General features: G+C 68.8%; 47 protein-coding genes (2 of these 47 only partly in view). 24 read left to right on the top strand and 23 right to left on the bottom strand.

The window, feature by feature from the left end; translation table 11 throughout:
• Window positions 1-262, bottom strand: the start of a protein-coding gene (locus WBG06_RS20680) for a hypothetical protein (RefSeq protein ID WP_336738845.1). Its footprint begins 344 nt before the window's first position; the window shows 262 of its 606 coding nt (coding positions 1-262); it begins with the start codon at window positions 260-262; its stop codon lies off the left edge, out of view.
• Window positions 263-338: 76 nt separating this feature from the next.
• Window positions 339-1541, bottom strand: coding sequence for an MFS transporter (locus tag WBG06_RS20675; protein ID WP_336738844.1), 1203 nt, complete (start codon window positions 1539-1541; stop codon window positions 339-341).
• Window positions 1542-1589: 48 nt separating this feature from the next.
• On the opposite strand from WBG06_RS20675, the gene WBG06_RS20670 reads away from it, so the two are divergent.
• Window positions 1590-2246: a FadR/GntR family transcriptional regulator gene (locus tag WBG06_RS20670; protein WP_336738843.1), complete on the top strand. Its 657-nt coding sequence runs from the start codon at window positions 1590-1592 to the stop codon at window positions 2244-2246.
• 172 nt (window positions 2247-2418) lie between these two features.
• The gene (locus tag WBG06_RS20665) at window positions 2419-3531 is read left to right on the top strand and encodes an FAD-dependent oxidoreductase (RefSeq protein ID WP_336738842.1); all 1113 of its coding nucleotides are present in this window, start codon (window positions 2419-2421) and stop codon (window positions 3529-3531) included.
• 57 nt (window positions 3532-3588) lie between these two features.
• Here the strand turns inward: WBG06_RS20665 and WBG06_RS20660 are convergent, their stop codons facing one another.
• From WBG06_RS20660 to WBG06_RS20625, 8 genes are all read right to left on the bottom strand, one after another.
• A complete protein-coding gene (locus WBG06_RS20660) occupies window positions 3589-5709 on the bottom strand; it encodes a hypothetical protein (RefSeq protein WP_336738841.1) in 2121 nt (706 codons plus the stop codon).
• A gap of 80 nt (window positions 5710-5789) precedes the next feature.
• On the bottom strand, window positions 5790-9392 hold the full coding sequence (locus WBG06_RS20655; protein ID WP_336738840.1) for a TIM-barrel domain-containing protein: 3603 nt from the start codon (window positions 9390-9392) through the stop codon (window positions 5790-5792).
• Between the two features lie 60 nt (window positions 9393-9452).
• A complete protein-coding gene (locus tag WBG06_RS20650; RefSeq protein WP_336738839.1) occupies window positions 9453-10304 on the bottom strand; it encodes a class II fructose-bisphosphate aldolase in 852 nt (283 codons plus the stop codon).
• Between the two features lies 1 nt (window position 10305).
• Window positions 10306-11214: a hexose kinase gene (locus tag WBG06_RS20645; RefSeq protein ID WP_336738838.1), complete on the bottom strand. Its 909-nt coding sequence runs from the start codon at window positions 11212-11214 to the stop codon at window positions 10306-10308.
• Window positions 11211-12137, bottom strand: coding sequence for an ROK family protein (locus tag WBG06_RS20640; protein WP_336738837.1), 927 nt, complete (start codon window positions 12135-12137; stop codon window positions 11211-11213). The genes WBG06_RS20645 and WBG06_RS20640 overlap by 4 nt, the downstream gene beginning before the upstream one ends.
• Window positions 12137-13054: an SIS domain-containing protein gene (locus tag WBG06_RS20635; RefSeq protein WP_336738836.1), complete on the bottom strand. Its 918-nt coding sequence runs from the start codon at window positions 13052-13054 to the stop codon at window positions 12137-12139. Before WBG06_RS20635 ends, WBG06_RS20640 begins: the two co-directional genes overlap by 1 nt.
• Before the next feature lie 89 nt (window positions 13055-13143).
• A complete protein-coding gene (locus WBG06_RS20630; protein ID WP_336738835.1) occupies window positions 13144-13929 on the bottom strand; it encodes a DeoR/GlpR family DNA-binding transcription regulator in 786 nt (261 codons plus the stop codon).
• A gap of 38 nt (window positions 13930-13967) precedes the next feature.
• Window positions 13968-17813: an endo-alpha-N-acetylgalactosaminidase family protein gene (locus tag WBG06_RS20625; RefSeq protein ID WP_336738834.1), complete on the bottom strand. Its 3846-nt coding sequence runs from the start codon at window positions 17811-17813 to the stop codon at window positions 13968-13970.
• Window positions 17814-17918: 105 nt separating this feature from the next.
• On the opposite strand from WBG06_RS20625, the gene WBG06_RS20620 reads away from it, so the two are divergent.
• The 3 genes from WBG06_RS20620 (at window position 17919) to WBG06_RS20610 (ending at window position 22034) form a co-directional block, all read left to right on the top strand.
• Window positions 17919-19694 carry a glycoside hydrolase family 35 protein gene (locus tag WBG06_RS20620; protein WP_336738833.1) on the top strand — a complete coding sequence of 592 codons (1776 nt, stop codon included), beginning with the start codon at window positions 17919-17921 and terminating at the stop codon, window positions 19692-19694.
• A gap of 10 nt (window positions 19695-19704) precedes the next feature.
• Window positions 19705-21399, top strand: coding sequence for a dihydroxy-acid dehydratase (gene ilvD / locus WBG06_RS20615; RefSeq protein WP_336738832.1), 1695 nt, complete (start codon window positions 19705-19707; stop codon window positions 21397-21399).
• A gap of 83 nt (window positions 21400-21482) precedes the next feature.
• A complete protein-coding gene (locus tag WBG06_RS20610; RefSeq protein ID WP_336738831.1) occupies window positions 21483-22034 on the top strand; it encodes an NUDIX hydrolase in 552 nt (183 codons plus the stop codon).
• Here WBG06_RS20610 and WBG06_RS20605 read toward each other — a convergent pair whose 3' ends face one another.
• Together WBG06_RS20605 and WBG06_RS20600 are read right to left on the bottom strand one after the other, a co-directional pair.
• The gene (locus WBG06_RS20605; RefSeq protein WP_336738830.1) at window positions 22035-22412 is read right to left on the bottom strand and encodes a nitroreductase family deazaflavin-dependent oxidoreductase; all 378 of its coding nucleotides are present in this window, start codon (window positions 22410-22412) and stop codon (window positions 22035-22037) included.
• A 1-nt stretch (window position 22413) separates the two neighbouring features.
• Window positions 22414-22869, bottom strand: coding sequence for a nitroreductase family deazaflavin-dependent oxidoreductase (locus WBG06_RS20600; RefSeq protein ID WP_336738829.1), 456 nt, complete (start codon window positions 22867-22869; stop codon window positions 22414-22416).
• A 198-nt stretch (window positions 22870-23067) separates the two neighbouring features.
• Between WBG06_RS20600 and WBG06_RS20595 the strand changes: the two genes are divergently transcribed.
• From WBG06_RS20595 to WBG06_RS20580, 4 genes are all read left to right on the top strand, one after another.
• Window positions 23068-24402, top strand: a complete 1335-nt coding sequence (locus tag WBG06_RS20595; protein ID WP_336738828.1) for an HNH endonuclease signature motif containing protein — start codon at window positions 23068-23070, stop codon at window positions 24400-24402.
• A gap of 32 nt (window positions 24403-24434) precedes the next feature.
• A complete protein-coding gene (locus WBG06_RS20590) occupies window positions 24435-24818 on the top strand; it encodes an MmcQ/YjbR family DNA-binding protein (RefSeq protein ID WP_336738827.1) in 384 nt (127 codons plus the stop codon).
• Window positions 24819-24914: 96 nt separating this feature from the next.
• On the top strand, window positions 24915-25469 hold the full coding sequence (locus WBG06_RS20585; RefSeq protein ID WP_336738826.1) for a putative glycolipid-binding domain-containing protein: 555 nt from the start codon (window positions 24915-24917) through the stop codon (window positions 25467-25469).
• A gap of 125 nt (window positions 25470-25594) precedes the next feature.
• Window positions 25595-26005, top strand: coding sequence for an MmcQ/YjbR family DNA-binding protein (locus tag WBG06_RS20580; protein WP_336738825.1), 411 nt, complete (start codon window positions 25595-25597; stop codon window positions 26003-26005).
• A gap of 212 nt (window positions 26006-26217) precedes the next feature.
• Here the strand turns inward: WBG06_RS20580 and WBG06_RS20575 are convergent, their stop codons facing one another.
• A complete protein-coding gene (locus WBG06_RS20575; protein WP_336738871.1) occupies window positions 26218-26640 on the bottom strand; it encodes an MmcQ/YjbR family DNA-binding protein in 423 nt (140 codons plus the stop codon).
• Window positions 26641-26993: 353 nt separating this feature from the next.
• Between WBG06_RS20575 and WBG06_RS20570 the strand changes: the two genes are divergently transcribed.
• From WBG06_RS20570 to WBG06_RS20550, 5 genes are all read left to right on the top strand, one after another.
• Window positions 26994-28517, top strand: a complete 1524-nt coding sequence (locus WBG06_RS20570) for a hypothetical protein (protein WP_336738824.1) — start codon at window positions 26994-26996, stop codon at window positions 28515-28517.
• On the top strand, window positions 28514-29293 hold the full coding sequence (locus tag WBG06_RS20565) for a class I SAM-dependent methyltransferase (protein ID WP_336738823.1): 780 nt from the start codon (window positions 28514-28516) through the stop codon (window positions 29291-29293). The genes WBG06_RS20570 and WBG06_RS20565 overlap by 4 nt, the downstream gene beginning before the upstream one ends.
• Window positions 29294-29322: 29 nt before the next feature.
• On the top strand, window positions 29323-30597 hold the full coding sequence (locus WBG06_RS20560; protein ID WP_336738822.1) for a hypothetical protein: 1275 nt from the start codon (window positions 29323-29325) through the stop codon (window positions 30595-30597).
• A gap of 19 nt (window positions 30598-30616) precedes the next feature.
• Entirely contained in the window at window positions 30617-31507 is an 891-nt protein-coding gene (locus WBG06_RS20555) for a phosphotransferase family protein (protein WP_336738821.1), read from the top strand.
• 151 nt (window positions 31508-31658) lie between these two features.
• On the top strand, window positions 31659-32381 hold the full coding sequence (locus WBG06_RS20550) for a TetR/AcrR family transcriptional regulator (RefSeq protein WP_336738820.1): 723 nt from the start codon (window positions 31659-31661) through the stop codon (window positions 32379-32381).
• 163 nt (window positions 32382-32544) lie between these two features.
• On the opposite strand, the gene WBG06_RS20545 is transcribed toward WBG06_RS20550, so the two are convergent.
• On the bottom strand, window positions 32545-34452 hold the full coding sequence (locus WBG06_RS20545) for an AAA family ATPase (RefSeq protein WP_336738819.1): 1908 nt from the start codon (window positions 34450-34452) through the stop codon (window positions 32545-32547).
• A gap of 284 nt (window positions 34453-34736) precedes the next feature.
• Here WBG06_RS20545 and WBG06_RS20540 point away from each other — a divergent pair, with 284 nt between their 5' ends.
• The 7 genes from WBG06_RS20540 (at window position 34737) to WBG06_RS20510 (ending at window position 45425) form a co-directional block, all read left to right on the top strand.
• Window positions 34737-35270, top strand: a complete 534-nt coding sequence (locus tag WBG06_RS20540) for a site-specific integrase (protein WP_336738818.1) — start codon at window positions 34737-34739, stop codon at window positions 35268-35270.
• The gene (locus WBG06_RS20535; RefSeq protein ID WP_336738870.1) at window positions 35186-35608 is read left to right on the top strand and encodes a tyrosine-type recombinase/integrase; all 423 of its coding nucleotides are present in this window, start codon (window positions 35186-35188) and stop codon (window positions 35606-35608) included. The genes WBG06_RS20540 and WBG06_RS20535 overlap by 85 nt, the downstream gene beginning before the upstream one ends.
• A 439-nt stretch (window positions 35609-36047) precedes the next feature.
• Window positions 36048-38153, top strand: a complete 2106-nt coding sequence (locus WBG06_RS20530; RefSeq protein ID WP_336738817.1) for an ATP-dependent nuclease — start codon at window positions 36048-36050, stop codon at window positions 38151-38153.
• Window positions 38143-39993 (top strand): ATP-dependent helicase, encoded by a 1851-nt coding sequence (locus tag WBG06_RS20525; protein WP_336738816.1) that lies wholly within the window; start codon window positions 38143-38145, stop codon window positions 39991-39993. Before WBG06_RS20530 ends, WBG06_RS20525 begins: the two co-directional genes overlap by 11 nt.
• A gap of 404 nt (window positions 39994-40397) precedes the next feature.
• Window positions 40398-42947, top strand: coding sequence for an ATP-dependent helicase HrpB (gene hrpB, locus WBG06_RS20520; RefSeq protein ID WP_336738815.1), 2550 nt, complete (start codon window positions 40398-40400; stop codon window positions 42945-42947).
• 148 nt (window positions 42948-43095) lie between these two features.
• Window positions 43096-44748 carry a helicase gene (locus tag WBG06_RS20515; protein ID WP_336738814.1) on the top strand — a complete coding sequence of 551 codons (1653 nt, stop codon included), beginning with the start codon at window positions 43096-43098 and terminating at the stop codon, window positions 44746-44748.
• A gap of 143 nt (window positions 44749-44891) precedes the next feature.
• Window positions 44892-45425, top strand: a complete 534-nt coding sequence (locus WBG06_RS20510) for a DUF1990 family protein (protein WP_336738813.1) — start codon at window positions 44892-44894, stop codon at window positions 45423-45425.
• A gap of 93 nt (window positions 45426-45518) precedes the next feature.
• Here WBG06_RS20510 and WBG06_RS20505 read toward each other — a convergent pair whose 3' ends face one another.
• Complete coding sequence (locus tag WBG06_RS20505; protein ID WP_336738812.1) at window positions 45519-48347, bottom strand: metallophosphoesterase; 2829 nt, start codon at window positions 48345-48347, stop codon at window positions 45519-45521.
• Window positions 48348-48498: 151 nt separating this feature from the next.
• On the opposite strand from WBG06_RS20505, the gene WBG06_RS20500 reads away from it, so the two are divergent.
• Window positions 48499-48828 (top strand): hypothetical protein, encoded by a 330-nt coding sequence (locus tag WBG06_RS20500; protein WP_336738811.1) that lies wholly within the window; start codon window positions 48499-48501, stop codon window positions 48826-48828.
• A 19-nt stretch (window positions 48829-48847) separates the two neighbouring features.
• Here the strand turns inward: WBG06_RS20500 and WBG06_RS20495 are convergent, their stop codons facing one another.
• Window positions 48848-50221: a pyridine nucleotide-disulfide oxidoreductase gene (locus tag WBG06_RS20495; RefSeq protein WP_336738810.1), complete on the bottom strand. Its 1374-nt coding sequence runs from the start codon at window positions 50219-50221 to the stop codon at window positions 48848-48850.
• Window positions 50222-50271: 50 nt separating this feature from the next.
• Entirely contained in the window at window positions 50272-50688 is a 417-nt protein-coding gene (locus WBG06_RS20490) for a DUF309 domain-containing protein (RefSeq protein ID WP_336738809.1), read from the bottom strand.
• Between the two features lie 81 nt (window positions 50689-50769).
• Between WBG06_RS20490 and WBG06_RS20485 the strand changes: the two genes are divergently transcribed.
• Window positions 50770-51318, top strand: a complete 549-nt coding sequence (locus WBG06_RS20485) for a YciI family protein (protein ID WP_336738808.1) — start codon at window positions 50770-50772, stop codon at window positions 51316-51318.
• A 60-nt stretch (window positions 51319-51378) separates the two neighbouring features.
• Here WBG06_RS20485 and WBG06_RS20480 read toward each other — a convergent pair whose 3' ends face one another.
• Window positions 51379-51582, bottom strand: a complete 204-nt coding sequence (locus WBG06_RS20480; protein ID WP_172257709.1) for a cold-shock protein — start codon at window positions 51580-51582, stop codon at window positions 51379-51381.
• Between the two features lie 215 nt (window positions 51583-51797).
• Complete coding sequence (gene putP, locus WBG06_RS20475; RefSeq protein WP_336738807.1) at window positions 51798-53309, bottom strand: sodium/proline symporter PutP; 1512 nt, start codon at window positions 53307-53309, stop codon at window positions 51798-51800.
• Window positions 53310-53463: 154 nt separating this feature from the next.
• Between putP and WBG06_RS20470 the strand changes: the two genes are divergently transcribed.
• Window positions 53464-54249, top strand: a complete 786-nt coding sequence (locus tag WBG06_RS20470) for an aminotransferase class IV (RefSeq protein ID WP_336738806.1) — start codon at window positions 53464-53466, stop codon at window positions 54247-54249.
• Between the two features lie 39 nt (window positions 54250-54288).
• On the opposite strand, the gene WBG06_RS20465 is transcribed toward WBG06_RS20470, so the two are convergent.
• The 4 genes in view from WBG06_RS20465 to WBG06_RS20450 are tightly spaced (at most 37 nt apart) and all read right to left on the bottom strand, a layout consistent with a single transcriptional unit that may run on beyond the window.
• Window positions 54289-55371, bottom strand: coding sequence for a sulfite oxidase (locus tag WBG06_RS20465; RefSeq protein WP_336738805.1), 1083 nt, complete (start codon window positions 55369-55371; stop codon window positions 54289-54291).
• Between the two features lie 37 nt (window positions 55372-55408).
• Complete coding sequence (locus WBG06_RS20460) at window positions 55409-56263, bottom strand: enoyl-CoA hydratase/isomerase family protein (RefSeq protein WP_336738804.1); 855 nt, start codon at window positions 56261-56263, stop codon at window positions 55409-55411.
• The gene (locus WBG06_RS20455; RefSeq protein ID WP_336738803.1) at window positions 56260-57618 is read right to left on the bottom strand and encodes a Dyp-type peroxidase; all 1359 of its coding nucleotides are present in this window, start codon (window positions 57616-57618) and stop codon (window positions 56260-56262) included. The genes WBG06_RS20460 and WBG06_RS20455 overlap by 4 nt, the downstream gene beginning before the upstream one ends.
• Window positions 57618-57671, bottom strand: partial view of a DUF4331 family protein gene (locus WBG06_RS20450; RefSeq protein ID WP_336738802.1) — the 3' end only. Its footprint extends 1089 nt past the window's final position; 54 of the gene's 1143 nt are visible here — the last part of the coding sequence; its start codon lies beyond the right edge, outside the window; the stop codon is at window positions 57618-57620. The genes WBG06_RS20455 and WBG06_RS20450 overlap by 1 nt, the downstream gene beginning before the upstream one ends.

Here is a 57671-nt window from a genome sequence, read left to right as displayed (position 1 = left end):
AGTCGAAGAGCCACGCCGGGACCAGCAGGAGCGGTGCGGTGAGCTTGCGCACGAGACTCCGTCCACGCCACATCAACATCGCCGCGTACGTCAGATAGACCAGCGTGAACAGCACGCCTTCGACCGCATGCTCCTCCGGGTAGCCGAGCTCCCAGCGGGTCCGGCTCAGGATCACCAGCCGCACGACCTCGGCCGCGATGACGACGACGGCCGCCACGACGGAGAGTCCGACCCGATCCGGCTTCTCGGCGGTTGCGGTCATGTCCCGAAGTATCGCCGATCATCAGGGCCGCCACCCACGGAATCCACCGTGTCGGTCGCCCCGGCGGACAGCCGGCTCAGTCCTCGGCAGGGGCTCCGATGACGACCGGGCGACCCGCGACGTACCCGGCGCAGATCTGGATGACAGCGACCCCCAGCAGCAGCGCGATCGGGACCGACCATGATCCGGTGGACTCACGCAGGAGTCCGACGACGAACGGGCCGCCGGCGGCGAGCAGGTAGCCGATGCTCTGGGCCATCGAGGACAGCCCGGTGGTGCCGGCGGTGGTCGCGGTGCGGATGCTGAACAGCGTCAGGGTCACCGGGAAGACCGCGCCGCCCACGCCGAGCAGCACCGCCCAGAGCCAGGCGCCGGCGACCGGCGCGAGCCAGAGCCCGCCGAACCCCATCGCCAGCAGCGCCGTCAGCACCGCGATCAGGTGGCCCTGCGAGGAGGCGCGGATCGCGATCGTCGGCGCCAGAAAGAACACGGGTACGCCGACCAGGATGCTCACCGCGAGCAGCAGCCCGGCCGTCGCGTGGCTGAAGCCGGCGTCGGCGTAGATGCTCGGCAGCCAGCTCATCACGACGTACGCGAACAGCGACTGGGTGCCGAAGACGACCGTGACCGCCCACGCCACGGGCTCACGCCACAGCGAGACCTTCGCTGCACCACCGCGGCGCCGCCCGCTCTCGCGCAGGTGCGGCAGCCAGGCCACCAGCGCCAGCACGGCGAGCAACGCCCAGACGCCGAGCCCGACCCGCCAGCTTCCGGCGGCGTGGGCGATCGGCACCGTCACCCCGGCAGCGATCGCCGCGCCCAGCGACATCACCGCGCTGTAAGCGCCGGTGACCGAGCCGACCCGGTTCGGAAAACCCTCCTTGACCACAGCAGGAAGCAGCACGTTGGCGAGGGCGATGCCGGCGCACGCGACGAACGTGCCGGCCAGCAGCAGCCACGGATCGCCGATCACCCGCACCAGCAGCCCCGCGACCAGCAGTCCGAGCGCGACCCCGATGCCACGATGCACCCCGAGCCGGCGGGCCAGACTCATCCCGGTCGCGCCGACGACCGCGAAGCACAGCACGGGCAGCGAGGTGAGGAAGGACCGGGTGCCGGCCGAGAGCCCGTCGAGGCTGTCCAGCAGAGCCCCGAGCGATGTGATGCCACCGCGCAGGTTGGCCGCGACGAGCAGGACCGCGACCAGCAGCCACACCGTGGATCGTGCGGTCGGGCTCGACGGTGCGGTCTCGGGGCGGGACTGGAGTCGGGAGGTCACACCCCCTAGGATGCCAGACATCGGATGATTGGATGAAAGGACGGCACGGTGCCGCTCTCCACCACCACCCCCCGCTCGCTGGTCGACCAGGCGATCGATGGGATGCGAGGCCTGCTCGCCGACGGCGAGTGGGCGGTCGGCAGCCGCATCCCGCCCGAGCCGGAGCTCGCCGCTGCCCTCGGCGTCAGCCGCAACACGGTGCGCGAGGCGGTGCGTGCGCTGGCCCACACCGGTGTGCTCGAGGTGCGCCGTGGCGACGGGACGTACGTCGCTGCCGCCAACGAGGTCGCTGCGATGGTGCGGCGCCAGGTCGGCCGGGTCGACCTGCAGCACGTCCTCGAGGTCCGTCATGCGATCGAGACCCAAGCCGCTGCACTGGCCGCCGAGCGGCGTACCGACGACGACCTACGGGCCCTGACCGCGATCATGGAGCGGCGAGCGACCGCCGTCGCAGCCCGGGATGCCGACGGCTTCGTGGACGCCGACGCGGAGTTCCACCTCGGCGTGGTCACCGCGACCCACAACCCGCTCCTCATCGAGCTCTATGCCGGCTTCGAGGACACCCTGCGCACGATGATCTACCTCGACGACGAGACGGACGAGCTCGCCGATGAGCACGCCGCCGTCCTGGACGCGATCCGCACGCAAGACCCGACTGCCGCCGCGGCCGCCGTCACTGGCCTGCTCCACACGCTCGCCCGCTGACGCCGTGACGAGCTGACGTGGCGCTCGATCGGCCAGGTCGGACATCGAACGCCATCTAGAACATGTTCCAAATCTTCACGAGGTCCACTACCGTCGAGCGGTGAGCAAGAACGAGTCGCCCGTCCGTCGACCGGGTGCCCCGTCTCGTACCAGGACCACCCAGGGTGGCAGGGTGAGGCGCAAGCGGATCGTCATCGCGGGGCTCGGCGACACGGGTGTCCTGACAGCGGTACGCCTCTCGAAGTGCGCCGACGTCGTCGGGATCTCCACCAAGCCAGGACTGATCAGCGGCCAAGAGCTCGGCGCTCGAGTCAGCAGGCCGGCCGAGTGGGAGCGCGACTACCGGATCCCGTTCAACCGGTTCCGCGGACTTGACCGGGCCGAGATCGTTCACGGCACCCTCGTCGGTCTCGACCTTGCGCGCCGGGCCGTCCAGGTGGAGCGGCCGGACGGCACCACGCGTCCTGAACCGTATGACCTGCTGGTGATCTCGACGGGAGTCAGCAACGGGTTCTGGAGAAAGCCGGGCTTCCAGACGGACGACCAGATCGATGCCGACCTGCGGCATGTCCACCAACAGCTGCAGAGTGCGGCCTCGGTGATCGTCATCGGCGGTGGCGCAGCGGCTGTCAGCAGCGCGGCCAACATCAGCGGCACGTGGCCCGACAAGCAGGTCGACCTCTACTACCCGGGCGAGCGCCCCCTCCCCCAGCATCATCGAAAGACCTGGCAGAGCCTGGAGAGACGTCTTGTCGAGAGAGGCGTCGGGCTGCACCCGGGCCATCGCGCCGATCTTCCGCGCGACTTCGTCGGGGACGAGATCACCAGCGACGCGGTCACGTGGAGCACCGGCCAACCGCCGTCGAAGGCCGACGCGGTCCTCTGGGCCATCGGCCGCGTGCACCCCAACACCGGCTGGCTTCCCGCGGAGATCCTCGACGACCGCGGGTTCGTCGTGGTGGATTCGAACCTCCAGGTCACAGGGCAGATCGGCGTCTTCGCGGTCGGCGACGTCGCGGCCACCGACGAGCTGAGATCCTCCGCGAGGAACCGCGCCGACCGCCTCCTCGCCCGCAACATCAAGGCCGTTCTCGAGGGGAAGACGCTCGACAGCTATCGACCGCCCCGTCGCCGCTGGGGCTCGGTGATCGGTGTTCAGCGAGACGGGCTCCAGGTATTCACGCCCGGCGGACGACCGTTCCGTTTCCCCGCGTGGACGATCAACGCCGTCCTGCAGCCGTGGATCGTGCGTTGTTGCATCTACCGGGGAGTACGCCGCGACTGAGTGACACAGCGTCGCTCGAGCGTCGTCGGGACGTCTCGGCCGCAGCCACCGGCTCCGTCAGGTGTCGGGGAGGTCGACGCGGATGAACTTCGGCCGATACAGGAGCGGATTGCGCAGGACCGCTCCGACGTCGGTGCTGTTGCGGCTGTAGGAGACGACCACCGAGCCGGGCTGCTCGAGGATCTCGGGATGGGCCAGCGGCATGTAGCGCAGCTCGCCGCGCGCCACGCCGGAGGGAAGGGTGCCGACCGGCGGTTGCTCCCGGAACGGTCCGGTCGGCGACGAGGAGGTCCAGAAGACCAGGTCGGCGCCCAGGAACTCGCCGCTCTTGCTGAACGCATACCAGCGGCCATCGCGCTCGAAGACGCTCAGCGTCTGAGAGACGCCGTCGGCCGCGGGGATCAGCTCGCTCGCGGAGCCCGCCCGGCCGACCCAAGCGGCTCCGTCCCAGTAGGTCCAGCGGTCCGGGTCCGCGACGCGGTCGGGCTCGACCCGAGCGACGTGCAGCGAGAAGCCGGTGCCGAGCTCCGGGTCGGGCTCCCGCGCAGTGCCGTACAGGTAGAGCCACTTCCCCGACAGTGCTGCCGCGGCGCCCCACATCGGCCGGCGGGTGTCGGCGTCGTCGGCACCGATGTCGGTCACCGAGATGAGCTGCGGCACTCCCCCGTCGGGCACCACGAACTGGGCGATGGCAGGCCCCAGCGCCTCGAAACCGAAGACGTCCTCGGAGTCGGTCGTGCGCACCCGCTGCGCGGCCACGACGACGAGTGCATATCCCGGCTTGTCGAGGGCAGTCACGGACATCGGCCAGTAGCCGACACCGTCCCCGCGGTCCGGGATGATCGCGCCACCCGGTTCCGGCAGGACGACGCGCAGGCAGTCGGGCTCGACGAGCAGCATCGAGTTGCGTACGAACCCGGCGCCGGGAAGCTCCTTGGCCCGTAGCGTGTCGCCGAACATCCAGATGCTCCGCCCGTCGCCCAGGGCGGCGCTCACCCCGACATCACCGCCCTGCAGGGCAGGCTCGGCGCGCAGCCTGGTGATCCGGTTGAGGTCGTCGACGTCCTCGACCGGACCGGAGGGAACGCACTGGGTCGTCGAGGCGAGGCTGGCCAGCGGGCGCGGCACGGTCTCGGCGTGCAGGGCAGCGGTCAAGGCCGTCGCCAGCACCGTCAAGCAGGTCGCCGACGCCAGGACCAGGCCCAGGGTGCGCCGCCACGACCGCAGCTCCGCGAGCTCGCCGTCGCGCGCGCGGTCGGTGCGGACCAGCCATCGTGTCGTGACCAGCACGACCAGGCCGAGCAGCGCCGACCCGGCGATGGTCACGACCGGCTGAGCGATGCCCTCACGACCGGCGTCGGTCCACAGCAGAGCCTCCCCGGCTCCGGCGATCGTCCAGGCGGAGCCGGTCGACCAGGGCTCGGAGAGGAGCAACCGGTCACCGGCGAGGACCAGGGGCAGCGGCCCGGCGAGGATCAGCGCCGCCGCGAACAGCAGGCCCGGCAGCCCGCCGACGATCTCGCAGGCGAAGGTCAAGGCGCCCGCGGCGACCACGGTGGCCGCGAGGACGATCCCGGTCTGCGCCGACCCGGCGAGCAGCCAGCCGAAGGCGCCCGCGCCGGCGGCCATCGCCGCGAGCGCGGTCAGCCGTGCCAGCAGCCGAGGCAGCGTACGTGCCAGCGGCCCCCACACGAGCGAGACGACGCACACCAGCAGGAAGCCGGCCAGAGCGGCTCCGAAGGTCACCGGCGCCCACGACCGCTCCTCGAGCCGCTCGGGCGACGACACGAGCGCGACCGTACGTCCGTGCGTCTTCTCGATCCGCGCGACCTCGGCCTCGACCGCACGAGCGAGCTCGGGCCGATGGGCGGCGGCGATCCGCAGCTCGTCCTGCGTCCCGGACAGGTCGAGGTCGAGCTCGGCGACGGCGTCGCCGCTCTCCAGCAGCGACTCCGCCTCGGACCGGTCATCGACGGCGCCTGCCGCGAACGGGCGACCGGGCACCGCGTTCACCTGCTCGACCAGGGGCGCGGTGACGACGTCGGGACCGACCAGCACCACCGGCGCCTCGTGCAGCTCGCCCGCATCGGCACGCAGCCGACCGACGATCCAGCCCAGGGCGACCAGCACGAGCACGGCGCACGGCACGACCTCGCCACGACTCCCCGGCCGCACCACTCACCGCCCCTCCGTCACCGCACAGCGCGGCGCTCCTCCAGGGACATGTAAGCAGTGCGACCGGGTCGCCCGCCACGGGGCTAGCTCGGAGTGGCGCGCCAGCGCTGGGCGCCCGCCGCCGTGTCGGTCTGCTGGATCACCAGCCCGTCGGTGCCGGCCGCCAGGCTGAGACCGCTGTGCTTGGCCGAGACCTTCAGCGCACCTCCGTCGGTCGCGATGACCCAGCGTTGGTTGGGTGTGCCGGTGCAGGTGTACTCCACGACCGGGTCGCCACTCGTCTTCGAGCTGTACGCGACATCGGCGCACAGACCGGTGCCGGCATTCTTCAGCTGATAGCTGCCGTCGTCCTCGTTCCGGGTGACCACCCACTTCTGCGAGGCCGCCGCTCCGCCGGCCACCGTCGTCAGCTGACCGTCGCTCGTCCCGCTGGCGGCAGCGAGCGCGAGCCCCGACCCGACGTTGCCGAACGCGTACTGCCCGTCGGCCAGCGCCGGCGGGACGATCTCCTCGTCGCCGACCGTCATCGCGAACACGTGCACGGCGGCATTGGCCGGAAGCGTGACCGCCGCGATCTCCTTGGCCGGGTCGGTGCGCAGGGTCTTCGTGAACAGGCGGTAGGAGACGGTCGGGTAGGCCGGACCGGTCGGGGTGTTCTTCCCGAGCGTGGTCACGGCCACCTTGGCGCCGTAGCTGTCGGTGGCTGCGCAGCACCAGTTGGGGAACCCGAGCGTCCCGGTGGAGGTGCTGCCGTCGGCGTAGTGCACGGTTGCCTTCCCCGACGCGGACAGGCTGGTGCCGGTCCCGAGGAACGTCAGCGCGTTGCCCGTGCCGCTGACCCGGATGGTCTCACCACCGGAGGCCACGTTGTCCGCGGTTCCGGGCACCGACGACGGCCAGGTGAAGTCGAACCCGTTCGCGCTCACCGTCGCGCCCGGTGCGACGCCCTTCTCGGCGAGCTTGCCGGCGAGGAAGCTGCTGCCTCCGCCGTCGATGTCGCCCGGTGCGGGATCCTCGGCCTTGGTGACGCCGACGTTGTTGAACGCTGAGGCCAGGTCAGGGTGGGCGACCGTCGTGGTGACCGAGTCGGACACCGCGTACGTCCGGTCGTGGGTCACATAGGTCGCGCCCACGTCGATCTTCACCCGGCCGGGTTCGGCATCCGCCGGCGGCGTGACACTGAACGTCGCGGTCCGGGAGGCACCCGGCGCGAGTCCACCGGTCGCTGCAGAGGTGGTGCGTACGTCCCAGCCCTCGGGCGCGGTGGCGGTGATCGCCTGGAGCTGCACGCGGGAGTCGGTGTCGTTGGTGAAGGTGGCCTTGACCTCGGCGGCCTCACCGGCGACCGCGATCGCGGAGGTGGTGCCATCGAGGCTCACGTCCCGGTCGCCCGGGTGGCTGCCACCGACCGCCGAGGAGCCGTTCAGGGAGACCACAGCAGCCGAGGACGTGGGCAGCTTGCCGGTCTTCACGTGCGTGATGCCGGTCGACGCGTCGTGGAACCATCCGGTCGCTGCTTCTGCCAACGCCGCCTTCGAGGCTCGCTGCGGCAGCTCCGTACCGCCCAGGACCACGCTTCCCGGCTCGGCGTCGGCATGCACCGCGAGGCCGTACTCGCGCGAGGCGGGCTTGCCGGCGTAGGAGCCGTCGACCTCGCCCAGCCGCACCACGACCCGGCCGCGACCGTGTTCGGGGGCGTCGACCTGGAACCTCTGGGTGGCGGACTCGCCCGAGGCGTGCGCCTGGCTGCGCCCGTCGTCCTCGTAGTTCACGAACGACGAGGAGCCCTGCGGGTAGATGTCCAGGTCGAGCCGCCCCGACTTCTTGCCCTGCTGCCAGTCGAGCGTGCCCTCGGGGAACTGCGGCACGACCGCACCGGCGCGTACGAACAGCGGCAGCGTGTCCAGCGGAGCCTTGTAGCCGTCGATCGTGGTCGGCCCCTGGTGGACCCGGCCGCTCCAGTAGTCGACCCAGGTGCCCTCGGGCAGGTAGATCCCGTCACGGGTCGTGGCGTCCTCGTAGACCGGGGCGACCAGGAAGTCGTCGCCGGCGAGGAACTCGTACTTCACCGCGTCGCCCCAGGTCTTCGGGTCGTCGGGGTAGTTGAGGTAGAGGGGCTTGACCGCGCCGACACCGTTGCGGTTCGCCCGCATGGTGTGGGTGTAGAAGTAGGGCAGCAGCCGCTCGTGCAGGTTCAGGTACTTGCGGTTGATCGAGGTGTACGGCTCGCCGTAGCGCCACGGCTGCTTGTCGGAGGCCGCCCACCCGCTCATCAGGTAGGTCATCGGCAGGAACATCTTCCACTGCATGTCGCGGACGTACGTCTCGGCGCTGCCGCCGAAGATGCCGTCGACGTCGCCGGTGGCGAGGTGCTGGCCGGACATGGTGGAGCCGGCGTAGGTCGGGATCTGCCAGCGGATGTAGTCCCAGCTCCCGGACTGGTCACCGCTCCACACCGCCGCGCAGCGCTGGGTGCCGGCCCAGCCTTCGACGGTGAGGACGGTCGAGCGGTCGGTGCTGTTGGTCTCGATGCCGTCGCGGGCCTGCTCGCAGGCGTCGAGCGCGAAGCGGTAGCCCGGGCCGACCCAGGCGACGTCGGTCTTGCGGACGCGTACGCCGGCCTTGACCTCGCTCTCCTGCTCGGTGAGATCGTCCTCGGTCCACAGACCGAGCTCGGCGCCGTGGTCCTTCAGCATGTCGCCGGTCTCGGCCAGGTCCTCGTAGCCGCAGCCGTAACCGTCGTTGACCAGCATCCAGCCCAGCGGAAGCTCGTGCTCGGCGTAGCCGTCGGCGATCGCCTTCGAGTCCCGCAGGGTCTCGCGCTCGCCACGGTTGGCGTTGTGGAGGTAGCAGTCGGCGTCGCCGACCTCCAGGGCGTACATCGGGACCGCGACCGGTCGCCCGGTCAGCTCGGTGTAGGAGTCGATGACCTGCTTGGCGTCGCCGACGAAGTAGTAGGCGTCGAAGCGCTGCTCGTCGTGGGTGGTCGTGGTCGGCGCACCGAAGTCGTAGCTGCCGGGCGCGAAGGTGTTGCGCAGCACCCCGTAGCCGCGGGAGGAGACGTAGAACGGCACCGCGTTGGGGTTGCCGCCGTCGTTCCAGTTGAAGTCGCGCGAGATCTTGATCGTCTGGCCGCGGTGGCTGAATCGGCCGTTCTGCATGCCGCCGCCGAAGAACTGCTCCTCGGCACCACGCTCGAGGTGCTGCGCGGTGCTCTTGTCGTCCCAGGTCAATGGCGAAGCCTCCGCCATCAGCACCTTCCCGTCCGGGTCGGTGAGACGCAGGGTGATGGGCTGCTTGGTCACGGTGAGCACGGCCTCGTCGGTGCTGATGACGTACGCCGCGTCGGTCTCCTTCACCTGCGACTGCCCGCCGGGGTAGTCACGCTTGACGACGATGTCGGCATCCGGCGCACCGGGGTTGCTGGGGTCGTCGTTGGCCGGGTCGTCGAACTCGCCGGTCGGGGCGAGGCGTACGCGCACCATGTCGGCGTCCTCGAAGGTCACGCGCAGTGCTGCCTCGCCGGAGTCGAACGTGTAGCTGTCGCCGTCGCGCTCGAAGCCGGTCACCGCACCGAGCTCGCCCGTCGCCTCGGCCGCCATCGAGCTCACCGGGCTGAGCGCGACCAGGCCCGCGGCCAAGGCGACTCCCGCGACCAGACACCGTCGGAATGATTGATTGAACATGATCACATCACGCCCTAATTAGTCAGAATCAATCGAAATCGAGGGCGACTGTAACGCAGGTCACACAGCGCGGTCTACCCTCGGTCCACCGATCAGGGCGAGCAGCCGGGCGGCCTCGCCGGCGACCGCGTCCCGGCCCGCGCCGAGATACTTGCGCGGGTCGACCTTGGCCTCGTCCGCCAGGGCCGCGCGCACCGCCCGCGTGAAGGTCGCGTTGAGGTGGGTCGCGATGTTGACCTTCGTCATCCCGGCCCTGATCGCCGCGACGATGCCCTCGTCGGGCACCCCGGACGAGCCATGGAGCACGAGCGGCACCTCGACAGCGTCGGCGAGACGGGCGATGAGCTCGTTGTCGAGCGAGGCCGTACGCGTCGTCATCGCATGCGAGGAGCCGACAGCGACGGCGAGCGCGTCGACCCCGGTGGCCTCGACGTACGCCGCTGCCTCGTCCGGCTGGGTCCGGACCCCTGGCGCGTGCACGCCGTCCTTCCCGCCCACCTCGCCGAGCTCGGACTCGACGGAGGCACCGCGCTCGTGGCACCAGGCGGCGACCTTGGCAGTCGCGGCCACGTTCGAGTCGTAGTCGAGCTTCGAGGCGTCGAACATCACCGAAGGACACCCGAGCCGGACCGCCTCCTCGACGAGCTCGACCCGGGTCGCATGGTCGAGGTGCACGCAGACCGGCACCGTGGCACGCTCCGCGATCGCGAGGGTGGCGCCCAGCAGCGGCGCAAGGCCACCGCGGTAGTCGGCGGTGTTCTCCGAGATCTGCAGGACGACCGGGCGGCCGGCCTGCTCGGCGCCGGCGACGATCGCCTCGGCCAGCTCGAGCTGGATCACGTTCATCGCACCCAGCCCGCAGCCGGTGCCGCGGGCGCTGTCCAGCAGCAGCGACATCGGGACCAACGGCATCTCAGCCCTCCTCGACGTCGACTCGTCCGACCATGACCTCCGCCAGGACCGACGCGTAGGTCTCGGCGTCGATCTCCCCGGCGACCGGCGCAGCCACGGCGGCGGCGCCCAGCGCGGCGGCATCGCGCAGGGTCTCCGGCCACGGCGTGCCTGCGGCGAGGCCACGGGCGAGCCCCGCGGCGGCCGCGTCCCCGGCGCCTGTCGGGTTCCCGACGATCCCGGCCGGTGGGCGCGCCTCCCAGCACGAGCCGTCGGCGTACGCGACCAACCCCAGGCTTCCGCGGGTCAGCACGACCGGTCCGCCGTTGCGGGTGGCGAGGGCGGCGGCCGCGGCGACCGGGTCGTCGGGGGCGTGGCCGACAAGTCGCGCGAGCTCGTCCTCGTTGGGGGTCAGGACGGCGCCGGTCCCGACCGCGGCCGCGAGCGCGGCGTCGTCCAGGTCGAGGAGCACCGGGACACCGGTCGATGCAGCGAGCCGTGCGATCCGCGCCGGAAGATCGGTCGGTACGCCGGGCGCCAGGCTGCCGGAGACGGTCAGCGCCGTCGCGTCGGCGATCCGGTCGGCGAGGAGGTCGAGCAGCCTCCCGGCGGCACCGGGCCTCGCCTGCCGACCAGGCTCCCACAGCGAGGTCGTCGACTCGGCGACGACGACCACCGTGCGGCGTACCTCCTCGAGCTCGGGCAGGAACGTCGCGGGCAGCTCCCGCCCGAGAGCACGGCCGAAGTCCTCGTCAGCGATCCCGAGGGCACAGGTCGGCTCCCCCAGCTGGTGCAGCACCCGGGCGAGGTTGACGCCCTTGCCGCCGAGCCGGCTGGTGACCTCGGCGACCCGGTGGACCTCACCCACGGTCAGCCGCGGTAGCCGGTAGGTCACGTCGATCGCCGGGTTCAAGGTGACGGTGAGGATCATGCGCTCCACCCCGTCGAACCCGGCCGCGTCAGGGTGAGCGCCAGCCGGGCGGCACCGACCAGGCCGGCTCGGCCACCCAGGGCCGAGAGGCGTACGGGCGGCACCGCCGTCACCCCGGCGCGCTCGCGCATCCGGGCCTGCAGCGGCTCGAGCAGGTCTCCCCCGGCCTCGGCGACACCGCCTCCGAGGATGATCTCGCCGGGCGCGAGCAGCGCTCCCACCGCCAGGAACCCGTCGGCGAGGGCAGTGATCGCCTCGGACCAGACCTCGGCGGCGAGCGGATCATGACGGGTCCGCGCGACCAGGTCGGCGACGCCGGTGACCCCGGTGTCGCCGCCGCGCGCGGCATACCGCTGCCGCATGGCACGGGCACCCGCCCACGCCTCCACGCAGCCGCGCAGCCCGCAACTGCAGCGCGGACCGGCGGGGTCGACCACCAGATGGCCGAGCTCACCGGCCTGACCGGAGCCGCCGACGACCGCCCGCCCCTCGACGTACGTCACCGCAGCGATGCCCGTCCCGAGCACGGCGACGAGCGCGGAGGCCGGCGACCCGGCGTCCTCCCAGATCGCACCGGCGGCAGCGGCCGTATCGTGCGACACCACGACCGGAAGGCCCAGACGCTCGGCGACGGGTGCCGCCACCGGCGTGTCGACGAGACCGAGGTTGACCGCCTTGCGCGAGATGCCCGCATCGGAGTCGACGAGCCCGGGGAAGGCGATCCCGATCCCGGTCACCTGCGCACGCGCCGTGGGACTGAGGCCGGCCAGCAGACGCTCCCCCATCTGTGCGATGTCGTCGAGGACCGCCGGACCGGGCCGGGTGTCCATCCGCGACTCGGCCATCACCACGTCGGCGGCCCCGACCACGGCACCACGCACCGAGGTGCCGCCGACGTCGAACGCGAGGGCGAGAGAGCGCATCACGCGGGCGGAGCAGCAGCCGGGCTCAGGATGATCGAGCGGGTCAGGTTGCGCGGCGCGTCGGGATCGAGGCCGGCGCGACGGGCCCGCTCCACGCAGAGCAGGTGCACGCGCACCAGCTCGGCGAGCGGGTCGACCTCGGAGTGCATCAGGTCGGCGCCGGTGACCGCGACGTCCTCGGCGAAGCCCGCGACCAGGTCGCCGAAGGCCCACACGACCCGACCAGGTGCGCTGATCGAGAGCGGACCGTGGCGGTATTCCATCATCGGGTAGGACTCCGTCCACAGCTGGGCGGACTCCCGCAGCTTGAGCGCGGCTTCCTGTGCGACCCCGTTGGTCCAGCCTCGGCCGACGAAGGTGAGCTGGTCGGCGGTGAGCGCCGGACCGAACCCGTCCACACCGGCGTCGATGATCTGCTGGGCCTGCTCCGCGGCCTGGCTCAGGTCGTGGCCGAGGTGCCAGCGCAGCATCGCGAGCGTGGTGGTCGCGAAGCGGGTCTGGACCACCGACCTCTCGTCGACCTCGGGCGTCAGGATCGGCTCCGCGATCTCGAGGGCCGGGGTGCCGGGCGACGAAGAGACCACGGTCGCCGGGATCCGGCCGCCGAGGCGGGTGAGCAGGTCGACGACCTCCGTCGTGGTGCCCGACCGGGTGATCGCCAGCAGCCGGTCGTAGCCCCGGTCGAGCCGGGCCTCGGTCGGCGTCCAGGCGTCGGTGATGCCCTGGCCCTGCTCCTCGCGCAGCGCGGCGTACGCCTGGGCCATGTAGAGCGAGGTGCCACAGCCGACGACAGCGACCTTCTCCCCCGCCTGGGGCAGCGCGTCGGCGAAGCGCTCAGCGGTGTCACGGGCGGCCAGCCAGTCGGCAGGCTGGGTCGCTATCTCGGCGGCGAGATGCGTCGGTGCGGATGCGGTCATGGTGTCGGGTCACCCTTCGATGTGTTACCGGGCTGGAGCCGAATCATCCAACGCATTGCGCGTTTATGTCAATAAAGAGCGTCAAATGATCATTTTCGCTCAGTCGCGATCACGATCTCCGCCCCGTGCTCGGCCAGCGCCTTGGCAAGCGGCTCGGGGACCGCACGGTCGGTGACGAGCATGGAGACGGAGTCGAGGTCACGGATGCGCGCGAACGTGGGATGCTCGAGCTTCGTGCTGTCGGCCACGACGATCGTGCGCTGCGCAGCCGCGATGAAGTCGGCGCTGATCTTGGCCTCGGCCGGGTGGATCGTGGTGAGCCCGGCGCGGGTGCTGATGCCGTCGACACCGAGGATCGCGGTGTCGATGTGGATCTTGGAGAGCACTCCCTCGCTCAGCGGGCCGACCAGCTCGTAGGACTGGGTGCGCGCGGCTCCGCCGGTCACCACGATGTTGACGTTGGGTCGGATCGAGAGCTCGTAGGCGATGTTGAGCGCGTTGGTGACCACCGTGATGCTGTCGTCCTCGGTCAGGTCCGGGTGACGCCCGATCGAGCGCGCCACCTCGCTGGTGGTCGTGCCACCGTTGAGCGCCACCGTCTCGCCCGGAACGACCAGGTCGGCAACCGCAGCCGCGATCGCGCGCTTGGCCTCTGCCTGGCGCCCGATCTTGTATTGCAACGGCAGCTCGTACGCCGAGCCGAGCGCCGTCGCCCCACCATGCGTCCGGGTGACCAGCCGCTGGTCGGCGAGGTGCCCGATGTCGCGGCGGGCGGTCGCCGCCGAGACCCCGAGCGCGCTCTCCACCTCCGCGATCGAGACGTGCCCGTGCTCACTGATCAGCTCGAGCAGCTGGTTGAGTCGCTGTTGTCTCATGGGCCCCCTTCCTGGGTCCCGGACAGCCTACGCAGATCTCAGCCCCCGCAGTGGAACGTCGCGTCGGCCCAGTCGGCGTGGTCGTTGCCGTTCCCGTCACCGGCATCGCCCACGAGCAGGTCGACGTAGTCGGCGCCGGTGACGTCGGCGGTGATCGACTCGGTCGCGCTCGCCGCTCCGAGGGTGCCGGTCTCGGCGACCGTACGCCCGTCCGCGACCACCGCGAACCGCACCGACCCCCGCGAGGTCTGGGCGTCGTCGACGCCGATGTCGGCGGTGAACGAGGTGCAGTTGCCGGCCAGGTAGTAGCGGACCTTGGAGACCGCGTGCGCGCCCAGGCCCTTGGCGTAGACCTTGCCGTTCAAGGTGATCGGCCGGCCGTCACCGGCGGCGTTCTCCCCCACGCTGGTGTCGCGCTCCACCGGCCCCCAGCCGTTGGTGGCCGAGATCCAGCCGAGGTCGCTGGCGTAGGTGTCCGCGGTCGGCGGAGGCGGCGCGGTCTGCGCCGTGGCCGCGCGGGTCACCGTGCGCGTCTCGCCACCGAAGTCGTACGTCGCCGCCGCACGGAGCTGATAGCTCGACTCGGCCGCGTCGGCCGGCGGGGTGACCTTCCAGGTGACCGTGTGGCTCGCCCCGGGAGCCAGCGAGTCGAAGCCCGCGGGGGTCGAGGCCTCCGCCGTCCAGCCCTCCGGCACCTCGAGGTCGACCTGCCCCGCGCCGGTCGCCGACGCCTCGTCGCTGGTCAGCGTCGTGGTGACCTCGCTGACGGCACCCGGCAGCAGCTTGTCCGCGCCGGCGTCGACGGCGAGGGTCGCACAGGCCGGCATGTCCCCGGCCTCGCCGAGGTCCTCGACGGTGAAGTCGTCGATGCTGATGTCGCCGTTCGCACCGTTGTCGTCGGCGGTCCGCAGACCGACCCAGTAGTCGCCGCAGCCACCGGCCACGAGCTCGTCGCTGAACCGGGCCGTCTCGACCTGCTTGCCGATCGGCCGGGCGGCGACCTCGACCGAGCGCGGCTCGCCGCTCGCGACCGTGTCGTAGCCGGTCACCCACTCGTAGTCGTCGGCCCGCTCGGTCTGGTGGTCGAAGGAGACCCGGTAGCGGTGGCCGGGCTCGAGACGTACGGTCTGCGGGACGGTGCGGTAGACGAGACCGCCGTTCTCGGCGTGCGACTTGAGCGACCAGTCGCCGCTGATCACGTCGTCGGTGACCTTTCCGTTCCAGCCGCTCTGGGTGTAGGGCTCATGGCGCTCGGCCAGGTGCGTACGCGGGTCGGTGACGCCGCCCGAGGAGCCCTTGACGAACGGCGACCAGCCCTGGACGACCTCCTCGAAGTCCTCCTTCACGATGACCTTCGCTCCGGAAGCGGCGGCCAGGTCGCGATCGATCGCGACGACACGTACGTCATCGACGCGGACCTTCCCGGAGCCGGACTCAGCGGAGATCTTGACGGTCGCGGTGCCGTCGCGGCCGGCGTCGAAGGGCACCTCGACCCGCTGGAAGTAGGTGCTGTGCAGCTCGTCGGCGGCGACCAGGTTCTTCGCGGTCGAGCGCTCGACGCGGTTGCTGTAGGTCTTCCCGCCCGAGGTGACGGTGACCGTGGTGGGGCGGCTGTGGCCGGGCTCGACCTCCACCCAGACGCCCAGCGCGTTGCGCCCGCTGCGCAGGCCGTGGAGCCGCTGGCTGATCGCGGCCTTGCCGCCGGCACCGAGGACGGCGACCTGCTGGCCGGTCGAGGTGCGTCCCGTCGTGGCCGGGCCGCTCGGGTGCCATGCGTCCAGGCTGCCGGCGTTGAAGCCGGGGTCGGCGACGTGGCTGCCCTGGCCCCACCGCGGCTCGGGCGAGCTGCCGGGGGTCTTGGTCAGGACGTACGCGGTTCCTGCCTTCGCATCCAAGGTGACCTCGCCGGCCCGCACCGGCACGCTGCCGGCCGCCACCCGACCCTGCTCGGTGAGCTCGTAGACGTTGAGCCGGCCGCTGTTGCTCCACGCGTCGGTCAGGCTCCAGGTCGTCCGGCCGCCGTCGGCGTTGTGGTGATAGAGCTTGGTGTCGTCCTTCCACGGGAGCAGGTAGGCGTCGCCGTCGAGGACGAGGTCGCCGCCCTGGTAGATCTTCCGGGTCGCCGCGGTCGAGCCGGTGTTGACCACGCGGACACCGCCGTCCTGGACGATCTCGTCCTGGCTCCAGCGCAGGATCGGGTGCTGCTGGAGATACTTCGTCGGCAGGTTCGTCCGCCAGATGTTGTCGTAGAAGGCGTCGACGTCGTTCTCGCCGGTCCAGCCCTCGAACTCGACGATCTCGGTGTGCCCGAGCAGCTTGTCGGGGTTCCAGGTGTCCTTCTGCCCGTTGCGTACGAACCGGATCAGCTGGCTGTTCAGGCCCTTGTTGGTGGCGCCGCCGTAGGACTCGTCGTTGGCCCAGTGGGACCAGAGCGCGTCCTCCTCGAAGTGGTAGGACCACTCGGTGCCGATGTTCCAGCCCTGGCCGCGCAGCTCCTGAGCGAGCCGCTCCTGGAGCCAGCCGTAGGAGTAGTAGACGTCGATGTAGAGGAAGTCGAGGTTCGGGTGGGTCTCGCGGCGCAGCTGGGCGAAGCGGTCGACGATGTTCTTGGTCGCCAGGTCGGTGCGCTGGTCGATGTAGTAGGACTGGTCGATCCAGTCCCAGCCGGGGCTGTTCTCGTCGACCAAGGTCTCGTCGAAGGTCTTCGCCTCGGGGTAGGCCTCGGTCGCGTTGACGTGGACCCCGAAGTCGGCGCCCCACTTCTCACCCTCACGGGCGAGCGTGTTGAGGTCCTCGAGCCCGCCGGCACGGGTGTTGTAGTTGCCGCCGTAGTCGGGGTGGGCGGAGTCGTGGCCCTCGGAGCCGTAGCCCTTCAGCACGGCCAGCTGGCCGAGCCCGTCGGTGGCCAACGAGACCCTCTTGACGTCGTCGAGCGTACGCAGGAACGGATGTGTCGCCTGGCTGGCGAAGTTGAACGGGATGTGGGTGACCACCCGCTCGGGCGTCTCGTCCGCGCCGTTCATCGGGCGCTGGATGTCGCGCAGCGCGATCGCGCCGTCCTGCCAGTCGACGTGGTGGTCATCGTTGGCGTCCGGGGTGACGGTGACCTTCGCCCACGGGAGCTCCTCGGTGTAGGGCGAGCCCGACGCGCGGTAGGTCCACTGGCCGCTCCACAGCCCGACCCGGCGGCCGCTGTCGGTGGCGCTGACCTTGCGCCAGATCCGGCCGCGCTCGTTGGTCGCGTCGCCGCTGCTCTGGTCGTAGACCGAGTTGGTCTCGATGGCGGCGGCCAGCTGGTCGGTGTCGACGATGGCGTACGCGGACCCGACCGGCGTCGCGGTCGTGGCCAGGTCGGCGGTGACCTCGGTGTGGGTGTCGCCGTTCTTGGTGCGGTCGGCGCTGACGATCGCGGTGTTCACGGTGGCACCGGCCTGGTCCGAGCTGACCGAGAGGAGGTCGTGACCGGGGATGTCGAGGGTGCCGACCCGGTGCTCGGCGGTGTCGGTCACCTTGGTCACGGCGAAGGTGACGACGTCGCCGGCCACCTCGAGCTTGGCGTCGAGCTCGACGCCGGGCAGGTCGGCGAAGGTGAGCCGGTAGGTCGTGGTGTCGGCGTCGACCTGGGTGCTGGTCACGGTCGCCGTGTGTGCTGTGCCGTTGATGCGTACGTCCGTGGGCACCGTGGCCGCGCCGCCGATCTCGCCGCCGGCGGTGTGCCGGTAGCCGAGCACGGCCGGGAAGTCCTCGGCCACCTGCACGCTGAGGACGGACGAGGTCAGGGTGAAACCGCCCGCGGGGGCGGCGTGGCTTGCGGGCGCGATCGCGACCAAGCCGGCGAAAGCCGTCACGGACGCGAGGAGGACGGTGGGGAAACGCTTCGGCATCGTGACTCCCGAGGGTGGGGATGGGCCTGACGAGGTCCGTCCATCATGCAGAGTTTTGCGCGAGTTGGCTACGTTCTGCGCAAAAGTTGTCATAGCCTCGGGCGGGTGAGCCCCACCTTGACCTGGCGTGCCGGCGAGTTCCTGAAGCACGGCGTCCCCCACCGGATCCTGTCCGGATCGATCCACTACTTCCGCATCCACCCGGACCTGTGGGAGGACCGGTTGCAGCGGGTCGCCGCCACCGGGTTCAACACGATCGACACCTACGTCGCCTGGAACTTCCACGAGCGGGACGAGGGAGCTCCGGACTTCACCGGCCCCCGGGACCTCGCCCGTTTCGTCTCCATGGCTGGGGATCTCGGACTCGACGTGATCGTGCGCCCCAGCCCCTACATCTGTGCCGAGTGGACCAACGGTGGGCTGCCGTCGTGGCTGACCGCGCGCACCCGCGCACCGCGCAGCTCCGACCCGGTCTACCAGGACGCGGTCGCCCGCTGGCTCGACGTCCTGCTCCCTCGGCTGGTTCCGCTGCAGGCTGCACACGGTGGGCCGGTCGTGGCCGTGCAGCTGGAGAACGAATACGGCTCCTACGGCGACGACGCCGCCCACCTCGCCTGGCTGCGGCAGGCGCTCCTCGACCGCGGCGTCACCGAGCTGCTCTACACCGCAGACGGCCCGACCGAGGTCATGCTCGACGCCGGCACGGTCGAGGGCACTCTCGCCGCGGCGACCTTCGGCAGTCGCGCCTCCGAGGCCGCGGCGAAGCTGAGCGCGCGGCGCCCCGGCGAGCCGTTCCTGTGCGCCGAGTTCTGGAACGGCTGGTTCGACCACTGGGGCGAGAACCATCACGTACGCTCCCCCGCGAGCGCCGCCGGGACGCTGCGCGAGATCATCGACCTGGGCGGTTCGGTCAGCGTCTACATGGCCCACGGCGGGACCAACTTCGGGCTCTGGGCGGGGTCCAACCACGACGGCCGCCGCATCCAGCCCACCGTGACCAGCTACGACTCCGACGCGCCGATCGGCGAGGACGGCCGGGTCTCGGAGAAGTTCCGGCTCTACCGCGAGATCCTGGCGCCTGCCACCGGGCGGACGGTCGCCGCTCTGCCCGCGCTCCCGCCCGTGGGTGCCCGTCACGCGTCTGCTTCCGCCCCGGTGACGCCGGGCGCCGACCTGCTGTCGCTGGTGACCCGCGCGCCCGCTGTCCGCGCGGCCGGGCCGCTGAGCTTCGAGGAGCTGGGCATCGACGCCGGCCTGGTGACGTACCGGTCCTCGATCACGCTCCCCAGCCACGACGTCCATCTCACGGTGCGCGGGCTGCACGACGTGGCGTACGCCTTCCTCGACGGGCACCCGCTCGGCACCCTCGAGCGCGACGACGCCGAGCCCGCGGTGCTCACGCTTCCCGGCCTCGGCAGGGTCGCCGAGCTGACCCTCGTCGTCGAGGCGCTCGGCCGGGTCAACTACGGCCCGCTGCTCGGCGAGCACAAGGGGATCCTCGGCGGCGTCCAGGTCGACCGCCGACTCGTCCACAGCTGGGACCACCACCTCGCTCCCCTCGACCGTTGGGACGACCTCGACGGTCTCCCCCGCGCCGTCATCGACGTCGATGCCCCCGCCGACGGCTGGCTCGCCCTCCCCGGCGACGGCGACCGGTACGTCTGGCTCAACGGCACCCTGCTCGGCAGGCTGTGCGCCCGCGGCCCCCAACGCCGCCTTTACGCACCCGCTCCCCTGTGGCGCGACGGCGCCAACGAGATCGCCGTCCTCGACCTCACCCACCCGGCGACGTACGTCGAGGTCCACCCGGATCCCGACTTCGGGCCGAGCGAGGAGTACGTCGAGTCGTTGCCGACCGGCATCGAGGTCTCGGACGGTTAGCCTCGTACATGTGAACCCACTCAGCCCCGACACACCTGACATCAAGCCCCGGTCGCGCGCCGTCACCGATGGGCTCGAAGCCACCGCTGCCCGCGGCATGCTGCGGGCAGTCGGCCTCGGTGACGATGACTTCGCGAAGCCGCAGATCGGCGTCGCGTCGTCGTGGAACGAGATCACGCCGTGCAACCTGTCCCTCGACCGGCTCGCGAAGGCGGTGAAGAACGGCGTCCACGCGGCCGGCGGCTATCCACTCGAGTTCGGCACCATCTCCGTCTCCGACGGGATCTCGATGGGTCATGAGGGCATGCACTTCTCGCTGGTATCGCGCGAGATCATCGCCGACTCGGTCGAGACCGTGATGAGCGCCGAACGCCTCGACGGCTCCGTGCTGCTCGCGGGCTGCGACAAGTCGCTGCCCGGCATGTTGATGGCGGCCGCGAGGCTCGACCTCGCCTCGGTCTTCCTCTACGCCGGCTCGATCATGCCCGGGCAGGTCGACGGCCGCGACGTCACGATCATCGACGCCTTCGAAGCGGTCGGGGCGTGCATCGCGGGGAAGATGAGCCGCGACGAGGTCACCCGCATCGAGAAGGCGATCTGTCCCGGCGAGGGCGCGTGCGGCGGCATGTACACCGCCAACACGATGGCTGCCGTCGCCGAGGCGATGGGCATGTCGTTGCCCGGCTCGGCCGCGCCTCCCGCGGTCGACCGACGTCGCGACGGTTTCGCCCACCGCTCGGGCGAAGCGGTGGTCGGGCTGCTGCGCAAGGGCATCACCGCGCGTCAGATCATGACCAAGGAGGCCTTCGAGAACGCCATCGCCGTCGTGATGGCCCTCGGCGGTTCCACCAACGCCGTGCTGCACCTGCTGGCCATCGCCAACGAGGCCGAGGTGGACCTGACGCTCGACGACTTCACCCGGATCGGGGACAAGGTCCCCCACCTCGCCGACCTCAAGCCCTACGGCAAGTACGTCATGAACGACGTCGACAAGATCGGCGGGATCCCGGTGGTGATGAAGGCGCTCCTGGACGCGGGGCTGCTCCACGGCGACTGCCTCACCGTGACCGGGAAGACGATGGCGGAGAACCTCGCCGAGCTCAGCCCGCCCACCCTCGACGACGACGTGATCCACTCCTTCGAGCGACCGATCCACCGCACCGGTGGTCTCACCATCCTGAAGGGCTCGCTCGCCCCCGAAGGTGCCGTCGTCAAGACGGCCGGCTTCGACGACACCGTCTTCCGCGGCACCGCCCGGGTCTTCGACGGGGAGCGAGCCGCGATGGACGCGCTCGAAGCGGGGTTCATCGTCGCCGGCGACGTCGTGGTCATCCGCAACGAGGGCCCGAAGGGCGGCCCGGGCATGAGAGAGATGCTCGCCATCACGGGAGCCATCAAGGGCGCTGGTCTCGGTAAGGATGTCCTGCTGATCACCGACGGCCGGTTCTCGGGAGGAACCACCGGCCTCTGCGTCGGCCACATCGCACCCGAAGCCGTCGACGCCGGCCCGATCGCCTTCGTCCGTGACGGCGACCCGATCGCCCTCGACGTCGTCAACCGCACCCTCGAGGTCGACGTCGACCCCGACGAGCTGGAGCGGCGAAAGGTCGGCTGGGAGCCACTCCCCTCGAAGTATCAGCGCGGAGTGCTCGGCAAGTACCGGCGTACGGTGCAGTCGGCTGCGGTCGGCGCGGTCACGAGCTAGGTGCGGCGCCGGGCGGCGAAGACCGCCCGGCGTGGCGTCGCTTCCCGGCGCTTGACGTCGGCAAATTCGGCTACTCTCATCGCGTGGGATCTCGGCCGACCATCGACGCGTCTGTACGTCCGCCACGTCCTCGTGCTCCTGAGGCGACCAGCACGGGCCGACGAGTCGACTGGCACAACGATCCCTCGGCCCCCGCGGTGAACAGCATCAGGCCGAGCGCGAGCGCCTTCGTGCTCGACGACCCGGGCAGGATCCTGCTGATCTGCCGCGGCGACACCGGCAACTGGACCATGCCCGGCGGGGCGATGGAGCCCGGCGAGTCCCTGACGGCGGCCGCGGTCCGCGAGACCTTCGAGGAGACCGGTATCACCATCGAGGTGACCGGTCTGGTCGGGATCTGGACCGACCCGCGCCACCGCATCGAGAACACCACCAACGGCGAGGTACGCCAGGAGTGCAGCATCATCTACGCCGGCCGCTACCTCGCCGGCGAGCCCACTCCCTCAGCCGAGAACACCCACGCCGAATGGGTCTCACCCGCCAACGTCCCCAGCCTCCAGATGGACCGGAGCCAACGCGTACGGATCGACTGGGCCCTCAACCGCAACTTCCCCCACCTCGATCCCAACCCCTGATCAGGCCGTACGCAGCAGCCTGAACTCGTGCCGCTGCAGCACCTGGAGGACGAGCTTGGCCGGGTGGCCGAAGGCATCCCGGCCCGCCTTGGACGGATAGGGCTCGATCGCGGACACCTGATGCCACTGACCGTCGACGAGCAGCTCGCAGCGCCCAGCGGCGACGATGTTGCGATACCAGTTGACGTCCTCGCCGTAGGTCAGCTCCGCGATGAAACCCTCGGGCACCCGCGCGACGATGATCGGCGTCTCGTACGTCTTCCCCGACTTCCGTCCCACGTGCCGCACGAGCGAGAACGGACCGTGCCCCGAGCGGGCCACCCGCATGGTCACCCGGTTGAGCGTGTTCTTCAGCATCCAGAGCCACTTACGACGCATCTCAGTCTCCTAGGAGCTTCAGGTTCACCATCGGCAGTCCCTCGACCTCGTGGCCGACCGCCTCCTCGATCGCGCCGCGCAGACGCTGCCAGGCCTTCGGGTGCGCCTGCTGATAGCGACCCAGCGCGGCAGCGGACTCCTCCTCGGAGAGGAATCGTGCCCGGGCTGCGACGTTGGTGCGCGTCCCGATGCTGACGCGACACGACGGTTCGGCCCGGAGGTTCTGATACCACTGCGCTCCGGTGCCGAAGCCGCTCACCACCACGATCTCGTCCGCGCTCGGCCGCTCGACGACCTCGAGGCACACGTATCGCGCGACCCCTGACCGGCGGCCGACGTGCTCGAGCATCAGGATGCGCGACCCGAAGAGCCACCCGGCGTTGTGACGGTAGAGCCAGATCGGCGCGCGGACCACAGCCCGGGTCCGGAGCAGCAGGGATGCGAGGGAGTCGATCATGGACGTCACCACACCGACCTTACCCGCGTTCGGAGCTCCAGATCGGGCCGAAACCGGACCTGCTGCCGTCGCTAGTCAGGGGCGAATTGCACCCGTGGCGCATCCCCGCCAAACCAGCCTCGAGGATGGCGTCAATATGCCACCTGACCAGGGACAACACGGCTACTCCTGTCGGTGTCGACTGGTAAAATATCGGCCATGGAAGCACTCCTCGACCCCGACGACACCACCAGCGATCTGCTGGCTGCGGTGCGTACGTCTCGGGCGGTCGCGGAGCAGGCTGACCGAGACGTGCTGATCGCCGCCGCGCGGTTCGCGGCGCTGCATTCTGTCGACTCTCCCCAGGAAGCCGCGCGACTGGACGGAGACGTGTTCGGCGACCGAATGCTGCCCCTGGCAGGACCGGGCGCGCCGTTGGTCTCCGAGGCGGCGGCGGTCGAGTTCTCTGCAGTCCTGGGTCGCTCGACGTATGCAGGGAAGAAGTTCCTGGGCGATGCGGTCGAGCTGCGCTACCGGCTCAAGCACGTCTGGGCGCGGATCCTGGACGGGTCGCTCCTGGCCTGGCGGGCTCGTCGGATCGCCGACCTCACCCGACCCCTCGATCGAGAGGTCGCGACCTGGGTGGACAAGCAGATCGGGCCGTACGCCCACACGATGGGGCCGGTCCAGCTGGAACGCGCCATCACCCAGGCCGCGGCGCTGTTCGAACCCGATGTCGCGGCTGCCGTCGGCGAGTCCGAAGCGGTCGAGCACCGCTCCGTCACGATCACCACCCAGGAGACCACCCCGTTCGTCGGCACCGGTGCCGAGCAGGGCCAAGCCGTGCTGGCGCTGGGCTATCTGGACGGCGTACTCGACGCGGCCGACGCCCTGGACCTGGAGCAGGCGGTGGCTTCGATCGCGCACGGCCTCCTCGATGAGGATGACTACGCCCACGCCAGCCTGGACGTGCGGCGAGCCGCCGCGCTCGGGGTGCTGGGCCGGGCGTACAACTCCGGCTCCTTCGACGGTGTCCCCGGCGTCGCCCGGGTGGTCGAGCTCGTCATCCACACCGACACCCGTGACCTGGCCGGCACCGGCCTGGCCAGCCTCGCCAACACCCGCGGCCTGGTCGCCATCGAACGCCTCGAACAGTGGGCCACCGCTCCCGGCACCATCGTCAAGCCGGTCATCGTGGTCGACCTGGCCGACACCATCGAAGCAGCCGGATACGTCCCGACCGCCCGGCAGCGCCGTCAGGCCGAGCTGATCCACGAGAAGTGCTCCTTCCCCTACTGCCAAGCCCGCGCCGAACGTTGCGACCTCGACCACCGAACCCCCTACGCCGCCGGCGGCACAACCAGCAGCCACAACCTGACTCCCCTGTGCCGGCAACACCACCGGATGAAGACGCATCACGGGTGGCGCTACCACCGGATCCGTGCAGGCACCTACAGGTGGCGCAGCCCCCACGGCTACGAGTACGTCGTCACCCCGGCCGGCACCATCGACATCAGCGAAGACCTCGGCCCACCGCTCACGCTTGCCGCCTGACAGAGGCAAGGGCCACGAACTACCCTCGATGAATGGCAACGCTCCACGACGTCGCTCGGATCATCGACGAGCTCCCCGAGGCCACCGAGGGCGAACGCCATGGACACCCGACCTGGTCCGTACGCGGCAAGAGCATCGCCTGGCTCCGCCCCTACAGCAAGGCCGACCTCAAACGCTTCGGCGACCAGACCCCACCGGCCCCGCCGATCCTCGCCGTCAACACCGCCGACCTGCACGAGAAGGAAGGCGTCCTCGCCGCCGGCATCGACGGCATCTTCACCATCGAGCACTTCAACAACTACCCCGCCGTGCTCATCGAGCTCAACGTCATCGACCCCGGCGACCTCCGCGACCTGCTCGTCGACGCCTGGCTCGCCGCCGCCCCAGCTGAGCTGGTCGAAGGATTCGACGGCTGAAGCTCTGACTCGCCGAGATCGTGTGCGTGACGGGGCGAGACATACCGCCCACAAGATGCGCCACCTCGCTTGGGTGTTTGCTGGTTTACTCCCGACATGGCATACGAGGAGCTCCCGCCGTTCGCTGCGTGGCAGTTCGTCGACGCCGTCGACGGGTTCGAGGTCGTCTATCGAGACGCCTCCGGCATCCGTGGATACACCTCAGCCGTCGAGGCGGGCCAGGCCTACGCGGTCCACTATGAGATCTCGGTTGATGCCCTCTGGCGTACGCGCGAAGTCCACGTCCACAATGACACCGCTCGCGGGCGACGGTCCACTGTACTTGTCTCCGACGGCAAAGGTTCCTGGACCGTCGATGGCCGGTCGGCGCCCCAGCTCGACGGGCTCTACGACGTCGACCTCGAGGCCTCTGCCTGCACCAACACCCTTCCCGTCCACCGGCTGGACCTGCCGCTAGGCGACGTCGTCACCGCGCCCGCCGCCTACGTCCAGGCACTTGACCTTCAGGTCAGACGCCTCGACCAGTCCTACCGACGCCTCGACGACCACCGGTTCGACTACCACTCCGAAGGCGGTTTCAACGCCGTGTTGGTGTACGACAAGTATGGGCTCGTCCTCGACTACCCCGGGATCGCGACGCGCCTCGCCTGAGAGACGAACCGTCCTGGGCGCACAGGCCGAACACACAGCTCCAGACTGCTCTCTCGTTCCGCACAGGTCGCGTCGCGAGGACCTACCCACGCCGTCATCCGCGCAGTCGCTGGCAGACTTGCGGCATGTCCCGGCCGCCGCGCATCGAGCCCGCCGCCGACGTAGTCGCCAAGGTTGCGTCGACCGCGTTGTCGCTTCCCGACGCCTACGAGGAGGATGCCTGGACCGGCGTCAGGTGGCGAGTCCGGAAGAAGACCTTCGCTCACGTCCTGGTCGCCCAAGAGGGGTACACGTCGGCGTACCGCGATATGACCGGGGTGACCGAGCCCACCACGGTACTGACCTTCCGATCCTCCGGCGACGAACTGCTCGCCCTGGTCCACGCCGGGCCACCGTTCTACCAGCCTCCGTGGTCGCCCACCGTCGTCGGCATGGTGCTCGACGTCGATACAGACTGGGAAGAGGTGGCCGAGCTGGTGACCGAGAGTTATCGGTTCTGCGCTCCTAAGAAGCTGAGGCACCGGCTGGATCGATGATCGTGCGGTCCGTACGACGAGCGTCAGCGCCACTCCTCCCCCGGCCACTTCCTCCTGGGCCGCGGGCTCGATCACCCAAGTTGAGGCTCAGCCACGGCCGCGCGATCCCCGTGCTCCCCAACCGACCGCTGATGCATAGAGCCCCGGCCCGCCGTCTGTGCGGTCGGGGCCATGCGACGCCTGCGTCATGGCGCCGCCAACGAGTCCTTGCGCTAGTCCGGTAGGTGCTCCCCGAGCCAGGTCGCTCTTCGGCGAGTTGACGCGCGCGAAAGCCAAGCCTCCTGTACGACCTCAGCGAGCTCGTCATAGCTGATCTCCCCAAGCCGGCTCGCTCGGATCAGAACCGACAGGTGGCCGTCGAAGTGCGGAGTAGTGAAGAACGGCGAGGATTCGTCCTGCACCATGGCCAGCTTGTCACCCTCGTTAGGCACCCAGAAGACGATGACGTCCTCGTAGCGCTGGCCGGTGTCCGGGTCGAACGCGTCAGGACGGGGGTTCCTGAAGAAGACGAACGACTTTCCGCCCACTTGATAGACCGGCCTGTTCTGGGTGCCCGCGTAGACGCGGACGTGGGGCATGCCAAGAGCAAGCTCGTGCACGTCCTCGACCCGCGCCGGCCGGCCGCCCGTTCTCATCACACAGTCAGGTTAGGTGCCACGGGCAACGCGCGGGCGACCATAGTCAATCCGCCCAGATTGCCGTAAACGGGCCTACTGAATGCCCTCCGGCAACCAGGCCTGTTCGGTCGAGAGTGGAGGTCGACCGAGAGGAGGTGATCTCTGATGGACGTTGACGCGTTCTTCGCCGGCCGACTCATTGTCGGCGCCCCCGAGCTGCGTGACCAGGCGCTTCGCAAGATGCCTGGTCATGGTGATGCTGACCAGCGGGGTGATCACTGCAGCCAGTAAGGGCGTTGGCCCGCGCAATTCTCGTGGGGCCGGGCCGCATGGTTCCGGCCCCACAGCTACGTCTGACCGAGGGAGTTCTGATGTTGATGTTCGAGATTCATCCGGTCGACATCGGTCGCCGGGACTGGCGTCGAGATGGCGCTGTCTGGACGTGTGGGAGCAGTTGGATCGAGCCCCTGGTCAATCCCGTGCTCGAGTCCGCACTCGATGTCAGCAGGCCGGGCGAGTGCGTCGTCACTGTTCGCGAGCGGGATACCGCCGGCGATACCCGCTTGCGGCTGACCGCGGCCAACATGCGCGCGTGGCCAGGCGACCACGTCACTCTCGAACTCGCTCAAGGTCGGGTGACGGTCCATGCCGGCGTGATGGGGACAGCACCAATTCACATCGCCGCGCGCAACGGCGTCTTTGTCGGGTCATGGAATCTTGCCGAGCTTCGCTCATGGTTCGACGTGGAGTGCCTGAACGGCCCGTCCGTGGTCCGGGCGCTCCTTCGTAATCCCGTTTATTCATCCTCGACGATGTTCGACGGCGTTCACCGGGTCACCGAACGAGCCACGGCGACGATGACCTCCACCGGGATTCAGGTGACCTATCCAGATCCTGCAGACCACATTCTGGCTGCTCGCGATCTGGCTGACACTGTCGATGCGGTCGGGGCGTTCGAGAAGGTACTTACCTACGTGGTCCAAAGGCTGCCGGATCCTGACGGCACGGCGGCCGTCGAACTGTCGGGCGGCGCGGACTCTGCGAACGTCTTGTTGACCGCTGCTGAGCGCTACCGAGTCGTGCGTACGGTCGGGATCGAGGTCGCGGGCCGTGCCGGCCTCGAGCAGCGCTATCGCCGTCGTACGCTCGCTGCGCATGTCGGCGCGGTGGACGAGGTTGTGCATGCGCGCGATCATCTGCCGTTCGATCCGTCGATTCGCAAGCAGCCACACAGCCCTTCGACGGCCTACTACCGGGAAGCCTTCGACGCGATGCGTGACCGGGTCTCTGCCGCCTCCGCGCGCGTCGTGTATCTCGGTCTCGGGGGCGATGAGGTCAACGCCCTGCATCCGGGTGAGCGAGTCACCGACTCACCTACGAACGGGTATGGGCACCTGCCACCTCCGCCGTGGCTCGGCCCGAGATCCTGGGGATCGCTTGGTGACCTCGAAACTGACGCGGCACCGGTATCCGTCGTCCCGCTCCCGACCTTGGATGCCTTTGCGCTCCACAACCCGACGTATCTGGACGCGGGCATCTGGCCGATCGCGCCCCTGGCCCATCCCCTTGTCGGCCGATTCACCGAGCAGCTACCTGCCTCACATCGGCGCGGGAAGAGGATGTTCCGCGAGCGGCTTGCCCGCGCCGGCATGACCCCGCGGGTGACCCATCCAGACGAGCCGGAGAGCTTCCTCGACCTCATGGAGAGCGGAATGCGCACCAACGGGCTCGTCGCGCTGAAGCGGATCCAATCCGAGTCGCTGCTGGCAGAAGGCGGCTGGATCAACCACGCTGGTCTTGTGGACGCCATCGACCGATACGAAGGCACGGGCCAGGCGGACCCCCGCCTCGCCGATCTCGTCACCGTTGAGCTCGGGCTCCGGAGTCTCCAATGAGTCTCAGTGCAAGCGTCGCCTCAGATCAGGCTCGAGCCCTCGCTGCGGGCAACCTCATGTACCGGGACCCAGCCCTCCACGACCACTTCGCCGGCGACGTCGGCGCCCTTGCGGCATTGCTGGATCTTCTGCTCAGCGAATTCGGACCCAGCGGCGCTCAAAGCGTTCTAGACCTGGGTTGCGGCACCGGCGTCCATTCGACTGCTCTGACGAGCTACGAGTACGTCGGCATCGACCTCCAGCCATGGCTCATCGAACACGCCCAAGCCACGTATCCACACGGGCGCTTCGCGGTCGGCGACATCACGCGCTACCGATCCGAGCGCCGCTTCGATGTCCTTCTCTCCCTCGGCAACACCCTTGCCTACCTGCACACCGAGGAGCAGCTCAACGCCGCCTGCGCCACCGTCGCAGCCAGCGCCGCCCCCGGAGCGCTCGTCGTGGTGCACACCCTCGTCTCACCTCCCGCGACCACCCACAGCCAACAAGACGTCTCCGTGCCAGACGGACAGGCGACGGTCAGCATCGACAGCGCTTGGGACACCGAGCGTCAGGTTGCGACCACGACCCGCATCTGGGCCCTGCCCGACGGCGAGGAGGTCACCGACACCTTTGACCGCCGCGTACGCAGCATCGGTGATCTGCAGACAGCGCTGGACAATGCCGGGCTCGACGTGCGGGAAACCTTCGACAGCTACGACCGGCGAGGCGAGCCGGTACAGGGCCCGAGCGCCTACGTCGTTGCTCAAGCGCCAGACGTCGGCGACCATCGTTAGTGCAAAGAACCAGTCCGGGAGGTTGAGCATTGGCAAACGAGCTGCTCCGTCGACGGCGGCAATCCATGCCCTCCCCTTCCGGCTCGCGCGAGCCGATGACACGGCACGAGCTGGCCGAGGCGGTCAACCGTCACATCTGGTCCACCACCGGCACCAAGTCCACGATCGACGCTGAGACGATCGGCAGGTACGAGCGGGGACAGATCCAGTGGCCGGGAGGGACGTACCGACTCGGCCTTCGAGCCGTCCTGGGCGCCGGAACGGACGCCGAACTCGGTTTCAAACCCACCCGCCGAGGTCGAGCAGTCGCATCCCTCTCGCCCCAGACCGCAGAGATCTCATCGAGCCGTCCACACGACAGATTGCTCGACGCGCTCGGACCTACGACACCGACCAGCATCGGGTGGCCCGAGGTCGAGTTCATCCGAGAGACCACACGCGTGATCGCCACCTCGGAGAACCGCTTCGGTGGAGCAGTCGCCGCCGAGATGGCCACAGCCCAACTCCGCATGGCCGTTGGGCTGCTGCAGGCTCGCGCGGCGATCGACGTACGTCGTGCGCTGTTTCAAGCAGTCGGCAATCTCGCCGGCGTCGTCGGGTTCTCCGCCTACGACATGAACAACTACGTTGTCGCTGACCGATGCTACGAACTAGCACTCTGGTGCGCCGACGAAGCCCGCTCGACATCACTTCGAGCAAGCGTCATGGCAGACATGGCACGCAAGACGATCGACTTAGGCCGCCCTCAAGACGGTCTCGCCATCGTCGACGCCGCCAAAGAGCTGTCCGGCGACCTCACTGCCACAGGACAAGCGATGCTCGCCGCCTGGCGCGCACGACTGCTCACCAAGACCGGGCAGTACGCCGACGCACGCAACGAAGTCGCGGTCTCCGACGAGTGGTTCTCCAAACGCGACGTATACGGTGACCCACCGTGGCTCAGCTACTACGACGAAGCTGAGCACCAAGGCTCCATCGGGAGGACACGCCTCCCCCTCGCACAGGCCGGGATCGACGTCGACGACACCATGAAACGGCTCGACGCCGCCGTCTCGCTGCGCGATGCCACCTACGTCCGGTCGCTGACATTCTGCCGGATCCGACTCTCAACGCTTCTGGTATCCATCGGCGAGACCGACCAGGCCACCACGGTCGCACAGGAAGCTCTCGCTGAGTCACCTAGTGTGCGCTCATCGCGAATGCGCGAGGAGTGGGCCGTGCTGGCAGCAGCGGCCGGCACGACCGGATCGTCCGCAGCACGAGACCTCCACCACGCAGCGACCAACGCGGCACGCACCAGATGAACCCGCTAGGAGGGCCACCGTGACAGCACCGACTACTAGTGACAACCTCGGAACGCTGCACCAGGCGGCTTCGCAAGTTGGATTGAACACTGCGGGAGCCTGCCTGTTGAGGGACGGTTCCAACGCCATCTACCTTCTGCCGAACGCAGGGGTGGTGGCCCGCGTCGGCCGCTCCGGAACGGCCGAGGAGGCCGCCCGCCAGATGCAGATCGCTTCGTGGCTGTCTGCCAACGGGATAGACGCGAACATCCCGATCGATGGATTGAGACTCGTCGTTGTCGCCGGGAGGCCCGTGAGCTGGTGGACACCCATCGCGACCCATCGCCACGCAACACCTGCCGAGCTGGGCGCTGTGCTACGCAAGCTCCACGACCTACCAGCGCCGACCACCATCGACCTACCGAACCTCGACATGGTCGGGCATGTCGCTGAGCGCATCGAGTCTGCGAGCGGGATCTCCACCACCGACCGCGTCTGGCTTCAGGACCGACTCGCCAGCCTAGGCGCGGACCTGGCAACCACCGAAGTGCCCCAGACCCGACGTGTCATCCACGGCGACGCTTGGCAAGGCAATCTGGTCGTGCCCGACAGCGGCTCACCGATTCTTCTCGACTTCGACAACGTCTCGATCGGGCACCCAGCGTGGGACCTGATCCCACTCGCCGTCGACCACGAAGACTTCGCCCGCATCGACAGCGACGACTACACCGCCTTCGTCACCGCCTACGGCGGCTACGACATACGCGAAGAGCGCTGGTTCCGAACACTCGCAGACCTACAGGAATTGCGCTGGACCGCCTTCGTCGCAGAAAAGGCAGCGTACAACGCCGACGCGGCGGCGGAGGTCTCTCACCGGCTCGCCTGCCTACGTGGCGAGATCCCCCGACCATGGAAGTGGGCTGCGTTCTGAACGGCGCAGATTGCCCTGACCTGCCCAACTGAGTGCCCTGCCAGCAAGTCCCTCACCGCGCGAGGGTGGTTTCAGGTCCTGGCCGCGTGGCCCCCGAACGCGCCACGTGGCTGGGACCACCAACGACACCCGCCAGTTGAGAGGTTCGTCCATGTCCTTCGCCATCCCCGTCTCCGAGACCTCAAGACGACGCGGCGTCGGGCGGCCACGGCACACCACCGTCGCGTCGACGCTGAGCCCGCGCGACCAGGTTCTCGACGCTGCAGGACGGCTCTTCGTCACCCGTGGGTTCGCCGCCACCTCGACCCGCGAGATCGCTGAGAAGGTCGGCATCCGCCAGGCGTCTCTCTACTACCACTTCGCTGGCAAGGACGAGATTCTCGCTGCTCTGCTCGCACGCACCCTGCGACCCACACTCGACCAGGTCGGCCAGATCTTCACCCTGACCGCCGACGACCCACGACCGACCGCGCTCTATCTGCTGGCGCTCATCGACATCAACACCCTCGCGACGGCACCCCACAACATCGGCTTACTGGCCCGCATCCCCGACGTGATGTCCTCACCCGCCGCCGAAGAGTACGCCGCGTGCCGGCACGACCTGCTCTGCGCCTATCGCGACCTGGCCATCACGGTGATCGATTCGTCGAGGTCGGACGGCTTAGATCCCGATAATCTCGGTGAACTGTTGCTGCAGCTCGTCGAGGCGGTGATCAGCATCCGGGCCAACGGCCGAAACGTAACCACCTCGGTCGCTCGCGCGATCGCCTCATCATGCCTACGCCTCTGCGGCGTAGCTTCCGACGCGCTCCTCGCCGCACAGTCGGTCGCTCAGGACCGACTCAACACGTTCGCCGCGACAAATCGGGTCTGACGTCGCAACTTCCAGACAGCACCGGCCGAGCACGTCAGGTCCGCCCACTATGGCCGCCCCGCAGCGCCCAGATTGACGCGCTCACCCCAGCCACTTCTCGGGCTTTGACTTGTGGCCTGGCCTCGTCGTCACGGACGTGGCGGCACACACCGCGGACCCCGGGTTATCCAGCGAACGCTTTCGTAAGTTTTTCGTGGAGTCGCACCAGAGCCGTCCTTCCCTGAGGACTCAGTTGGCAGTCCTCTCGACGAAGAAGTGCATATGCAACCTCCACCTTGCTAGGCGATTTTACCTTACTTGCTTTGGCCCAGTCGGTGAATGCCTTAGCGATAGGAGTGCCCATCGGTACGTCGGAGGCCATGAATTTCTTTTCTTGCCCCATCCTCACGAGGAACTCGTTGACGGTTGCGAGGTAATCCTGAGGACGAATGAGGTCCTCGACGGCGTGGCCCTTGGGTAACCGGAAGATACGCGCCGCATCCACACCTACTGCCTTGAGCAGCTTCTCGTGATCCTTACCCCCTTGGTCGCCATCCGTCAGATAGGCAACCTTCGCAGCGACCTCCTCGACACGGATGCCTGAGCCATGGGCGTTCGCCAAACCGGGAGCGACCTGGTAGTCCAGGTCATCGATACCTGTTGCTTCACGAATAAGGGACGGGAGTAGGACCATGTCTGATGCGCCTTCGGCGAGTACCGCCGTACGGCACATCGAGAAGGCCGCCGCTCCGGCACCCATCGCAAAGAGTAGCGGCGAGAAGCCTGGTCCTTCTCCTTCCCAGAAGTTGTTCTTGATTACACTCGCATCCGCGTAGTCGGGGTCTCGGACAATGACTCTGATGCCCGTTCCAAGGTCGCCAGGTAGACATCCGGGCGAGTGAGTTGTGTAGAAAACCTGCGTCGTGTCAACGCTCTTGAGAAGAGCGCTCACTAGGTCAGCCTGTGCGTCGTAATGAAGGTGCGTTTCTGCCTCGTCGATAAGCAGGACAGGGGGGACTGCGTGTTCGCCGGCCTCGAGGAAAGCGACCAAAGCGACGAAGACCTTCAAGCCGTCAGACCGCTCGCTGATGCTGGTGACGTCTCCCGTGCCGTGCAGTTCCTTGACGAGCACCTCAAGGCGGCTGCCGTTGACATTGAACCGAACCGCGACTTTGCTTTGGTTCCATGCCTGGCCAAAGATGGCTCCGAGGCGTTGATTTCCGTGCTCGAGCAGGGTTTCTCTCTTGGTGGAGTCGCCCGCAAGAATATGCGCCCACAGCGTGTCGAGGTCAACCTGTGCGAGCGCTAGAAGCCGAGTGACGGCTGGGTGAATCGATGCACGCTGGTCCGGATTGATCTCATATGACGTCTCGAGGAGCCGGTCGTTCTCTCGGAACAAAACAAAAGGAGGCGTGCGTTCGGAAATTGCATTCCAAACGGAGTTCGTGGGGTGATCCGCCTTCACCAGGTCGCTCACCGTCCCGAGAAGGTTGCTCAACTTGGCATCGCGTGGCTGCTTCCTTCTTGTCGGCACCTCCCCCAACCAAGCGATGATCCCGTCGACCGCGCGAAGAGAGGCGTCCGACCACTCGGAGTCGGGGTTGGCGAGGGCAGTTTCGAGGGTGTCGACCCAGTCGTTGACGTCCTCAGCCTCTTCGTCAACTGCTTCTTCGAGTTGTCGCGCCAACCTCACTTTGGCGACTGCTAGCCGCTCCAGAGCCGCCGCGAATACGGCAGATGGACGAGTCGGCCTCGGGATCAATTCGCGAAACCTGTCGCCGTCCGTGTCCCGATACCGCACCAGCGACGTAGGACGGTGATCCATCGGGATACTGGCGAACAGCTTCTGGTCGTCGGCATCCAACTCGTAGAACACCTTCACGACCTTGGTAGTGCCCTCCTCAGGAGGGCGACTGCGGTTGTAGTCGATGGGGGAGATGGCTCCACCGTCGGTGAACCAGGTGAGAGCATCGAGGAGGGTGGTTTTCCCGGCTTCGTTGAATCCGACGAACGCAGTCAGCGGCCCGTCGATGCTCGTTCCCGTGCGTGCCAAGCGGCGGAACCCAGTGATCTCGACTCGGCTTACACGCATGTCCTCATCCTCGCTTTCAATCTCACTCCGACGGTAGCGGTCAGACCCGACGTCTACAGCAACTTGCGCTCGATTCGTTAAGAGACGGCTACCTGCCATAGCGACAACGTGCTGGGCAGTTGTGTCACTCCGCCGCCAGCGGCGCTGATCCCACGCCGCTAGCGTTGATCTGTCCGAGTGCCTCGCCGTGTTGGCGGCGAGCATGGCCAGGCCTCACCGTGGGTCGTCGCATGAGGTGCCGCAAGTCCACTACATCGAAGCCGCTGCCGTTCCAGCCACTATCGATGACGACCGCCGAACTGGCCGCGGTCTCGTTCCTGGCCCGCTACTCCGGCCATACCCACGAGCTCTACTCCTACCAACTGCGCCGCTGGTTGACGTGGTGCCAGACCAACGGGCTGGACCCGCTGACCGGGATCCAACGTGCCCATGTCGAGCTCTACATCCGCAACCTGGGCGAGGCCGGTCTCATGGCGTCCTCGATCAACACGATGATGCACGGGGTCCGCGGTTACTTCCGGTTCGCCCACATCGACGGACTGATCCCGGCCGACCCCGCCGTCTACGCACGGCTGCCCACAGTGCACACGGCCGAGTCCCGAACCCAAGGCCCCGACCGGCTCGAACTGATCCGCTTCCTTCAGGTCGCCCAGACCATCACCGTCCACCACGGTGCCCTGGCTACCTGTTGGGCATCAACGCACTACGTGCCTCCGAAGCGGCAGCGGTCCGAATCGAAGACTACGCCGAGACACTGCGGGGCCACCGCGTGCTGCACCTGGTTGGCAAGGGCGACAAGCCCGCAACCATGCCGCTGACCGTCCCGGTCCTCCGCGTTCTGGAGGCTTGCCGAGGCGAACGGACGACCGGTCGGCTGATCCTGCGGCCGGTGTCGGGCAAGCCGATCGACCGTCGCGATGCCTACCGGATGGTCACCCGGGTCGCTAAGGCCGCGGGGATACCGCGGCACATCAGCCCGCACTCATTACGGCACGCAGCGATCACCAACGCCCTCGACGCAGGTGTCCCGCTCCGCGACGCCCAGATCCTGGCCCGGCACGCCGACCCCAGAACCACCGAACACTACGACCGCGCCCGCGGGAACCTCGACCGCCACGGAGTCCACTTCCTCACCGCCTACATCGCCGGCGCATGACCCCTCAGCACGGGCACGTCAACTTCGCCCAGTAGGGCGCGCGTTGTGTAGAAAGCTCATAGTCCGCTCATTAGCTGCGGCCCGAGGCGCACAGGCGTTCGCCGGCGATCCGCCTTGGGACTCGCAAGCAAGGACGATGACACCCTGCGAACTCGTTAAGTGGAGACGCTGCATGCGTTCAGGGGCCAGCCGCAACGTCGACCGAGGGGCGTCCTTGTGACCAAGTAGCTCGCGGACTCGTCACGGTCTTCCGCTTCAGCCGGTCGGCGAGAGTCCCGATCGTGACGCCATCCAACAGCGAGCCCAAACGCCGCGCTGAGTATCGAGGGGCTGCGCCGTCGTACTGAGGACTGGGTAAATTTCCTAACTCGCGCGTGACAGTGAAGCGACACCGATAACGTTTGCGACAGACGCGCGGATGCCGAGGACAGGAACACAAGTGGCACTTCACATCAGTCGGCTTCGCATCAAGAACTTCCGCAACTTCCGCGACTGTGTCGTAGACCCATTCCCTACTCCCGCCGTGATCGTCGGAGAGAACGGCGTCGGGAAGAGCAACCTTCTCCATGCCCTTCGCCTCGTCCTCGACCCGGATCTCCCCGACTCCGCAAGGTCCCTTCGCTCGGAGGACATCCACGATGGCGCAACCGGACCGTTGGGCCCCGGACTCGCCGGGGGAGCCGACGTCTACGTCGAGGTCGAGCTGAGCGGCTTCGACACCGATCGCGAAGCCGTCGCGGTCCTCTCCGGTGCGCTCATCCACGTTGAGCCACCGATGCGAGCCCGGCTCACCTATAGGTTCGCGCCCCGAGACCTGCTCGCCGTTGACCCTGAAACCGGCGAGCTCAGGTCCACAGCTCTCAACGTCGAGTCCTTCACGCCCGCCGACTACGACTACATGCTCAGTCAGGGCGACACCGACGTCTCGGAGGCCGGTCGACTGCGCAGGTTTGTCAGCTTGCGTGTCCTTCCGGCCCTTCGGAATGCGGAAGGCGATTTGGCCAGATGGAACCGGAGTCCGCTGCGGACGCTTCTCGAGGAACTCGACCTCGACGCCACCCAGCTTGCAGCCGTCGCTGCGGACATCGACAAGGCGGCCGACAAGCTCTCCCAAGAGCCCGAGGTCGACAGTCTGCAAAGGCGACTCTCCGCCCGACTGAAGGCTCTCGTCGGACCTCAACTCCCTGTGGACCCGACCGTCGGTATCACCGCGACCGACCCTGACTCGCTACTTCGCGGACTCCACTTGTTCATTGACGCTGCGCGGACCCGGTCCGTCGCTGACACCAGCCTTGGCGCTGCCAACGTTCTGTACCTAGGAATGTTGATGGAGGCGTTGGCGGTCCAGCGTGCAGCGAGCGCCTTCGTCACGACGATCCTTGCGGTCGAGGAGCCGGAGGCACATCTTCACGTCGCGCTCCAACGACGCCTATTCAGGCATCTGCTTTCCACCGAGCCCGCACTTCTCTTGACAACCCACAGCCCCCACATCGCTGCGGTGGCCCCACTGAACTCACTTCTCCTGCTTCGCCGGTTCGGCAGTCAGACGGTGGCCAGTACGGCTGTCTCAGCCGGCTTGAACGGGATTGAGGCGGCCGACATCAGCCGCTACTTGGACGTCAGTCGAGCTGAACTCCTTTTCGCGAGGTACGTGCTTCTGGTGGAGGGAACCGCAGAGAGCTACCTACTTCCCGCGCTCGCTCAGGCTGCTGGATTTGATCTCGACGAGTTCGGGGTCGTGGTCGTCAACGTTGCCGGAACCGACTTTGCGCCGTATCTGCGTCTCCTAGGCCCCGATGGCCTCGACATCCCAGCGGCAGTCCTCACCGATGGTGACCCCCTTATCGACTCGACGAACAACGTCGAACAAGGAATGAAGCGGGCTGCCCGACTCCTTGACGACGACGCGCGACGCACAGAAGTAGCCGAGGGAGCCAAGGCGCTCGCGGAGCTGACGAAGAGCGCCGACCACGAAGGCGCGGCCGAACTGCGACGCGAGCTTCAGGACCGCTGTGCAGCCGAAGACGTGTTCATCGGTGATCGGACGTTGGAGCTCGATCTGCTTCCTCTGCTCGGTGAGGAACTGGTCACGGCTTTCTCAGAGCTCGCGGGCACTCAGAAGACCGCGAATATGGCGCGGGACCTCGTGGGCCTGCTCACCGACGAAGGCCTGGAGAATCGGCTGAGCGCAGAGACAGATGCGCGGGCTGCGAACGCGACTAAGGAGTCGGCGGCTCGGGCATCCGCCGACATGCGCAGTAACCGTGTTCTCGACCGCATCGAGTCCTTCGGAAAGGGTCGGTTCGCCCAGCGATGGGCCGAGCACATCGCCCAGCTGAACCTTCGCGCGGAAGTCGTGCATCTGCTCGAGCTGTCCGGCGTCGACATCTCCGAAGCGCTCGAAGGTGGGACCGCGACGGTCACCGCCGAACTCCTTACAGCGACCGGGTCTGCCCGTGCGTGTCTGCGCGCGCTGGACTGGGCGAGTCAGTCGGCTCGTGGCATTCCGCTGCTCCCCGCGAAGGGCTTGGTCGATGACGCGTGAGGTACGCGACTCACCTGTGCACCGCGGCATTCCGAGGCAACTCGCCGAAGGCATCGAGAACCTCGACCACCACCAGCGGGCTGCTCTCGCCGCCGATGGCAACCTCGTCATAGTCGCCGGCCCCGGAAGCGGGAAGACCCGCACCGTGGTGGCACGCGCGGCGTACCTCCTGTCCATCCGGATCAGTCCGCTACGGGGTCTGGCGACCATCACCTACACCAACCAGGCCGCTGCAGAGCTCAAGCAAGGCCTCGCCTCGCTTGGGGTGATCGAGACCCGCCGATTGTTCGCCGGAACCCTGCATTCCTTCTGCCTGACGCAGGTGCTTCCCTACGCTCGGCTGGTCGGCGTCGAGCTACCTGCCTTGGATGCGGTCATGACGGCATCGGAGGAGAAGGCTCTTCTAGAACAGGTCGCAGACGACGAGGGAGTCAACTTCTACGCCCTGAAGGACATTTTCACATCACTTCGACGTCGGATCGCAGCCGGCGAAGACGTATCTGCGGAACGCCCGTCAAACGTCGCCGCCGTCCGGCGGTATGAGGCTGAGTGTCGCCGGTCCCAGATCTGGGACTTCGAAGGCATCGTGCTTGCTGCAGTCCGGCTCCTCGACAACCATCCGGACATCGCGTCGGTCGTCCGGGCACGGTTCCCAGTCGTGATGGTGGACGAGTACCAGGACCTGGGCGCTGGCCTGCATCGACTGGTCGAAACTCTTCTCCAAGCAGGTGTCGAGATCACCGCAGTCGGTGATGCGGACCAGAGCATCTACGGGTGGGCCGGAGGCGACCCTGCATACCTCGAGGCCCTTTGCGCTCGCGACGACTTCACGGTCCGCAGACTCGAGACCAACTACCGATGCGGATCCGCCGTTGTCGCGGCTGCTGAGCTGGCGCTGACGCAGCAACGAGGTTGGAAGGCAGACCCGCGGCGAGACGACCCCGGAACCGTCGAGTTCCAGGTCATTCCCGGCCACATCGACGATCAAGCCCGCGCGGCAGCGGCAGCAGTTCTCGACATGCTGGCGGCGGGCGTTGCGCCGCACGAGGTTGCTGTGCTTCTTCGCTATCGCGCACCACTCGGACCTCTCATCGAGCGACTCCTGGTCGAAGAAGGTGTGGCCGTCCGCCCCGAGGGCACGCCGACCGCTCCCTCGACTGAGATGGGCAAGTGGCTCGAAGCAGCCGCGCTCTACGCCGTCCGGATGACTCCTCGCTCTCCGCATGCCGGGGCCCCGCAGGTCGGCGCCGTTGCGTTACTTAGGCGCTTTGATTCGCTCACACGCGCAGCAGGACTGCCTAGAGCTCGAGACCCGTGGGTTAAACGCGTCGTCCGCCTCCACTCAGTTCTCCTGGCAGCGTCCCCCGACCCTTCATCGACCGTGAGTTCGTGGGCCAGCCAACTGGACAATGGCCTCGGCTTGACTGAACTCGCAGTTGCAGTCGGCGACCCCCGTGCTGTTGACGAACTGGGAGCTCTTACATCAGCGCCACCCGAGTTGCTCCTCGCGGATCTGGCAACCGACGTGACCGGCACCGGAAAGGTAGTCTTGGCGACATATCACGGCTCGAAGGGGCGCACCTTCACCGCGGTCGTCCTCCCAGGTCTGACCGAAGGGGTAGTTCCGCCTTGGGGCGGAAAGCCGTGGGCGCCGGTTCCACTGCAAGGCCCTCGGCTGGAGGAGGAGCGCCGAAATTTCTATGTCGCGCTCACTCGGAGTAGAGGCAGCGTTCTGCTGCAGCCGACGTCAACCGGGCAAAACTTTCGTCGCGAAATCACAGACTTTGGTTATTCGAGCTTCGTGGTCGAGCTCGCTGCCTCTCTCGGCGTCACTCTTTGACCGTCGATCCGACCTGAGGGCGCCAGCACGACCCTCGAGTCTGTGTCCCAGGAACGGAAGCTTGCTCGCTGAGCATCGGGCGTGGCCCCGGACTGGGTGCCCCATACCGCCGCCAGTGGGGCGCACCAACTGTGTCGAGGCTTGAGGCGGTGGTGGACGGAAGTGCGAGTGGCCGATGCTGCACCGATCGGCTGGAGCGCTGCGGACACCGGATAGCGACCAACTGCGGACGCGACGAGCCTGAGACACATGGCCCTTTCAGCACTGCTTCCCACATCCACCAGTCCCAGATCGTCACCTCCGATGCGATGCGTCGGACGATGGGCTCGTCTCGGGCGTTGTCGTGGTGACAGCCCTCGGCGCCCACGCGACACCGGCCGAGGCACGTCAGGCACACTGCAGGTGTGTCCGACGCTCTGCGCAATCTGCTCGCCGCGCCGCCCGATCTCCCGGTCACCGCCGGCTTGGCCGCTCTTGACCAGGCGCTTCGTGCCCGCGGAGTCGCGGTGGTCCACGCACCGCCGGGCACCGGCAAGACGACCTTGGTCCCGCCCGCGGTCGCCGAGGTCGTCGCCGGACGGGTCGTCGTCACGCAGCCCAGCCGCATCGCAGCCCGTGCTGCTGCCCGTCGGCTGGCGCACCTGCTGGGCGAACCGGTTGGCGAGACGGTCGGATACTCCGTGCGCGGAGACCGGCGCACCAGTCGGCGTACCCGTGTCGAGGTCGTCACGACCGGCCTGCTGCTCCGGCGGATCCAGCACGATCCCGAGCTGGTCGGCGTCGGGGCCGTCGTGCTCGACGAAGTGCACGAGCGCCACCTCGACGCCGACCTGACCTTGGCGCTGCTCATCGACATCCGGGCCCACCTGCGTGAGGACCTGTCCCTGGTGGCGATGTCGGCCACCATCGAGGCCGAACGGACCGCCGCCCTGCTCGGTGGGGTCGACACCGCTCCGGTGATCCGCGTCCCGGGTGCTCTGCACCCAGTCCTTGCGGTCTGGTGCCCGCTGCCTGCGGGGGTGCGCCGCACCGACGACCGGGGCATCACCCCGGCCTTCCACGACCATGTCGCCGCGACCGTACGTCGTGCGCTCGCCGAGCACGAGGGTGACGTCCTGGTCTTCGTGCCGGGCGTCGCGGAGGTCGAGGCGACCGTACGCCGCCTTGCCGGCGTGGACGCGGACGTGCACGCCCTGCACGGACGTCTGTCCGGCGCCGAGCAGGATCGGGCGCTCAGCGAGGGTCCGCGTCGACGAGTGATCGTCTCGACCGCGGTCGCCGAGTCCTCGCTGACGGTCCCTGGGGTACGTGTCGTGGTGGATGCCGGATTCTCGCGCGAGCCACGCACCGACCACCGTCGCGGACTGGCTTCTCTGGTCACCGTCGCGGTGAGCCGGGCAGCGGCCGAGCAGCGGGCGGGTCGGGCCGGACGGCTGGGGCCGGGCGCCGTGCTGCGTTGTTGGTCCGAGGCGGAGCACGCGCATCTGGCCGCTCACCCGGAGCCCGAGATCGCGACCGCGGACCTGACGGCCTTCGCCCTGGAGGTGGCGTGCTGGGGCAGTGACGACGTTCACGACCTGGCGCTGCTCGACCAGCCACCCGCGCATGCGATGTCGGCAGCCAAGGAGGTGCTGGTGGATCTGGGGGCGATGACCGAGGACGGGAGAGCCACCTCGCGGGGCCGGGTGATCGCCGGCGTACCGGCCGATCCCAGGCTGGCGCGTGCCCTCATCGACGGGGCTGGTCTCGTCGGGGCCAGGCGGGCCGCAGAGGTGGTCGCGATGTTGAGCGAGGACGTGCGCGCTCCCGGCGGGGACCTGGTTGCCGCGCTCCGGTCACTGCGCGCCGGACAGGGGGCAGGCTCGTGGCGCAGCCAGGCCACCCGGTTGGAGAAGATCGTCGAGAAGCAGGGCCCCGCCGGCGTACGGAGCGGGGCGTCGGACCATTCCCAAGCAGCCCGAGCACTCACCGATGACGTGGCGGTGGGACTGGTGGTGGCCCTGGCGCACCCGGACCGGATTGCGCGCAAGCGTTCGAGTTCCTCGAGCTACCTGATGGCGTCCGGGACGGGCGCGGCGCTCGATCCGCGTGCTTCAGGACCGTTGGGCGGACTGGAGTGGCTCGCGGTCGGAGACGCGGAGCGGCGGCCCGGGCAACGTGAAGCCCGGATCCGAGCTGCGGCCCCGCTCACCGAGGACCTCGCGCTGGAGGCGGCGCCGTCCCTGTGGACCGAGGTGGACGAGGTCACCTGGACCGACGGGCGGGTGCTGGCTCGCCGACGTACGCTGCTGGGCGCGATCGAGCTCCGTTCCGTCCCGCTCAGCGATCCACCGGCCGACGCCGTGACCGACGCGATCCGAGAGGCGGTGGCGAGGGAGGGAATCGCCCTCCTCACCTGGTCGGAGGCGGCCACGGCGCTGCGCGCCCGCCTCGACTTCCTGCACCGTGCACTCGGTGACCCGTGGCCCGATGTGAGCGACGCGGCACTGACGCAGAACCTCCAGTCGTGGCTCGGGCCCCAGCTGGCGCGGGTTCGCTCGGCCCAGGATCTTCGTCGCGTCGACGTCGCTGCCGCGCTGCGGGCGATGGTGCCGTGGCCGCAGGCAGGCAGGCTCGACGATCTGGCTCCCGAGCGAGTGCAGGTCCCCAGCGGGTCGAGCGTGCGGATCGACTACTCCGCCGAACAACCGGTGCTCGCTGTGCGAATCCAAGAGGTCTTCGGCTGGACCGCAGCGCCGGTCCTCGCGGACGGCCAGGTCCCGCTCCTGCTGCATCTGCTCTCCCCCGCGCGACGCCCAGCAGCCGTCACGGCAGACCTGGAGTCCTTCTGGGACAACGGCTACCCCGGCGTTCGTGCTGATTTGCGCGGGCGCTATCCCAAGCACGCCTGGCCGGAGGATCCCCGCAGCGCACCAGCCACCGCGCGTACGAACAATCCCCGCCGCCGAAGGTGAGCGGCGCGCCCCGCCCATCGATAGGAGCTGGCGCATCCAGCTCGCCGACAGGCGATAGCGTCTTGGGGTGGCCAGTTCTCGCCGATCCAGTGCTCGTCGCCGCGGCGGGCGTCCGCGCCGGGGCGGGACGCGACAACCGAAACGGCCGTTGCCGGCCGTCGGCCCGGGCGAGCGGCTGTGGGTGCTCGACGTCCCCTACGGCACCCAGGTCGACGGCGCCACGTGGCACCCGGGAGTCAAGACCCACCTGTACGTCGGGCACGCTGTGCCGGCGCACCTCGCGCCCTACGCTCCGGGTCCGTACACCCTCGGCCGGTTCATCGAGAGCACCCTCAATCCCGACCTTCCGACACAGAGCCTCGATGCGACGGACGCGCTCGAGCCGCGGCAGATCCAGTACGAAGCTGCTGACGCCATCGCGGCGCGTGCTGCGGCAGGCGGACGGCTGTTCCTGCTGGCCGACGAGCCTGGCGTGGGCAAGACGATCTCCGCGGTCCTCGGGGCGACAGCGGTGGGCGACCTCCGCGGTGCGCGACGGGTGCTGGTCGTGGCCGACCGCCCTGCCGCGATCACGATCGGCCACTGGTGCCGCACGATCGCGGCGCTGGGCGACGGCGGTCTCGAATGGGTCGTGATCACCTGGGACCGCCTGGAGAAGGTCAAGGATCACGCGTGGGACGTGATCATCGCGGACGAGGCCCACGCGCTGCGACGTACGACGACGAAGCGATGGAAGCTCTGGGCGCGGATCTCGGGCCACGGGCGGCCGCACGACAAGGCCCCCTTCGTCATCGCCACGACCGCGACGCCCGGACACACGCCGCTCGACCTGCCCTATCTCGCCCCGGCCTATGCGCAGGTCCTCGGCGAGCCGATGCAGGAGTGGACCTCGGCGACCCAGCCCGGCGCCACGTTCGCCACCGCGCTCGAGCGCAACGGGATCGGGGTCGAGCGGGGACGCTACGGCGCAACCTGGACCGCCGACCCGGCGCGACGCGCCGCCGACCTCAAGCTGGTACGCGGCTGGCTCGAGGACGAGCGACCGCCCGCGATGCTGCACCGCGCGGCACCCTGGGGACCAGTGCCGATCTCCGGCATGCCGGTGGCACTCACGCCGTCGGAACGGACGGCGTACGAGGCCGAATGGGGAGAGTTCTGCCGCGAGATGGACATCGCCCGGCGTGGCCGCAATGTCGCAAAGGGGCGGGCAGCGCTCCTGCGCTTCCGCCAGAAGGCCGGGCTGATCCGCGTCGACTCCACGGTCGCCTGGATCGCCCAGCAGGTCGAGGCCGAGCGACAGGTGGCGTGCTCGGTCGAGTTCGTCGCGACCGCCGCCGACCCGATCGCCGACCGGCTGCGTGACTCCGGCCTCGAGGTCGCCACGATCTACGGCCGCGACCGGTTCGACGCAGAGGCCGAGCGGCTCCGGTTCCAGACCGGGCAGGCGAAGGTCTGCGTCTTCACCACGGTCGCCTCGATCAGCCTGCACGCCCGCGAAACCCTCGCCGACGGTCGCCGGGCCAGCAGCGAGCCGCGGGTCGGCGTCTTCCACCAGGCCCGCTTCTCAGGTATCGCGGGACGGCAGGTGACCGGCCGCACCCACCGCGACCACCAGCTCTCGCCGTGGCACATCGCGTACGCCGAGGGCACCGTCGAGGAGCAGGTCGGCAGGGTGATGGTCGAGCGGATCGCTGCGGCCTCTGCCACAGTGGGAAGCGACATCACCGGCCTCACCGCCCTCGCCCACCTCCTCGGCGCCGACTGGCTTCCCTCCACCGCCCTGACCGAGGTCGACGCCTGACCTCTCAGTTCATGCAAGGCACACCGGCACCGTGGAGAGACCCAGGCAGAGGTGGTGCGGCATTCCGCCGCCTGTGCGACCGGATCAGCGCAGCGATGGTGTGCTGGGCCGCGCGGTTCTATTCGATCAGCAAGGATGCCGACATGGACGTGCAAGAGCTTTCAGAAGACGAAGCCGCCAAGCTGCGTTCAGCTGCCCACACCTACGAAGAAGTCGGGAGCACCGCGATCGGGCCGGTCGCCGGCTTCAGCTGGTTCGAACGCTCGGTCGTCTTGCAGCGCCGAGACTTCGATCGAGCCGCTCAGGACCTGCAGTCGTGGCAGGTGCAGGCGCGGTCGGGTCTGCGCGTGTCTGCATCCCACACTCCGCTTCAACCCGCCACGGTCGTGCTCATGCGGCTCGGACCGGGTCCGCTGTCGCTGCGCATCCCATGCCGGGTTGTCTACCTCATCGACGATCCCGATCTCAGGGGCTTCGCCTACGGCACTCTCCCGGGCCACCCGGAGGCGGGAGAGGAGCGCTTCGCGCTACGCCGTCACGCCAGCGGCAGCCTCGAACTGACTGTTTCCGCCTTTTCGCGACCTGCATCGAACCTGGCCAAGCTCGGCGGACCGATCAGCCGTGCGGTCCAAGACGCCATGACCGCGAGGTACCTGCGCGCGCTCGACATGCCCTGATGGCCGTCCGACACCCGTCGTTCCGCGCGCTGGGCAGATGCCTCACTCGCCGCCTACGACCAACTGACGAGGTTCGCGAGCGGCCAGGAGCAATCAATCCTGTACGCCGACAGCACCCGTGAGACTGATCCTCGCCACCTCTTCGATCTCAACCGCCTGATCGCCACGGACCCGGTGGATCTTGACCACGGCCTCGGTGGGTGAGGTCTCGAACTCGAGGAAGTGCTTGAAGAACGGTGGCTCGTCGAGCGAGTAGATCTCGGAGACGAACTTCTGGATCGGCCCGAAGGGCGGGTTGAGCCCGGGGAAGGCGATCTGCGCGCGGCGTCTGGTCCGCCGTCCGACGCCGTCGACTGAGGCGGCTTGGCCGCCCATCTGCTCCTGCTCGGCTTCGATGATGGCGGTCGCGTCGGCCTCGCTGATGAAGTCGTAGGGCGTCGAGACGCCCGGACGGTAGCGAGGGCGCACCCAGGCTCCAGGGTCCGCGATCAGCGAGTAGGCGCCGAGGAAGACCAGGTGGGCGAGGAGGACCGCGGCGCCGATCGCCACCGCTGCGAAGAGAGCAGCGACGACCGCCACGCCCGGCCACCACGTCCGGAGCTCGTTCGCGAACCGGCCGAGCTCCGAGAAGCCCGGTAGGTCGAACAGGGACGGCACCGCAGCCCCGAACAGCAGGACGCCGACGGCGAGGATGACGAGGACCACCAGCAGTGTGTACAGACGCGCGTGCTCGCGTCGCACCCAGTCGACGACCAGCATGCCGATCGCGGTCACCGTGATCAGCGCCGGTAGGGCGAAGGCGGCCCGCATCCACCCCGAGTCGACGGCGTCGGCGATCCACCACCAGAGCGCCAGCGTCACAGGCGCCGTGAGGAACACGAGGGGCCGGACGACCCGGCGCCAGCGGAGCCACGCCTGCGCCCGGCGTACGGGATCGTTGCGCAGGTGGCGGGTGAGGAGGTCCGGAGTCAGGAGCGCCGCGAGCACCACCACCGCGATCGCCGCCAGCGGCACGAGTCCGAGCAGGCCGCTGAAGAACATCAGGGTCAAGCCCTCGCCGCTCATCACGCGCAGCATCTCGCCCGACACCACGGCCGCCTGCGCGAGCACGGCCCACACCACCGAGCGCTTCAGCCAGCGCGCCGCCCTCGCGCCGCTCACGGTCGTGACGATCCGCGTCCGCCAACCGACGATCCCCACGACGGCGTAGACGCCGACCGCGGCGAACAACCACCACGACACCGTACGTCCACCCGAACCGAGCTGATCCACACCCCAGGGCGCCAGAGCCAGGGCCACGAGAGCCGCCAGCACGCACGCGAACGCGACGTGATGCCACCAGGGAACGTGCTCGACGGGGTTCCACCATCTCGACCAGCGCACGCACCAGGCGTTGAGGCAGATCCACAGGGTGCCCCACCCGAACAGCATCAGCAGCGCTCCTGCCGCATCAGGCAGGTAGTGATGGAGGAACAGCGTCGCCAACACCCCCAGGACCAGCGCTTCGAGGCGCAGGAGCAGGCGGCGTCCGAAGAGACTTCGTCCGGGACGCTGCGGCATCACGTGCAGCAGCATCAGCACGGTCATCGCCGCGATGGCCGCGCCACCGGCACCGGCCAGCCACTGGCCCAGGACCACGCCCGCTCCGAACAGCACGACGGTCAGCAGCAGCCGCCAGATGCTGGGGACCAGCTGTTGGGCGAAGTACGCCAGGGACTCGGCCGACCGCGGGAAGAGCCTGGTCGGCCGGAACCGCAGATCGCTACGCGCATCCGAGACGGCCGTCCGGATCGGATGGGTTGCGTGGGTGTAGGCGCCGCCACCACCACTGACGATGTGCCACAGGCCGGCGCGCGAGCTCTTCTCATCCCGCGGGTCGTAGAGCTGGAAGTTGTGCGTGTCCCCTCCCACGGTCGCCACGTAGCGACGCTCCTCGTCGGTGACGAGGTCGTAGACGGTCTCATCGGGTCGTCCGGCCACCGCGCACTTGCGGAGCTCACCGTTGACGAGCAGCGGCTTGCCGGTCATCAGGATCTTCGGCCGCTCGCCGCTCAGCGAGCTCAGCCACTCGAACTGCGGGCCGTCGATGGTCCCGTCGATGCCGGTGTCGATGCACACCAGATCCACGTGCTCGGTCTCGATGACGAAGTACGGCGCCGGCTGGAGCTCGGACTCCCGTGCCGGCCCGCCGCCCTCGGCCGGCTCGCCCCAACGCGCCGGCACGGCGTTGCCGTCCGGCTCGCTCGGCGTACGCCACATGACCCGGCCGAAGCGGTCCCGGAGCAGCTGCCAAGGTCCGAGCCTGACGCCGAACGACGGCGCCAGGAGCTCGCTGGGCCAGGTCGGCGGTGCGTCGGCCGCGTACAGGAACTGGTGGGCGAAGCCGTAGAGGCCGTCGTACCAGTCGTGGTTGCCCGGCATCGCGTAGACCGGGACGGTCTCGGGAAGCGCGAACTCGTCCCGTACGTCGGCGGGCGCCTTCAGTCCCGGCACCCGGTTCGACCGGTACGGCTTGTAGAAGCCGTCCACGTAGTCGTTGACGTTGCCGGAAGGGTAGATCACGTCGCTCAGGACGAGCACGAAGCTCTGCCCTCCCCCGTCCACGCACTCACCCGCGGCTCGCGCCAGGGCGGGCGCGACGACGTACTGTGAAGGGTCCTGCTCGCCCGTGTCGCCGATGACCAGGAACCTCGACACCTCGGGGGCGGCGATCGTCAGCGGCACGTCCCGCTTCGTCCAGTGCGTACGCAGGTTCTCGACGAGTCCGTGCGTGCCGCGCCCCAGGATGTCGTTGACCGAGTCGATGAGGCTGCGTGCGGTGATCCAGGAGAGGCTGTCCCACTTGGTCGGGTCGTGCTGCAGATAGGCCTTCGTACGTTCCCAGTCCCTGGTCCCGGTCCTGGAGCCATCGGCCTGGGTCATCGACATCCTCTCCGCCAACCGCATGAAACAGATCTAGACAGAGTCCCACGCGGCGCGTCGGTCCGGCGCGGGACTCCCCCAGATTGGCGTATGACAACGCGCAGATGCCGTCTGATGATGAAACTGCAAGCTCAACGGAAGGAGCAAGGTCATGAAGCTGTTGATGAAGAGCTGTGCCGTCGCGGCAGGGCTCGTGCTGGCCGGAGCCGGAGCCGCGAGCGCCGGCGAGGTGAACGGAAACGGCGACGACATCCCGGCACCCGACCGCGCCTCCTCGGAGTGCGTGTTCTCGGGCCAGGACACCGCGGACGCCATCGAGGGGAACCCGCCGGGCTTCGATGACGACGCGCTGGGCGAGCGTGGCAACCAGAGCCCTGGCGGCACCGACCGCTACCACGGGGTGCAGAGCTACGGCGTCTACGTGCGCGCAGGGCTCAAGGCGTTCGTACCGTCGCCCGGCGTCGCCTGCAGGGGCCACTGAGAGGTCCTGGACCCTCGGCTCAGATCATTCCGGCCAGCTGCGTCAGCTGGGCGATGCCGGGCTTGGTGTGTCGCGCCAACCGCTCCCGGGCATCGTCCAGTGCGGCTGATCCGGGATACCCGGGCGGGATCCGGGCCGGGTTGAGCGGAACCCCGTCCGACCATGCCTTGATGTCCGGCTCGGAGGAGAACGACATGGCGGCCCTGGTGCCCAGGACGGTCATCCGCGCCCACGACGCCATCGTGTTGCCGAGAGGACTCGGCGGGCAGAGCCGGTTCTTCTCGGCGTCTGAGTCGCGGGTCGCCTCCACGTAGCCCGCGATGGCGGCGCCGAAGCACGGGAAGCCGGCCCGGATCGGCTGCAGCGTGATCGCCTCGGGACCCCAGACCGGGACCAGGGGCGGATACTTCAGGCCGTCGGCGGCGCAGTGCACCACCAGCGCGTCGGAGGAGACAGAGACGGACCCGTCGGCGAAGGCGAGGGATCCGCGGTCGACGTGCTGGATGTGGCCACGGCGTACGACGTTCTCGAGCGTACGCAGCTGCTCGAGCTCCCACGTCGCCAGCGTCGGCGCCTTGGCCATCGTCGGCATGACGGTGCGGTCGATGCGGAGCATGATGCCGGCGTCCTCGAGGCGACAGAACAGATCCTCGGGCGAGGTCGACCGCTCCGCCGCCGCCATCGTGTCGGCCGCCATGCCGAGGAAGATCGCGGGGTCGGGCTGGACGACGGCCCGGTTGAGCATCCACGGGTCACGCGGGCGCACCCAGCAGATCGCGTCGGGGTCGACGCCGCGCGAGAGCAGCCAGATGCAGGCGTCGGTCGCGGTCTTGCCGGAGCCGACGACGACGTACTGGCTCGGCGCGTCCTCGAGCCGCGCGAGCTCGTTGACCGGCAGCACCCGCGCGTCGTCCGCGACGCCGAACGGCGGCGGCTTCTCGGCGGGGATGCTGGGGGCGAGATAGCGGGCATCGACGACCCGCGCCCCAGGCATCTCCACGCGCTCCCCCGAGATGTGCGAGACGACCGCGTTGCCACCGACGTACTCGCTGTTCGGGAAGAGCTCGACCTTCCCGGACTCCACCATCCGGTCGAGCACCCGCGCGTAGTAGGCACAGATCTCCGCCTGCGTCGCCCGCTCCTGAAGACCTTTCTCCGGGCCGTGCTCCTGCAGCTGCCCGCCGCCGAGCAGGGTCGAGGCGACGCCGTAGAAGGCCGAGGCCTGATGCAGACGTACGAACGGGTACGCCTTCAGCCAGTGTCCGCCGACACCATGGCGACGGTCGACCAGGGCCACCCGCACGTCGGCATGCTCGATCACCGTGTCGGTGAACGCCATCCCCATGGCGCCGGCCCCCACCACCAGGTAGTCGACCTCGACCGTGCGACTCATGCGTCCACCAAAGCACGCCGCCGACCTTCGCGGTCAATAGACAGATGGGGCTATACCCGGTCTCGGGCACAGGCGATCAACGCACCGAGGTCGAGACCATACGTCGGCCCCTCCCCCTGCTCGTACGCCTCCAACCGCCGCGCCGCGCGCTCGATGAGCCGGGAGGCGCCGACGGCGTTGCCGCGCTCGTGGTGGGTCAGGCCGACACACAGCTGGGCCAGGCCCTGCCACAGCTCGCGCTCCTCCTCTGGGCACGACTTCCATCGCACCTCGAGCGCCTCATGAGCCGCGAACGGGCGGCCGGCGTCGAGGAGCTCGCGGGCGTACGTCAGCGTCTCCTCGGGCGGGAGCGGCTCCTCGGAGATCGGCTCGACGCCGACCTCGCCGTAGGGCAGCGGGCGTCCCAGCGCGTCGCGCGGGCGTGCCTGCTGCGCCCGCCCCTGCTCGTTTCGATCGCGATCGACCACGTCAGCCTCCTCGAGACCCACCCTACGGACCTGCTGAGATATCCGATTGCGCGGGACGGCCGGGCCGGTGACGCTCAGCCCATGGAGTTCTTCTGCTATCACCGCGACCGCCCCGGATCGACGCCGCTGCGCACCCAGATGGTCGAGGAGCACTGGACCTACATGGACGCGTACGCGGCGAGGATGATCGCCCGCGGGCCGACGTTCACGAGCGACGAGACGTTGACCGGGAGCGTGCACATCCTCGATCTTCCGGACGCGACCGCGGCTCGGGCCTTCGCCTTCGAGGAGCCCGGCTATCAGGCCGGCGCCTACCGCGACGTGCTGCTTCGGCGGTGGCAGAACACCCTCGGCCGCACGATGTGGGAGTTCGGCGATGGCCGGCCCGACAGCGACCGATTCCTCGTCCTCGGGTTCTCGGAGCCGTCGACCGACCCGATCGACCTGCCCCACGGGGACAGCCTGATCGCCTGCGGTCCGCTGCTGTCCGACGACGGCGCCGTGGTCGTCGGCGCGGCCGTGCTGCTCGAGGCTGCCTCGGCGGACGCCGCGCGCCAGGTCCTCTCCCCCGGCCGGTTCACCGCGATCGAGGTCCATCAGTGGGAGGCCGGTGGCCGGCGTACGTCGTGATGTCCCTCAGACGCACGAAGGGCCCCGACTGCCGAAGCAGTCGGGGCCCTTCGGGGTGGATCAGACCGCGCGAACGTTCTCGGCCTGCGGGCCCTTGGGGCCGGCGGTGACGTCGAACTCGACCTTCTGGTTCTCGTCGAGCGACTTGTAACCGTTGGTCTGGATAGCGGAGAAGTGAACGAACACGTCCTCGCCGCCGCCGTCCTGCGCGATGAAGCCGAAGCCCTTGTCAGCGTTGAACCACTTGACGGTTCCCTGAGCCATGATCTTTTCCTTTGTTCGGTGCTGGGACACTGTGCCCCGAGCCGCTGAAGACATCCATCTGTGCTGATGTCCAGCGAACCGAAAACCAGATAAAAAGATACAAGCCGCGACGTGGTGTGCGGCCAGGACGGCTTACAGAGCCGTCCCTTCAACACGACCAACAGTACGCCATCAGGCCCGGGATCGTGGTTTCCACGAATCCCGGGCCCGTCGGATCAGACCCGCGCGGTCTCCCCGCTCGGTCCCTCGGAGGCGTCGAGCAGCCGGATCGCCTCGTCGAACTCGGCCTCGATGACCGGGTTCTCCCTGTAGGTCAGGAGGCTGACCACCACCGCGACGACCGTGTTGAGCACGAAGCCCGGCACGATCTCGTACATCTGCGAGCTGAGCGCGTCGATGTTGCCCCACACGACGACGGTCACCGCACCGACCACCAGACCGGCCAGGGCGCCGGGTGCGGTGAGCTTCCGCCACCACAGCGCCAGCAGGATGACCGGGCCGAACGAGGCGCCGAACCCCGCCCAGGCGTACGCGACCAGGTCGAGCACCGTGCCGCTCTTCGGCCAGGCGAGGACGGCCGCCACGACTGCGATGCCGAGCACGGCGAGCCGGCCGAACAGGACCAGCTGGCGGTCGGAGGCGTCGTTCTTGAAGACGGCCTTGTAGAGGTCCTCCACCAGTGCCGAGGAGGTCACCAGGAGCTGGGAGGAGATCGTGCTCATGATCGCGGCGAGCACCGCGGCGAGCATGATGCCCGCGATCAGCGGGTGGAAGAGGATCTGGCCCATCACGATGAAGACTGCCTCGGGATCCTCGAGCGTCTCGCTCGGATTCTGCTGGAAGTAGGCGATGCCCACCAGAGCGGTGCCGACGGCGCCGAAGAGGCTCAGCAGCATCCAGCCGATGCCGATCCGTCGTGCGGACGCGGCCTCGCCGGCCGAGCGCAGGGCCATGAACCGGACGATGATGTGCGGCTGGCCGAAGTAGCCCAGGCCCCAGGCCACCGCCGAGATGACACCGAGGACCGTCGCCCCCTCGACCATGCTCAGCCGCGACGGGTCGACGGCGCGGATGCTGTCCAGGGTCTCGGCGGGCCCGCCGGTGACGGAGAGACCGACGACCGGCACCAGGATCAGCGCGAGCAGCATGATGGTGCCCTGTACGAAGTCGGTGTAGGAGACCGCGAGGAAGCCACCGAAGAGGGTGTAGGCCACGACGACCGCGGCCACCACGAGCATGCCGGTGTGGAAGTCGGTGTTGAACGAGCTCTCGAAGAAGACGCCGCCGGCGACCATGCCCGAGGAGACGTAGAAGGTGAAGAACACCAGGATGACCGCGCCGGAGGCGATCCGGAGCAGGCGGGAGGTGTCCTTGAGGCGGTTCTCCAGGAAGCTCGGCACGGTGATCGAGTCACCCGAGACCTCGGTGTAGGTCCGCAGCCGCGGTGCCACGATCTTCCAGTTGAGCCAGGCGCCGACGGTCAGACCGACAGCGATCCACCCCTCCATCAGACCGGTCGCGTAGATCGCGCCCGGAAGGCCCATGAGCAACCACCCGGACATGTCCGAGGCACCCGCGCTCAACGCACTCACCATCGGGCCGAGATCACGGCCGCCCAGCATGTAGTCGTCGAGGTTCGAAGTGCGCCGGTAGGCCCAGGCACCGATGCCCAGCATGGCGACCATGTAGGCCACCAGCGTGAGCATCTGATAGGTCATGTCTGACATCAACAAACTCCAATTTCGAGGAAACGCCGCCGCAGAACCTAACCCGAAGAACGCGTTTGAGTATGATTCGCGCCGCACGGCCCCGCTGTGCCTCGTCTGGGGCCGCTTGCCATCGACGGGAGCGGCGCCTGCGACCCGTGGCAGGGTGGTCGCCATGGCGACCATCCACGGCATCGCGGCGACGCCCGCCGAACTGTCCGCACTGGCACTGACCGGCTACGGCCACTTCACCTCGATGCACGTCGAGGAAGGAGGCGTACGCGGCCTCGACCTCCATCTCGAACGGCTGGTCGGCAACGCCCGAGCCGTCTTCGACGCCGACCTCGACCGCGACACCCTGGTGGCTGACATCCGCGCTGCGATCGCGGGTTCATCGGGCTCCTACACGCTGCGCGTGACCGTGTTCGACCCGGCGATCACTCTCGGCAACCTCGGAGCGACCACCGCCCATCCCGTACCTCTGATCACCACCCGCCCCAGCCACTCCGGACCACTGGAGCCGCTGCGTGTGCAGACCGTTCCGTTCCAGCGCGACACCCCGGAGGTCAAGCACGTCGGCCTCTTCACCCCGCTCCACCTCCGCGCCGCAGCCCGGAAGGCCGGCTTCGACGACGTCCTGTTCACCGATCCCGCCAGCACCGACGTCTCCGAGGGCAGCACCTGGAACATCGGCTTCATCACCGCCGACGGATCGGTGCTCTGGCCGGACGCTCCGGTCCTCCCGGGCGTGACCATGGCACTCCTCCACGCCACCGGCGGCCACCTCCGGAAGACCGTCTCGACTGCTCAGATCGGCTCGATGCGAGCCGCGTTCGCGACCAACGCGAGCATCGGCGTACGTCCCATCAGTCAGATCGACGGCCACCGCTTCGACCCTGAGGACCCGGCGATCGCCGACCTGCGGCGGACGTACGCGGGGGTCTCGGCGAGTCGGGTCTGAGGTCTGGACGGCGTCGACCAGGCGGACATGCTTCCGGCGCTAACGTCGGTCGACAAAGATGACTTCGACGGCGTTGTTCCCGTAGCCCAGCCGGTTCCACGGCGGTACGTCGGGCTGCACGTTCCCGGCAGCGTCGGTCGCCCGGGCCCGAAGGGTGTGCCTGCCGACTCCGATCGCCTCCCAGGTGAAGCTCCAGTCCTGCCAGCCGAAGTCGCCGTCGGTGGCGGGCTCCAGCTGCGCCGGCTGCCAGTCGCCCTCCCCGGTGAGACTGACCTCGACCTTCGTGACGGGACCGGTCCCCGACCAGGCCTTCCCGCGGACGGTGCAGGTCTCCTGCGTGATCACCGAGCCGGGCTCCGGATCGGTGATTCGGGCGCGGACCCGCATCAGGGTGACGGGCTCGTGGGGCCTGTCGGGCCACTCGTAGATGTAGTGACCCGTCTGGAACTCTCCGGTGTGCGGCTCGGTGAGGACGTCGAGTCGCTCGAGCCACTTCACCGACGCGACGGCGTACCAGTGCGGGACGATCAGCCGGAACGGCGCGCCGTGGTCGCGCTCCAGGGGACGGCCGTTCATCTCGTAGGCGATGAGGATGTCCGACCCGGGATCGGTGGCCTGCGCCAGGGGCAGGGCGCGGGTGAAGGTGAGGTCGTTCTGGTCGGTCTCGGGGAGGATCGCCTGCAGGTGGTACTGCCCGTGGTCGGCGCCGGTGGCGAGGAGCTCGACGCCGCCCGCCGCCGGCTCGACCATCGCGAGGACGTCGTGGAGCAGGGCTCCGGTCCACCGTGCCGTGGAGACCGCGAAGTCTCCCCAGGGCTCACCGGTCGGCAGCGGCCTCATCTCCAGGCGGCCGTTGCCGGCGCACTCGAGGGTGACCCTGCGATGGTGGGCGGGGAACGCGCGCAGGTCCTGGAGCGTGAGGGTCGTGGGCTTGCCGACCGCGCCGCCGATCTCCAGCGTGCCGTCGTGGTCGGGCACCGCGAAGTTGCTCCGCACGTAGTGCAGCTCGACCGGGGTGACGTCCCCGGCCAGGGCTGCCGGCGGCGCCTCGGCGTTGTAGGGCGCCGGGTTAATCATCACCAGCGCCGCGCGCGCCTCCTCGAGCTCATCATCGACGATCATGGTGGTTCAGCCTCCTTGGGGCGGGTGATGTGTGGGCTCAGAAGTCGGAGTCGGCGAAGGTGGGTTCGCGGCCCTCGTTGAAGGCGCCGATGCCCTCGACGCGGTCGGGGTGGACCGCGGAGCGCCAGTGGGCGTCCATCATGATCGCGACGGCCTCCTCGATCGGCTGGCCCTCCCCCAGGTGCACGGCCCGCTTCACCGCCTGGACCGCGGTGGGCGAGTTGCCGGCGATCTTCTCGGCGATCCCCAGCGCCGCTGCGGCGAGGTCGCCGGGCTCGTGCAGCTCGTTGACCATACCCAGCCGGTAGGCCTCCGCCGCGGGGACCGGGTCGCCGGTGAACAGCATCTGCAGTGCCTTGCCGCGCGGCAGCACGCGAGGCAGCAGCGCCGGTGATCCGCCTCCGGCCGCCAGGCCGAGCATCGCCTCGGGCTGGCCGAACGTCGCGGTCGTCGAGGCGATGATGAAGTCGGTGCTCTGCGCCAGCTCACAGCCGCCGCCGTACGCGATCCCGTTGACGGCCGCGAAGATCGGCTTGCGCAGCTGACGCACTGTGTAGAGGGTGCGGTCGAAGGCCTGACGCTGGCGCAGCCAGTCCTCCTTGGTCATCGCCTTGCGCTGTCGCAGGTCGCTTCCGACCGAGAACGCGCGCTCCCCCGCGCCCGTCAGGATGACGACCCGTACGCCGGTCCGCACCGCGATCTCCTCGACGACCTCGGTCAGCAGGGCGCCCATCTCGGTCGAGATCGCGTTGTCGGCATGGGGGCGGTTGAGCGTGACCCGCGCGACCCTGCCCTCGGAGAGGTAGTCGAGGAGGACCGGCGGCTCGGTCTCCTCGACGTCGGGGTCCGGTGGGGCGAAATCGAGTGCTGCCCAGCGATCGGTGCTGCTCATCTGCGTCCTCCCTGCGTGGCGGAGTCGGGTTCCAGGTCTGCGAGCCAGCGCAGCGCGCTCAGGCTCGGGGCGAAGCAGTACTCGCCACCGCGGGTGACGACGAACGGCGGCAGGTCCTGGAGCCGGCGCCGAATCGGCCGTTGCGGGATGGTGAACGTCCCGGCCTCGGCACGCGGACCGACGAGCGGGTCCGACTCGAGGGGGGCGCCGATGAAGATCCCGTCGTTGAGCCACTGGGTCTTCACGAACTCGAACTGCCGCTTGAGGTGCGCACCGGCGAACACGAACACGATGCCGCGCTCGGCCCCGTCGTCCTCGAGCACGCCCTCGGGCAGTGGCGGGCCGTAGCTGGTGCCGCGCCGGATCATCCGGTGGAGGCGTACGTCGACGCTGCCCTCCTGATCCAGGGCGTCGCGAGGGTTGGCGCGGCGCGCATGGGCACCGGCCGGGCACTTGAAGCCGCGCGGGTCATCGCCGTAGGCGAAGTCGTTGTTGCGTCTCGGGTCGCTCCCGAGCTCCGGGTCATCGCGTTCCGGCGCGAGAGCGAGCGGGGCACCGCTGGGCCAGCGGCCGACCATCTTCGCGCCGAGAAGCTCCTCCTCCGCCCGCGACGCGGCCCGCGCCCGCAGATAGGACCGGTACGCCGCCACCTTGGTGTGCAGCTTGCGGAACACGACGTAGGTGCCGTTGCGGCCGAGCACCTCGGGGGACGGCATCGGCGCGAGCTCACCCGTCTCGTCGGGGTAGCCGAGGATGATCTCTCCGGCCTTGAGCGGGCGCTCGCGCGAGTCCGTGGCAGGTCGGCCGCTTCCCTCGACAGCCGGCTGACCGATGCCGTCCTTGAAGCCGAACGACGTCCGTCCGGTCGCGAGCTGGTAGCAGTCCTGGCGCCAGACGAGCTCGATCCCGGGCAGCTCGGCATGAGCATGACGCGCCTTCTCAGCCAGACCCCGGAGCCGGTCCTCGTCCGGGGCGAGCACGGAGATGGCGACGTGCACGTCGGCGCTGCCCAGAGGCTTCTCCCAATGCTCGGGAGCACTCTCCCCGACGTCACCCAGGACCTCGGCCCGAGCCGCCATGCCCTGCCGGAACTCGGGCGCGAAGCTGTCCAGGGACGCCTGCGGCACCCCGAGCGCCTCCAGCCCCCGGTAGGTGAACGCAACCGTCAGCGAGGTCTCCCCCGGCTCGCTGGCCTCGCCGTCCTCGGTGAGGAGCCGGTGCAGCCGCCGAACCAGCTCACGGCCGTCGCGGCGCTCACGGATGCTGAGCAGCAGATAGACGCCCACGTACGGCGAGGGGCGCTCGAACAGCGCTCCGGACTGGATGTCGTCCAGCTCGAGGGATACCTCGTCCATCAGTGGTGCTCCGGAGGCTCGGGCGGGTCGGGGTTCGCCGCGGCCAGATACGG

The sequence above is a fragment of the Nocardioides sp. CCNWLW239 genome, assembly GCF_037137035.1.
Lineage (GTDB): Bacteria > Actinomycetota > Actinomycetes > Propionibacteriales > Nocardioidaceae > Nocardioides.
Note: the sequence above shows the minus strand (reverse complement) of the source record. Positions and strands in the feature narration are given on the sequence as shown.

Coding starts and splice junctions, on each gene's coding strand:
- WBG06_RS20655 (WP_336738840.1), bottom strand. CDS start 9,392: ATGTTCAATCAATCATTCCGACGGTGTCTGGTCGCGGGAGTCGCCTTG.
- WBG06_RS20650 (WP_336738839.1), bottom strand. CDS start 10,304: ATGCCGTTGGTCCCGATGTCGCTGCTGCTGGACAGCGCCCGCGGCACC.
- WBG06_RS20645 (WP_336738838.1), bottom strand. CDS start 11,214: ATGATCCTCACCGTCACCTTGAACCCGGCGATCGACGTGACCTACCGG.
- WBG06_RS20640 (WP_336738837.1), bottom strand. CDS start 12,137: ATGCGCTCTCTCGCCCTCGCGTTCGACGTCGGCGGCACCTCGGTGCGT.
- WBG06_RS20635 (WP_336738836.1), bottom strand. CDS start 13,054: ATGACCGCATCCGCACCGACGCATCTCGCCGCCGAGATAGCGACCCAG.
- WBG06_RS20630 (WP_336738835.1), bottom strand. CDS start 13,929: ATGAGACAACAGCGACTCAACCAGCTGCTCGAGCTGATCAGTGAGCAC.
- WBG06_RS20625 (WP_336738834.1), bottom strand. CDS start 17,813: ATGCCGAAGCGTTTCCCCACCGTCCTCCTCGCGTCCGTGACGGCTTTC.
- WBG06_RS20605 (WP_336738830.1), bottom strand. CDS start 22,412: ATGCGTCGTAAGTGGCTCTGGATGCTGAAGAACACGCTCAACCGGGTG.
- WBG06_RS20600 (WP_336738829.1), bottom strand. CDS start 22,869: ATGATCGACTCCCTCGCATCCCTGCTGCTCCGGACCCGGGCTGTGGTC.
- WBG06_RS20595 (WP_336738828.1), top strand. CDS start 23,068: ATGGAAGCACTCCTCGACCCCGACGACACCACCAGCGATCTGCTGGCT.
- WBG06_RS20590 (WP_336738827.1), top strand. CDS start 24,435: ATGGCAACGCTCCACGACGTCGCTCGGATCATCGACGAGCTCCCCGAG.
- WBG06_RS20585 (WP_336738826.1), top strand. CDS start 24,915: ATGGCATACGAGGAGCTCCCGCCGTTCGCTGCGTGGCAGTTCGTCGAC.
- WBG06_RS20580 (WP_336738825.1), top strand. CDS start 25,595: ATGTCCCGGCCGCCGCGCATCGAGCCCGCCGCCGACGTAGTCGCCAAG.
- WBG06_RS20575 (WP_336738871.1), bottom strand. CDS start 26,640: ATGAGAACGGGCGGCCGGCCGGCGCGGGTCGAGGACGTGCACGAGCTT.
- WBG06_RS20570 (WP_336738824.1), top strand. CDS start 26,994: ATGTTGATGTTCGAGATTCATCCGGTCGACATCGGTCGCCGGGACTGG.
- WBG06_RS20565 (WP_336738823.1), top strand. CDS start 28,514: ATGAGTCTCAGTGCAAGCGTCGCCTCAGATCAGGCTCGAGCCCTCGCT.
- WBG06_RS20550 (WP_336738820.1), top strand. CDS start 31,659: ATGTCCTTCGCCATCCCCGTCTCCGAGACCTCAAGACGACGCGGCGTC.
- WBG06_RS20545 (WP_336738819.1), bottom strand. CDS start 34,452: ATGCGTGTAAGCCGAGTCGAGATCACTGGGTTCCGCCGCTTGGCACGC.
- WBG06_RS20540 (WP_336738818.1), top strand. CDS start 34,737: ATGACGACCGCCGAACTGGCCGCGGTCTCGTTCCTGGCCCGCTACTCC.
- WBG06_RS20525 (WP_336738816.1), top strand. CDS start 38,143: ATGACGCGTGAGGTACGCGACTCACCTGTGCACCGCGGCATTCCGAGG.
- WBG06_RS20510 (WP_336738813.1), top strand. CDS start 44,892: ATGGACGTGCAAGAGCTTTCAGAAGACGAAGCCGCCAAGCTGCGTTCA.
- WBG06_RS20505 (WP_336738812.1), bottom strand. CDS start 48,347: ATGACCCAGGCCGATGGCTCCAGGACCGGGACCAGGGACTGGGAACGT.
- WBG06_RS20500 (WP_336738811.1), top strand. CDS start 48,499: ATGAAGCTGTTGATGAAGAGCTGTGCCGTCGCGGCAGGGCTCGTGCTG.
- WBG06_RS20495 (WP_336738810.1), bottom strand. CDS start 50,221: ATGAGTCGCACGGTCGAGGTCGACTACCTGGTGGTGGGGGCCGGCGCC.
- WBG06_RS20485 (WP_336738808.1), top strand. CDS start 50,770: ATGGAGTTCTTCTGCTATCACCGCGACCGCCCCGGATCGACGCCGCTG.
- WBG06_RS20480 (WP_172257709.1), bottom strand. CDS start 51,582: ATGGCTCAGGGAACCGTCAAGTGGTTCAACGCTGACAAGGGCTTCGGC.
- putP (WP_336738807.1), bottom strand. CDS start 53,309: ATGTCAGACATGACCTATCAGATGCTCACGCTGGTGGCCTACATGGTC.
- WBG06_RS20470 (WP_336738806.1), top strand. CDS start 53,464: ATGGCGACCATCCACGGCATCGCGGCGACGCCCGCCGAACTGTCCGCA.
- WBG06_RS20465 (WP_336738805.1), bottom strand. CDS start 55,371: ATGATCGTCGATGATGAGCTCGAGGAGGCGCGCGCGGCGCTGGTGATG.
- WBG06_RS20460 (WP_336738804.1), bottom strand. CDS start 56,263: ATGAGCAGCACCGATCGCTGGGCAGCACTCGATTTCGCCCCACCGGAC.
- WBG06_RS20455 (WP_336738803.1), bottom strand. CDS start 57,618: ATGGACGAGGTATCCCTCGAGCTGGACGACATCCAGTCCGGAGCGCTG.